Origin of the sequence: Lapillicoccus jejuensis (assembly GCF_006715055.1) — a bacterium.
Lineage (GTDB): Bacteria > Actinomycetota > Actinomycetes > Actinomycetales > Dermatophilaceae > Lapillicoccus > Lapillicoccus jejuensis.
On sequence record NZ_VFMN01000001.1, the window covers coordinates 1,243,660 to 1,301,330 of the forward strand.

At 73.1% G+C, this 57,671-nt stretch carries 51 protein-coding genes and 1 tRNA gene (1 of these 52 running past the window's edge); 38 read left to right on the top strand and 14 right to left on the bottom strand.

Annotation, left to right across the window (positions count from 1 at the left end; all coding sequences use genetic code 11):
• Nucleotides 1–105: 105 nt before the first annotated feature.
• Nucleotides 106–176: transfer RNA gene (locus tag FB458_RS05940), tRNA-Gly, on the top strand.
• A 67-nt stretch (nt 177–243) separates the two neighbouring features.
• Nucleotides 244–1,149, top strand: a complete 906-nt coding sequence (locus FB458_RS05945) for a hypothetical protein (RefSeq protein ID WP_141847601.1) — start codon at nt 244–246, stop codon at nt 1,147–1,149.
• Between the two features lie 9 nt (nt 1,150–1,158).
• On the opposite strand, the gene FB458_RS05950 is transcribed toward FB458_RS05945, so the two are convergent.
• The 3 genes from FB458_RS05950 to FB458_RS21245 all read right to left on the bottom strand — a co-directional run bounded on the left by FB458_RS05950 (nt 1,159) and on the right by FB458_RS21245 (nt 3,268).
• Entirely contained in the window at nt 1,159–1,905 is a 747-nt protein-coding gene (locus FB458_RS05950; protein ID WP_141847603.1) for a class F sortase, read from the bottom strand.
• Between the two features lie 84 nt (nt 1,906–1,989).
• Nucleotides 1,990–2,790, bottom strand: a complete 801-nt coding sequence (locus FB458_RS05955) for a hypothetical protein (RefSeq protein ID WP_246061086.1) — start codon at nt 2,788–2,790, stop codon at nt 1,990–1,992.
• Between the two features lie 217 nt (nt 2,791–3,007).
• Nucleotides 3,008–3,268: a hypothetical protein gene (locus FB458_RS21245; RefSeq protein WP_170185585.1), complete on the bottom strand. Its 261-nt coding sequence runs from the start codon at nt 3,266–3,268 to the stop codon at nt 3,008–3,010.
• Between the two features lie 7 nt (nt 3,269–3,275).
• On the opposite strand from FB458_RS21245, the gene FB458_RS05965 reads away from it, so the two are divergent.
• The 7 genes from FB458_RS05965 to FB458_RS05995 all read left to right on the top strand — a co-directional run bounded on the left by FB458_RS05965 (nt 3,276) and on the right by FB458_RS05995 (nt 7,530).
• On the top strand, nt 3,276–3,686 hold the full coding sequence (locus FB458_RS05965; protein ID WP_141847605.1) for a hypothetical protein: 411 nt from the start codon (nt 3,276–3,278) through the stop codon (nt 3,684–3,686).
• Between the two features lie 19 nt (nt 3,687–3,705).
• The gene (locus tag FB458_RS05970) at nt 3,706–4,086 is read left to right on the top strand and encodes a hypothetical protein (protein WP_246061087.1); all 381 of its coding nucleotides are present in this window, start codon (nt 3,706–3,708) and stop codon (nt 4,084–4,086) included.
• A 9-nt stretch (nt 4,087–4,095) separates the two neighbouring features.
• Nucleotides 4,096–4,650: a dihydrofolate reductase family protein gene (locus tag FB458_RS05975; RefSeq protein WP_141847607.1), complete on the top strand. Its 555-nt coding sequence runs from the start codon at nt 4,096–4,098 to the stop codon at nt 4,648–4,650.
• A gap of 111 nt (nt 4,651–4,761) precedes the next feature.
• Nucleotides 4,762–5,010 (top strand): DUF2630 family protein, encoded by a 249-nt coding sequence (locus FB458_RS05980; protein ID WP_141847609.1) that lies wholly within the window; start codon nt 4,762–4,764, stop codon nt 5,008–5,010.
• 32 nt (nt 5,011–5,042) lie between these two features.
• Nucleotides 5,043–5,543, top strand: a complete 501-nt coding sequence (locus FB458_RS05985) for a thioesterase family protein (protein WP_141847612.1) — start codon at nt 5,043–5,045, stop codon at nt 5,541–5,543.
• 54 nt (nt 5,544–5,597) lie between these two features.
• Entirely contained in the window at nt 5,598–6,974 is a 1,377-nt protein-coding gene (locus FB458_RS05990) for an exo-beta-N-acetylmuramidase NamZ family protein (protein WP_141847613.1), read from the top strand.
• Nucleotides 6,975–7,044: 70 nt separating this feature from the next.
• Nucleotides 7,045–7,530 (top strand): FBP domain-containing protein, encoded by a 486-nt coding sequence (locus FB458_RS05995; RefSeq protein ID WP_141847615.1) that lies wholly within the window; start codon nt 7,045–7,047, stop codon nt 7,528–7,530.
• Here FB458_RS05995 and FB458_RS06000 read toward each other — a convergent pair.
• Nucleotides 7,523–8,824, bottom strand: coding sequence for an LCP family protein (locus tag FB458_RS06000; protein ID WP_141847618.1), 1,302 nt, complete (start codon nt 8,822–8,824; stop codon nt 7,523–7,525). The two genes, FB458_RS05995 and FB458_RS06000, sit on opposite strands and share 8 nt — an antisense overlap.
• Before the next feature lie 157 nt (nt 8,825–8,981).
• Here FB458_RS06000 and FB458_RS06005 point away from each other — a divergent pair, with 157 nt between their 5' ends.
• From FB458_RS06005 to FB458_RS06040, 8 genes are all read left to right on the top strand, one after another.
• Nucleotides 8,982–10,490 (top strand): carboxylesterase/lipase family protein, encoded by a 1,509-nt coding sequence (locus FB458_RS06005; protein WP_141847620.1) that lies wholly within the window; start codon nt 8,982–8,984, stop codon nt 10,488–10,490.
• Between the two features lie 218 nt (nt 10,491–10,708).
• Nucleotides 10,709–11,431 (top strand): MIP/aquaporin family protein, encoded by a 723-nt coding sequence (locus FB458_RS06010; RefSeq protein ID WP_141847621.1) that lies wholly within the window; start codon nt 10,709–10,711, stop codon nt 11,429–11,431.
• Nucleotides 11,432–11,501: 70 nt separating this feature from the next.
• Nucleotides 11,502–13,025 (top strand): glycerol kinase GlpK, encoded by a 1,524-nt coding sequence (gene glpK / locus FB458_RS06015; protein WP_141847623.1) that lies wholly within the window; start codon nt 11,502–11,504, stop codon nt 13,023–13,025.
• 111 nt (nt 13,026–13,136) lie between these two features.
• A complete protein-coding gene (gene glpD, locus FB458_RS06020; RefSeq protein ID WP_141847626.1) occupies nt 13,137–14,855 on the top strand; it encodes a glycerol-3-phosphate dehydrogenase in 1,719 nt (572 codons plus the stop codon).
• 116 nt (nt 14,856–14,971) lie between these two features.
• Nucleotides 14,972–15,727, top strand: coding sequence for an IclR family transcriptional regulator (locus tag FB458_RS06025; protein WP_141847628.1), 756 nt, complete (start codon nt 14,972–14,974; stop codon nt 15,725–15,727).
• Entirely contained in the window at nt 15,724–17,298 is a 1,575-nt protein-coding gene (gene glpK, locus FB458_RS06030) for a glycerol kinase GlpK (RefSeq protein WP_141847630.1), read from the top strand. The genes FB458_RS06025 and glpK (FB458_RS06030) overlap by 4 nt, the downstream gene beginning before the upstream one ends.
• The gene (locus FB458_RS06035; protein ID WP_141847632.1) at nt 17,295–18,062 is read left to right on the top strand and encodes an SDR family NAD(P)-dependent oxidoreductase; all 768 of its coding nucleotides are present in this window, start codon (nt 17,295–17,297) and stop codon (nt 18,060–18,062) included. Before glpK (FB458_RS06030) ends, FB458_RS06035 begins: the two co-directional genes overlap by 4 nt.
• Nucleotides 18,063–18,160: 98 nt before the next feature.
• Nucleotides 18,161–20,041, top strand: coding sequence for an acyl-CoA dehydrogenase (locus FB458_RS06040; protein WP_141847633.1), 1,881 nt, complete (start codon nt 18,161–18,163; stop codon nt 20,039–20,041).
• An 81-nt stretch (nt 20,042–20,122) separates the two neighbouring features.
• Here FB458_RS06040 and FB458_RS06045 read toward each other — a convergent pair whose 3' ends face one another.
• The 4 genes from FB458_RS06045 to FB458_RS06060 all read right to left on the bottom strand — a co-directional run bounded on the left by FB458_RS06045 (nt 20,123) and on the right by FB458_RS06060 (nt 25,335).
• A complete protein-coding gene (locus FB458_RS06045) occupies nt 20,123–20,404 on the bottom strand; it encodes a hypothetical protein (protein ID WP_141847635.1) in 282 nt (93 codons plus the stop codon).
• Nucleotides 20,405–20,547: 143 nt separating this feature from the next.
• Nucleotides 20,548–22,413, bottom strand: coding sequence for an NHL domain-containing thioredoxin family protein (locus FB458_RS06050; RefSeq protein ID WP_141847637.1), 1,866 nt, complete (start codon nt 22,411–22,413; stop codon nt 20,548–20,550).
• A gap of 52 nt (nt 22,414–22,465) precedes the next feature.
• A complete protein-coding gene (locus FB458_RS06055) occupies nt 22,466–23,284 on the bottom strand; it encodes a carbon-nitrogen family hydrolase (protein WP_141847639.1) in 819 nt (272 codons plus the stop codon).
• A 23-nt stretch (nt 23,285–23,307) separates the two neighbouring features.
• Entirely contained in the window at nt 23,308–25,335 is a 2,028-nt protein-coding gene (locus FB458_RS06060) for a bifunctional copper resistance protein CopD/cytochrome c oxidase assembly protein (protein WP_141847641.1), read from the bottom strand.
• A 122-nt stretch (nt 25,336–25,457) separates the two neighbouring features.
• Between FB458_RS06060 and FB458_RS06065 the strand changes: the two genes are divergently transcribed.
• The 10 genes from FB458_RS06065 to FB458_RS06110 all read left to right on the top strand — a co-directional run bounded on the left by FB458_RS06065 (nt 25,458) and on the right by FB458_RS06110 (nt 38,376).
• Nucleotides 25,458–26,045 (top strand): MarR family winged helix-turn-helix transcriptional regulator, encoded by a 588-nt coding sequence (locus FB458_RS06065; RefSeq protein ID WP_141847643.1) that lies wholly within the window; start codon nt 25,458–25,460, stop codon nt 26,043–26,045.
• A 2-nt stretch (nt 26,046–26,047) separates the two neighbouring features.
• The gene (locus FB458_RS06070) at nt 26,048–28,054 is read left to right on the top strand and encodes an MDR family MFS transporter (RefSeq protein WP_211355946.1); all 2,007 of its coding nucleotides are present in this window, start codon (nt 26,048–26,050) and stop codon (nt 28,052–28,054) included.
• A gap of 255 nt (nt 28,055–28,309) precedes the next feature.
• Entirely contained in the window at nt 28,310–30,373 is a 2,064-nt protein-coding gene (locus FB458_RS06075; protein WP_141847645.1) for a phosphocholine-specific phospholipase C, read from the top strand.
• Nucleotides 30,374–30,421: 48 nt separating this feature from the next.
• A complete protein-coding gene (locus FB458_RS06080) occupies nt 30,422–30,811 on the top strand; it encodes an SRPBCC family protein (RefSeq protein WP_141847647.1) in 390 nt (129 codons plus the stop codon).
• 171 nt (nt 30,812–30,982) lie between these two features.
• Entirely contained in the window at nt 30,983–32,674 is a 1,692-nt protein-coding gene (locus tag FB458_RS06085) for an ABC transporter substrate-binding protein (protein ID WP_141847649.1), read from the top strand.
• Between the two features lie 9 nt (nt 32,675–32,683).
• Complete coding sequence (locus tag FB458_RS06090) at nt 32,684–33,640, top strand: ABC transporter permease (protein WP_141847651.1); 957 nt, start codon at nt 32,684–32,686, stop codon at nt 33,638–33,640.
• Complete coding sequence (locus tag FB458_RS06095; RefSeq protein WP_141847653.1) at nt 33,637–34,539, top strand: ABC transporter permease; 903 nt, start codon at nt 33,637–33,639, stop codon at nt 34,537–34,539. The genes FB458_RS06090 and FB458_RS06095 overlap by 4 nt, the downstream gene beginning before the upstream one ends.
• Nucleotides 34,536–35,570: an ABC transporter ATP-binding protein gene (locus tag FB458_RS06100; RefSeq protein WP_141847655.1), complete on the top strand. Its 1,035-nt coding sequence runs from the start codon at nt 34,536–34,538 to the stop codon at nt 35,568–35,570. The genes FB458_RS06095 and FB458_RS06100 overlap by 4 nt, the downstream gene beginning before the upstream one ends.
• Nucleotides 35,567–36,589 (top strand): ABC transporter ATP-binding protein, encoded by a 1,023-nt coding sequence (locus FB458_RS06105; RefSeq protein ID WP_141847658.1) that lies wholly within the window; start codon nt 35,567–35,569, stop codon nt 36,587–36,589. The genes FB458_RS06100 and FB458_RS06105 overlap by 4 nt, the downstream gene beginning before the upstream one ends.
• Nucleotides 36,586–38,376 (top strand): gamma-glutamyltransferase family protein, encoded by a 1,791-nt coding sequence (locus FB458_RS06110; protein WP_141847660.1) that lies wholly within the window; start codon nt 36,586–36,588, stop codon nt 38,374–38,376. The genes FB458_RS06105 and FB458_RS06110 overlap by 4 nt, the downstream gene beginning before the upstream one ends.
• A 49-nt stretch (nt 38,377–38,425) precedes the next feature.
• On the opposite strand, the gene FB458_RS06115 is transcribed toward FB458_RS06110, so the two are convergent.
• The 5 genes from FB458_RS06115 to pdhA form a co-directional block, all read right to left on the bottom strand.
• Nucleotides 38,426–39,136, bottom strand: coding sequence for a GntR family transcriptional regulator (locus tag FB458_RS06115; protein WP_141847662.1), 711 nt, complete (start codon nt 39,134–39,136; stop codon nt 38,426–38,428).
• Nucleotides 39,137–39,226: 90 nt separating this feature from the next.
• On the bottom strand, nt 39,227–40,495 hold the full coding sequence (locus FB458_RS06120; RefSeq protein ID WP_141847664.1) for an MFS transporter: 1,269 nt from the start codon (nt 40,493–40,495) through the stop codon (nt 39,227–39,229).
• 263 nt (nt 40,496–40,758) lie between these two features.
• Complete coding sequence (locus FB458_RS06125; RefSeq protein WP_141847665.1) at nt 40,759–42,312, bottom strand: dihydrolipoamide acetyltransferase family protein; 1,554 nt, start codon at nt 42,310–42,312, stop codon at nt 40,759–40,761.
• Between the two features lie 16 nt (nt 42,313–42,328).
• A complete protein-coding gene (locus tag FB458_RS06130; RefSeq protein WP_141847668.1) occupies nt 42,329–43,303 on the bottom strand; it encodes an alpha-ketoacid dehydrogenase subunit beta in 975 nt (324 codons plus the stop codon).
• On the bottom strand, nt 43,303–44,493 hold the full coding sequence (pdhA, locus tag FB458_RS06135; protein WP_425460836.1) for a pyruvate dehydrogenase (acetyl-transferring) E1 component subunit alpha: 1,191 nt from the start codon (nt 44,491–44,493) through the stop codon (nt 43,303–43,305). Before pdhA ends, FB458_RS06130 begins: the two co-directional genes overlap by 1 nt.
• 359 nt (nt 44,494–44,852) lie before the next feature.
• Here pdhA and FB458_RS06140 point away from each other — a divergent pair, with 359 nt between their 5' ends.
• A complete protein-coding gene (locus tag FB458_RS06140) occupies nt 44,853–45,854 on the top strand; it encodes a hypothetical protein (RefSeq protein ID WP_141847669.1) in 1,002 nt (333 codons plus the stop codon).
• A 20-nt stretch (nt 45,855–45,874) separates the two neighbouring features.
• Here FB458_RS06140 and hisC read toward each other — a convergent pair whose 3' ends face one another.
• Entirely contained in the window at nt 45,875–47,017 is a 1,143-nt protein-coding gene (gene hisC, locus FB458_RS06145) for a histidinol-phosphate transaminase (protein ID WP_141847671.1), read from the bottom strand.
• A 48-nt stretch (nt 47,018–47,065) separates the two neighbouring features.
• On the opposite strand from hisC, the gene FB458_RS06150 reads away from it, so the two are divergent.
• From FB458_RS06150 to FB458_RS06195, 10 genes are all read left to right on the top strand, one after another.
• A complete protein-coding gene (locus tag FB458_RS06150; RefSeq protein ID WP_141847674.1) occupies nt 47,066–47,461 on the top strand; it encodes a phage holin family protein in 396 nt (131 codons plus the stop codon).
• A 4-nt stretch (nt 47,462–47,465) separates the two neighbouring features.
• A complete protein-coding gene (locus tag FB458_RS06155) occupies nt 47,466–48,083 on the top strand; it encodes an L-threonylcarbamoyladenylate synthase (RefSeq protein ID WP_141847676.1) in 618 nt (205 codons plus the stop codon).
• Nucleotides 48,084–48,150: 67 nt separating this feature from the next.
• Nucleotides 48,151–49,185: a LacI family DNA-binding transcriptional regulator gene (locus FB458_RS06160; protein ID WP_211355947.1), complete on the top strand. Its 1,035-nt coding sequence runs from the start codon at nt 48,151–48,153 to the stop codon at nt 49,183–49,185.
• Between the two features lie 224 nt (nt 49,186–49,409).
• Nucleotides 49,410–50,738, top strand: coding sequence for an ABC transporter substrate-binding protein (locus tag FB458_RS06165; protein ID WP_141847680.1), 1,329 nt, complete (start codon nt 49,410–49,412; stop codon nt 50,736–50,738).
• 2 nt (nt 50,739–50,740) lie between these two features.
• Nucleotides 50,741–51,754, top strand: a complete 1,014-nt coding sequence (locus FB458_RS06170; RefSeq protein ID WP_141847682.1) for a carbohydrate ABC transporter permease — start codon at nt 50,741–50,743, stop codon at nt 51,752–51,754.
• The gene (locus FB458_RS06175) at nt 51,747–52,586 is read left to right on the top strand and encodes a carbohydrate ABC transporter permease (protein ID WP_141847683.1); all 840 of its coding nucleotides are present in this window, start codon (nt 51,747–51,749) and stop codon (nt 52,584–52,586) included. Before FB458_RS06170 ends, FB458_RS06175 begins: the two co-directional genes overlap by 8 nt.
• Complete coding sequence (locus FB458_RS06180) at nt 52,583–55,135, top strand: glycoside hydrolase family 2 protein (protein ID WP_141847685.1); 2,553 nt, start codon at nt 52,583–52,585, stop codon at nt 55,133–55,135. The genes FB458_RS06175 and FB458_RS06180 overlap by 4 nt, the downstream gene beginning before the upstream one ends.
• Entirely contained in the window at nt 55,132–56,586 is a 1,455-nt protein-coding gene (locus FB458_RS06185) for a GH1 family beta-glucosidase (RefSeq protein WP_141847687.1), read from the top strand. Before FB458_RS06180 ends, FB458_RS06185 begins: the two co-directional genes overlap by 4 nt.
• A 90-nt stretch (nt 56,587–56,676) precedes the next feature.
• On the top strand, nt 56,677–56,994 hold the full coding sequence (locus FB458_RS06190) for a DUF1905 domain-containing protein (RefSeq protein WP_246061088.1): 318 nt from the start codon (nt 56,677–56,679) through the stop codon (nt 56,992–56,994).
• Nucleotides 56,995–57,009: 15 nt separating this feature from the next.
• On the top strand, nt 57,010–57,671 hold the 5' portion of the coding sequence (locus FB458_RS06195; RefSeq protein ID WP_141847689.1) for a 3-hydroxyacyl-CoA dehydrogenase NAD-binding domain-containing protein. 511 nt of this gene lie beyond the right edge of the window; only the first 662 of its 1,173 coding nucleotides appear in the window; it begins with the start codon at nt 57,010–57,012; the stop codon falls past the right edge of the window.

A 57,671-nucleotide genomic window follows, 5' to 3' on the forward strand; every position in this document is an offset into this window, starting at 1 on the left:
CTGTCGGCCGGTCCGGACCCGTCCGTACGGAGCCGCGCGAGCGCCCGGTGAGGATCGGTTATGCTTCCTGACGCGCCACGGTCGGCCTGTCCGGTGAGTGGTTGCGCGGGCGTAGCTCAATGGTAGAGCGCCAGCTTCCCAAGCTGGACACGCGAGTTCGATTCTCGTCGCCCGCTCCGTCACGGCGGGCCCGAATCCGGGAAACGCCGACACTCAGCGTCCTCACATGTCAGCCTGGCGCCCATGCAGACCAGGGGGCCGTTCGTCGTCGCTGCCGCCGTCGCGCTGGCCCTCACCGCGTGCAGCGGCTCGGCCACCGGCCGACCGGGCACGACGCCCAGCACATCGACGGACGGAGTACCCGTCACACCCCGGGCCACGGCGCCGGCGGCCATCGCCGCGGTCGCGCGCATGACCGAACAGCTGGACGGCGCGAGGACCGGGACGTTCCGACAGAAGGCGACGACCCGGGGCGACTCCTTCACTCTGGACCAGGTCACGGAGACGTCGTTCGACCTCGGCCGACAGGCGTGGATGGGTCGCACCCACTTCGAGGCCAACCCGCCGTCGGCGTTCGACACGGATTTCTCGCAGGCGGACATGAGGGTCGTCGTCGCCGATGGAACGGCGTACATGACGATGCTCAGCTGGCCCACGACGTTGCGAGGACGCTGGCTCGCCGTCGACCCGGGCGCCGGCCCGGCCGCCGGCCCTCAGGGCCTGAGCGGCGAGCCGTTCGCGGTGCTGGCTCTGCGCGGCTTTACCGGCATGTCCGTCGTCCCGTCTTCGGACGGAACCTCGACCATCAAGGGCCACATCGACCTGGGATCGGCGGTCGGCCTGCTCGGCGTGCGTCCCGGGGTGGTCAAGGCGGGGATCGACCCGTCGACCCTCAAGGGACGGGCCTACGCGACGGTCGTCACCGACGCCCAGGGCCTGCCGACCACGCTCACGGTGGACGGGCACGACATCTTCGGCGCCACGCAGCTGCCGGAGAAGCTGAGCACCCTCCTGCCGCGCCAGATCGTCGAGGTGCGCTTCGAGCAGCTCGGCAGCCCGGTCGACGTGGCAGTGCCGGCATCATCCACCCTCATCGACCCCGCCGAGATGGACGCCGGAGACCCGACGGGTGCGACGCCGTCGACCTGACGCGCCGGCTCAGGCCGTCGTACCGACGAGCTTCGCGTCGACGACGAGGTTGTCCGGGTAGTAGTGCTTCGCCGGGTCGTAGTCACCGGCGCAGGTGATCAGCCGCAGCTCCGGGCCGTCGGTGTGCCCGTAGACCAGCCCGGTCGGGAACGTGTCCTTGCTGTACGACGCCACCGACGTCACGGTGAAGAGGGCGGTCCGGCCGTCGCCGCGGGCCACCTGGACGGTGTCCCCGACCTTGAGCTGGCCGAGCCTGAAGAACACGCCGCGCGCCCCGTTGTAGGTGACGTGCCCGGCGAGCACGGCCGGTCCGTCGGCCCCCGGGGTCGGGCTGCCGGTGAACCAACCGAGGGGGGTCGGCCCGGTCGGCACCTGCAACGCCCCGGTCGACGTGAGACCCAGCGACACGACGGACGCGTCGACACCGATGCTGGGGATGACGACCCTGGTCGGGTTCGAGGGCGGGAGGGCGGCAGCCACCGGCGGCGCCGTCGTCGACGGCGCGACCGTCGTGGGCCTCGCACTGCTGGACGACGAGCTCGTCGGGGCCGCGCTGCTGGTCGTCGGCACAGCGGTCGACGTCGGAGAGGAGACCGCGGCGGGCGCCGGCAGGTCCGGGCCCCGCGTCACGGCGAGGGCGACGAGGACGACGCCGAGCACGGCGAGCACGGCTGCGCCCACACCCCACAGACGGGCCCGCGTGGAAGCTCGGCGCGCCGGCTGCGCGGTCTCGGGCCGGTCGGACGGTGTCGCCATGGGGTCGTCTCCTTCTCACGTTCGTGCCACGGCAGGGGGCCGGCGGGCGACGCACGCCCACCGGCCCCCCACGACGAGCGACGGTCAGTTCGTCGCGCGGGCCGCGCTGCGACGACGCAGGGCGAGCGCGCCACCGGCGGCCATCAGGGCGCCGAGCCCGCTGAGCGCGAGCGGCAGGGTGTCGGTGCTGCCGGCGGGCGTGCCACCGGTGTTGACGCCGCCCATCGGCATCGACGTCATCTGGCTGGCGACGAGCTGCCCGCACAGCGCGGGGGCCGTGGCGGCCTGGGGCAGGCTCGGGACCAGCTCGCTCTTCTCGGTCGTGGCGGCCTTGGGGGCCGTGGCCGGGTCGAGACCGTGGATGACGACGGCGGCCTTGCCGGACTTGAGGTCGCTCAGCGTCTGCGCGTCGAGCGTGATGGTGCGCGAGTAGCTGAAGCTGGCGCCGGACGGCGCGGTCTTGATGTTGGTCCCGGCCGCCGGGCTGGTGTCGCCGGAGGTCGACAGCGTGGTGTCGATGGCGCCGTACGACGGGCCGCCTTCGGTCGTCGTGATGACGCCGTCCTTGTTGGTGTCGGCCGACGCGGTCGGGCAGGTGCCCATGCCGCCCTTGCCGTGGATGTGCTGGACGTGCGGGAACGCCGCCCCCATGAAGGTCGCCGCCAGCCCGCTCGCGTGCTCGGTGATCGTGGCCGACGAGCCGTTGAGCATGATCATGACGTCGGCCTTCGCCGAGGTCTGGTTGTTCAGCGGCACCGGCGTCAGGGTGGCGGAGTACATGGTCCCGCCCGTCGACGTCGGCGCGGCGGCCGAGGCCGTGGTGGCGGCGAGGAGCGGCAGCGCGGCGAGGGCGGGGGCGAACATGACAGCGTGGCGGAGCTTCATCAGCGGAGTCCTTCCGGGGAGCGGCCCACCTGGTCGGAGGCCGTGGGACGGTGCGCGAGGCACCATGGAGCACTTCGACCCTGACGCCGCGGCAGATTGGCGGCCGGTCAGTTTCCCAGGAAACTGTCAGGAAACGCTCAGGATGAGTCGGCATCCAAGCCGGCAGCCCGTCGGTTCCGAACCCTTCGTCGAGAGCGCCGACGACGAGCGTTCACGATCAAGGAGATCGCGTGGCACAACATCGGTTCGCATTCCGCGGACACGGCACCGGCACGTCCCTGCTCGTCTCGGCCGCCGGACTCGCTGTCGCGCTCACCCTGGCCGCCTGCGGTGGGTCGTCGACCGCCGCTTCCCCGTCTCCCTCCGCTACCTCGTCCTCGAGGCCGTCCACGACGCCGTCCACGACGTCGCCGAGCCCGACCGCCTCCGCCACCGCCTCCGCCACCGCGACGTCCACCGCGGCCCAGCCGTCGGCCACCGCTTCCATGGTCTGCGGCCCCGAGATCAAGGACGCCCTCGTCACCGCCCTGCAGCTGAGCACGCCGCCGGCGACGACGAACACGTACGTCGACCGCCTCTTCACCTGCACCTACCACCTGGCGCAGGGGCCGCTCGTCCTGTCCGTCATGGACACCACCGACGTCCCGTCCGCGACGAGGTACTACGACGCGCTGCGTCGGAAGCTCGGCAACCCCCAGCCGCTCACCGGCGTCGCCTCGCTGGGGCTGCCGTCCGTGCAGACCGCGTCCGGCGTCGTCGTCTTCCTCAAGGACGACAAGACCCTCGAGGTCGACGCCAGCGCGCTGCCCGCCACCCTCGGGCCGAACCAGCAGACCCGCGCCGACCTCGCGTACCAGATGGCCAGCGACGTCATCGGCTGCTGGCGCGAGCACTGACGCGGCCCACCATGCTGCGGTGACCACCGAGCTGCATCGCACCTTCCAGGCCGACACCCGGCCGACGATCGTCTGCCTGTGCGGGTCGAGCCGCTTCCACGACGCCTTCCAGCGGGCGTCGTACGAGCGCACGATGGCCGGCGAGATCGTCCTGTCGATCGGGTTCTACCCGCACGCCACCGCCGAGCACGGGCACGGGCACGGCGAGGGCGTCGGCCACGACTCGGCCGAGAAGGTCGCGCTCGACGAGCTGCACCAGCGCAAGATCGACCTCGCCGACTACGTCCTCGTGCTCGACGTCGACGGGTACGTCGGCGAGTCGACCCGGCGCGAGGTCGAGTACGCCGCCCGCCACGGCGTCCCCGTCCGCTACCTGTCGCACGAGGACCGGCCGGGCTAGCGTCGGACGGTGCTCATCTTCTCGATGTCGGTGTCGGTCGACGGGTTCGTCGCCGACCGCGACGGCGACCTCGGCTGGGCGCCGCCACCGAGCGACGAGGTCTTCGCCGCCCACCTCGAGCGGGTGAGCAGCCTCGGCGGCTACCTCCTCGGGCGGCGGCTGCACGCGGCGATGCTGCCGTGGGAGACCGACGCCGCCATGCGCTCCACACCGCCGTACGACGCCTTCGCCGACGCCTGGACGGCGCTGCCCAAGGCCGTGTTCAGCCGGACCCTGACCACCGTCGACGGGAACGCTCGGCTGGCCGACCGCCCGCTCGAGGACGAGATCCGCACCGTCCTCGACGCCACCGACCGTCCCGTCGAGATCGGCGGCGCCGACCTCGCCGGACAGGCCGTCCGGCTCGGGCTCGTCGACGAGCTGCGGATCTTCCGCGTGCCCGTGGTCCTCGGGGGCGGGACGCCGTACCTCCCGTCGCTCGAGAGTCCCCGCTCGCTCGAGCTGGTCGCCACACGCGCCTTCGCTTCGGGCACGCTCGAGGAGCGCTACCGCTTCAGCAGGTGACTCGACCGCGTCGGTCGGCTGTCAATAGCCACGACAGTGTCCGTTCCGCCCCGCTTCCAGGGCGTCGTACGGACCATTGCCCGCCGGGCGGCGCACGGACAGGATGGGGTCATGGCCGACGACGTCGACATCCAGCAGCACATCTCCGGGCTCATCGACGAGGAGCACGCCCTGCGCGACCGGCTCGCCAAGGGCGAGATCAGCGCCGACGAGGAGCACCAGCGCCTGAGGTCCGTCGAGGTCGAGCTCGACCGCTGCTGGGACCTGCTGCGCCAGCGCCGCGCCCGCCGCGAGTTCGGCGAGGACCCCGAGGGCGCGCAGGTGCGCTCCGAGCGCACCGTCGAGGGCTACACCGGCTGACGCCGGCTTCCGTACGACGCCCCGGACCGCCCGTGCCAGCCCTGCTCCCCACGGCCGACCAGGTCCTCGCGCTCCCGCCGGCACTGACCCTCGTCGTGCCGCCGGAGTACACCGACGCCAACGGCCACATGAACATCGCGAGGTACCTGCAGCTGCACAGCGACGCGGGCTGGGTCGCGTTCTCCCGCTTCGGTCTCGGCGAGGAGACGGCCGCCGCCGGTGGACCCGCGACCTTCGACGCCGAGCACTACCTGCGCTACGCCGCGGAGGTGCACCAGGGGGACGAGATCAGCGTCCACCCGCGCCTCGTCGCCCGGTCCGCCCGCGCCGTCCACCACGTCCAGCTGCTGCTCGACCGGACCACCGGCCAGGTCGCCAACGTCTTCGAGGCGGTGAGCGTCAGCGTCTCGCTCGAGACGAGGCGCAGCGTCGCCTTCCCGCCCGAGGTCGCGGCCGCGCTCGACGCCCGGCTCGCCGTCGACGCGGCGCTGCCCTGGCCCGCCCCGACCTGCGGGGTGCTCGGCGTGCGCTGACCCCGAGCGCGGCACCCTCTTCCCTCCGACGTCCAACTCTGGAAGATTGTCACCATGTCGGACGTGAACAAGGATGTTTCCCACTCGACGCTCGGACGCCGGGGCCTGCTCGGCGCGGCGGGCGCCGGAGCCGCGACCGTGCTGGGGGCGGTCGCGGCCTCGTCGGCCCACGCGGCCGGCAGCCCCACCCCGAGCGACCTCGCCGCCGCGAAGCGCCGCACCGTCACCCCCGGTGCCGACGTCGCCGCCGCCGACGGGTGGTCGATCTTCGCCGGCCGCCGCATCGGTGTCATCACCAACCCGACGGGCGTCGTCCGCGACGGCCTGCGCAGCATCGTCGACGTCATGGTCGAGAGCGGCAAGGTCGAGGTCGGCGGGGTCTTCGGTCCCGAGCACGGCTTCCGCGGCACCGCCCAGGCCGGTTCCTCGGAAGGCACCTACGTCGACGAGCGCACCGGCGTCACCGTCTACGACGCGTACGGCGCCTCGATCGACTCCTTCGGCACGATGTTCTCCGCCGCGAAGGTCGACACGATCGTCTTCGACATCCAGGACGTCGGCGCGCGGTTCTACACGTACATCTGGACGATGTACAACGCCATGGCCGCCGCGGCCAAGGCCGGTCTGCGGTTCGTCGTCCTCGACCGCCCCAACCCTGTCGGCGGTCAGGCCAAGGGCCCTGTCCTGCAGCCCGGCTACACCTCCGGCGTCGGCCTCGACGCCATCGCCCAGCAGCACGGCATGACCGCCGGCGAGATCGCGCGCTTCTTCAACGGCGAGTTCATGCCCACCGTCGCGGGGGCCACCATCAAGCAGGTCCAGGTGGTCCGCGTCGAGGGCTGGAACGCCCGGCGCACGTTCGACGCCACCGGTCTGCCGTGGATCCTCCCCTCGCCCAACATGCCGACCCCGACGACCGCCGTCCTCTACCCCGGCACCTGCCTGTTCGAGGCGACCAACCTCTCCGAGGGCCGCGGCACGACCAAGCCCTTCGAGCTCATCGGGGCGCCGTACGTCGACTTCCGCTGGGCGGAGAGGCTGCAGCAGGCGACGCTGCCGGGCGTCGAGTTCCGCGAGGCCTACTTCACCCCGACCTTCTCCAAGTGGCTGAACACCACGTGCGGGGGCGTGCAGGTGCACGTCGACGACCCCGACGCCGTCGACGCCATCCTCACCGCGACGACGATGATGACCGTGGCCCGCGACCTGTACCCGGCGAAGACGTGGGGCGGCACCGGGGGCGCCGGCGCCACCGACGGGTTCGACTGGCGTGGCGACGCCGGCCGCTGGATCGACCTGCTCACCGGCTCGGACCGCTTCCGCACGATGTTCGCCGCCGGTGCGAGCGCGCAGCAGATCGCGGCCGCCTGGCGCTCCGAGCTCGCCGCCTTCGAGCGCCGCCGCCGGCCGTACCTCATCTACAACCGCTGACCCGGTCGGCGGGGCGGCGCACGGAAATGCCGTCGCGCGCCGCCCCGCACCGGTGGCAGCCTGGCTCCACGTGGATCCCCTGACCCCCGACGACCTGCGCGCCGCCATGGCCAACTGCTCCAAGGGCGAGGCCAAGCGGCTCAACCCGCCCGCCGACCTCGCCTCGACCCCGTGGGCCGAGACCGAGCTCCTCGGCTGGCGCGACCCCAAGGCGCCGCAGAAGGCCTACCTCGTGGCGCCGTACGACGACCGCGTCGTCGGTCTCGTGCTCCGCACCCCCGACCGCGTGAGCGGTCGGCCGGTGATGTGCGACCTGTGCCGCACCACCCACTCCGCCGGGGGCGTCGCGCTGCTCGTGGCCCCGCGCCCGGGCGCCCGCGGCCGCGACGGCGACACCGTCGGCACCTACCTGTGCACCGACCTGCAGTGCTCGCGCTACGCCCGCCGCACGACGGCGACGGCCGAGGTGCGCCCGGCTCCCGGCCTCGAGCCGCAGGAGCGGGTGGCGCAGCTCGCCGAGCGCGTCAGCGCGTTCGTCGCGCGCGTCCTCACTTGACGCAGGGGACCCCGCCACCGGACAGCTGCGACAGGTCCGTCGGCGCCGGCTCCTTGGTCGCCGGGACGGGCTGCGGTCCGCTGGTCGTCGGCGCGGACGACGAGGTCGTCGCGCTCGACGTCGGCCCGGTGGACGTCCCTGCACTGGTCGTCGACGACGTCGATGGCGTCGACCCGGTCGGGGCCGGCGACAGCAGCGACGTGACGATCGCGCGGATCTGCTCGGTGTCGACGATGTTGACGTCCTCGCCGCGCGCGTTCTGCCCGAACTCCTTGACCGGCAGCGTGTAGTACGACACGTTGCCGCCCGCCATGTCGCGCGCCTGCCCGAGGAACGAGAACAGGTCCAGCCCCGAGTCGACCGCGGTGTTCTGCTTGACGACGTCGAGGATCCCGTTGATCTTCACCGGGTTGGTGAGGACGCCGGCGTCCTTCATCTGCGTCGCCAGCGACGTGATGAAGGCCTGCTGACGGCGGGAGCGGTCGAGGTCGGTGAAGTTGAGGCTGGTGTTGGGGTCGCGCCGCTGGCGCACGAAGGCCAGCGCCTGCGCCGCGTCGATCTCCTGCTCGCCCGCCTTGAAGTCCGCTCCGGAGTAGCGGTCGGACGTGTCGTGCAGCAGGCACACCTTGATCGGCTGGACGACCTGCGCGAGCTGGTAGAAGGCGACCATCGTCACCTCGACGAAGTGGTCGATGTGCACCTGGAGGAAGTCCTGCACGGTCTGCACCTGCGCGAGGCGACCCGCGTCGCGCGCCTTCTGGTACTTCTCCGCCGCCGTCATCCCGTTGCCGGCGCTGCCGGCCAGCCGCCGCTGCTCCTGGTCGACCGCCAGCCCGTAGGCCTGCTTGATCTTCTCGGTGCACGTGCCGTCGGGGCAGCCGTGCAGCGGGACGTAGTCGTCGCGGGGGATCGAGATCTCCACCGCCTTCCCCTGTGCCGGGATGTGCAGCAGCATCAGCACGTTGCTGTTGAGCCCGCCGTCGGACTGGTCCCCGGCGTGCAGCGCCTCGTAGATGTCCTGCGGCAGCGGGTTGCCGTGCACGTCGACCCGGCTGTCCAGCCCCATGATGAGGATGTTCGTGTCCTGGCGCGGCGCCGACGAGGTCGTCTCCGTCCCCGACGGGGTGTTCCCCGCGAGCGCGTCCGACGTCGTGAGGTCCTTCTTCAGCCCGACGTACTCGACCACCACGAACCCGACGACCGCCACGAGGGCGAGGACGACGAGGCCGATGATGCTGTTGCGCAGACGGTGCGACCGCCGCGGGGCGCGGTGTCGGGGGGCAGGGGCGGTCATGGGTGCGTGGGGTGCCCTTCGGCTGGGGGACGCGAACGGCCCATCGTGCCGTCACCACCTGTGAGTGTCGTGCAGGAAGACCGCACGCGCAACGAACGGCCCGGGCGCCCCACCCACCTCGCCCGCCCCGCTCCGGGGGCCAGGGTTGAATGAGGCCATGACGACGGAGTCGACCACCACCTCCAGCGAGGCCCGCACCGCCCACGGGCCCGTGCGCGGCACCCACGCCGACGGCGTGCACCGCTTCCTCGGCGTCCCGTACGCCGCCCCGCCCTTCGGTCCGCGGCGCTTCGCCCCGCCGCAGCCGCCGCAGCCGTGGAGCGAGCCGCGCGACGCGACGACGTACGGCGCGACGGCCCCCAAGCCGCCGTACCGCGCCACCGTCGCCGAGCTGCTCCCCGAACCCACCGTGCCCGGCGAGGACTGCCTGCACGTCAACGTGTGGAGCCCGGACCTCGACGGGTCGGCCCCGGTCCTGGTCTGGGTGCACGGCGGGTCGTTCCAGAACGGGTCGAACGCGGTGCCGGTCTACGACGGCACCGCCTTCGCCCGCGACGGCGTCGTCTGCGTCACCGTCAACTACCGGCTCGGCGTCGACGGCTTCGGGCACTTCCCCGACGCCCCCGACAACCGCGGGTCGCTCGACCAGATCGCGGCGCTCGAGTGGGTGCGCGACAACATCGCGGCCTTCGGCGGCGACCCGACGCGGGTGACGATCTGCGGCGAGTCCGCGGGCGCGTTCGGCATCACCACCCTCACCGCGATGCCCGCCGCGCGCGGGCTCTTCGGCCGCGTCATCGCCCAGAGCGGCGCCGGGCACCACGTCCTGCACCCGGCGTCGGCGCAGAAGATCACCGCGGCCCTCGCGCAGCGGCTCGGCGTCGAGCCGACGGCCGCCGCCTTCGCCGACGTGCCGCTCGACCGCCTGCTCGCCGAGCACGACGACCTCGTCCTCGAGGTCGGCAAGGACCCCGACCCCGCCAAGTGGGGCGAGGTCGCGGCCAACCTCATGCTCTTCGAGCCGGTCGTCGACGGCGACAGCCTCCCCGGCGTCCCGTACGACGTCATCGCCCGCGGCGAGGGTGCCGACGTCGACCTGCTCATCGGCACCACCGACGAGGAGCACGGCCTCTTCCTGCACCCCGTCCTCGACCAGCTCGGCGAGACCCGGGTGCGCGCGACGATGACGGCGTTCGGCGCCGTCGACGGGGCGTACGAGCACTACGCCGCGACCGTCGTCGGCCCGACCGGGCAGAGCCGGCCGGGTGACGTCCTCGTCGCCGCGATGACCGACTGGTTCTTCCGGCTGCCCGCGATCCGGCTCGTCGAGGCCCGCGAGTCGCTCGGGAAGCCCTCGTACGTCTACCAGTTCGGCTGGCGCACCCCCGTCCTGGGCGGCGTCCTCGGCGCGTGCCACGCGCTCGAGATCCCGTTCGTCTTCGACACGCTCGACGTGCCCGAGGCGCAGTGGCTCGGCGGCGCCGACGCGCCGCAGGCCCTGGCCGACGACATGCACGCCGCCTGGGTCGCGTTCGTGCGCGACGGCGACCCCGGCTGGGCGCCGTACGGGCCGGCACGGCGGGTCCGCCGCTTCGGCGGCCCGGGCGACGGCACCGTCGTCGACGACCCGGACCGCGAGCGCCGCGAGGCCTGGCCGCACCGCTGACCCGGCGCCCGCCGACGAGGACGACCGGCAGACCGGACGACCGACGACACGTACGACGATGTCGAACGCTCGCCCTTGTCGGGGGCGGCGGGGCCGGAGAGAGTGGGCGGCACGAGGGCGCCACCGCTGACGCCCGTGAGCCGTGAGGCTCCGGTGGGCGGTCGCCCACCGCTTCGCGGCCCGCCCACACCGGGTCGCCAGAACGAAAGGGCCGGCCCATGCTCACCGGCGTCTTCCTACCCGAGCTCCTCGGCACCGCCGTGCTCACCCTGCTCGGCTGCGGGGTCGTCGCCAACGTCCTGCTCGCCAAGACCGGCGGCTTCGGCGGCGGCACCCTGATGATCAACTTCGGCTGGGGCCTCGCGGTCTTCGCCGGCGTCTACGTCGCCTACAAGTCCGGGGCGCACCTCAACCCCGCGGTGACGATCGGGCTGCTCGCCTCGGGTAACGACCTCGGCGGCGACACCGCCGTCAAGGCCGTCGTCTACATCGTCGCCCAGCTGCTCGGCGCGTTCATCGGGGCGGTCCTGTGCTGGGCCGCGTACCGCAACCACTACGACGAGCCCGAGACGTCGGCGGCCGACAAGCTCGGCACGTTCAGCACCGCCCCGGGCATCCGCTCCTACGGGTGGAACGTCGTCACGGAGATCATCGCGACCTTCGTGCTCGTCTTCGTCATCATCGCGTTCGGCAAGACCCCGACCCAGCTCGGCCCGCTCGCCGTCGCCCTGCTCGTCGTCGGCATCGGCGCCTCGCTCGGTGGCCCGACGGGCTACGCCATCAACCCGGCCCGTGACCTCGGCCCACGCCTCGCCCACGCGATCCTGCCGATCAAGGGCAAGGGCGGCAACGACTGGGGCTACGCGTGGGTGCCGATCGTCGGCCCGATCATCGGCGGCGCCCTCGGCGGTCTCGCCGCGCACGCCATGCAGTACGTCTGACCGGCAGCACCCCGCAGCACCCAGAGCACCTGCAGCACCAGCCACTCACCGACGAGAGGACCGCTCCACCATGAGCAGCACCGACACGTACATCCTCGCCATCGACTCCGGGACGACGTCGTCCCGCGCGATGATCTTCGACCGCACCGGCTCGGTCGTCGCGATCGACCAGACCGAGCACCGGCAGATCTTCCCGCGCGCCGGGTGGGTCGAGCACGACGCGCTGGAGATCTGGAACAACACCCGCGACGTCATCGGCGGCGCCCTGGCCAAGGCGAACCTCAACTCCAAGAACATCGCCGCCGTCGGCATCACCAACCAGCGCGAGACCGCCGTCGTGTGGGACAAGCGCACCGGCAAGCCGGTCTACAACGCCATCGTCTGGCAGGACACCCGCACCCAGAAGATCGTCGACCGGCTCGCCGGCGACGAGGGCGCCGAGAAGTACAAGAAGACGGTCGGTCTCCCGCTGGCGACGTACTTCGCCGGTCCGAAGGTCACCTGGATCCTCGAGAACGTCGACGGCGCCAAGGAGGACGCGGAGGCCGGGCACCTGCTCTTCGGCACCGTCGACACCTGGGTGCTGTGGAACCTCACCGGCGGCGCGGAGAACGACGGCGTCCACGTCACCGACGTGACCAACGCCAGCCGCACGATGCTCATGGACCTCTCCTCCCTCACCTGGGACGAGTCCATCGCCGCCGACATGGGTATCCCCCTGTCGATGCTGCCGGAGATCAAGAGCTCCTCCGAGGTGTACGGCGAGTGCCGTCCCGGGATCCTCAACGGCACCCCCGTCGCGGGCATCCTCGGCGACCAGCAGGCGGCCACCTTCGGCCAGGCCTGCCTGGCCAAGGGCGAGGCGAAGAACACCTACGGCACCGGCAACTTCATGCTCCTCAACACCGGCGAGGAGCAGGTCCCGAGCGAGAACGGCCTGCTGACCACGGTCTGCTACAAGCTCGGTGACAAGCCGACCATCTACGCGCTCGAGGGCTCGATCGCCGTCACCGGCTCGCTCGTGCAGTGGGTCCGCGACAACCTCGGGCTCATCTCCGCGGCGCCCGAGATCGAGACGCTGGCCTCCAGCGTCGACGACAACGGCGGGGCGTACTTCGTCCCCGCCTTCTCCGGCCTCTTCGCCCCGCACTGGCGCCCGGACGCCCGCGGCGCCCTCGTCGGTCTGACCCGCTACGTCAACAAGGGCCACATCGCCCGCGCCGTCCTCGAGTCGACCGCCTTCCAGAGCCGCGAGGTCATCGACGCGATGAACGCCGACTCCGGCGTCCCGCTCACCGAGCTGCGCGTCGACGGCGGCATGGTCGCCAACGAGCTGCTCATGCAGTTCCAGGCCGACCTGCTCGGCGTCGACGTCGTCCGGCCGAAGGTCGCCGAGACGACGGCCCTCGGGGCGGCGTACGCCGCCGGCCTCGCCGTGGGGTACTGGGAGAACGAGGAGGACATCCGCACCAACTGGGGCGAGGACAAGCGGTGGTCGCCGCAGATGCCCGAGGAGGAGCGCGAGCGTCTCTACCGCAACTGGAAGAAGGCCGTCACCAAGACGTTGGACTGGGTGGACGACGACGTCGAGTGACGTCACCGCCCCACCGGACCCCGCGTCCCACCGTCCGTGCGGCCGCCCCGCGGCCGCACGGACCCCGCACCACCACCCACCGCTGAACCCGCTCCACCTGGAGGACCCCCGATGCCCGACCCCGTCGCCCTCGACCCCGGCTACCGCTCGCGAGCCTGGAAGGCCGCCACCACCGACCCCGTCGACGTCCTCGTCGTCGGTGGCGGCGTGACGGGGGCGGGCATCGCCCTCGACGCCGTGACCCGCGGCCTGCGGGTCGTCCTCGTGGAGCAGAGCGACCTCGCCGCCGGGACGTCGTCGCGCAGCTCGAAGCTCTTCCACGGCGGCCTGCGCTACCTCGAGCAGCTGAACTTCTCGCTCGTCCGCGAGGCGCTCAAGGAGCGCGAGCTCATGCTCACCCGGATCGCCCCGCACCTGGTCAAGCCCGTGCGTTTCCTCTACCCGCTCCAGCACCGGTTCTGGGAGCGGCCGTACGTCACCGCCGGCCTCACCCTCTACGACACCATGGGTGGCGCGCGCTCGGTGCCCCGGCACCAGCAGCTGACCCGCACCCAGGCGCGCCGGCTCGTCCCCGCGCTCAAGGCCGACGCGCTCGCGGGCGCGCTCGCCTACTACGACGCCCAGGCCGACGACGCACGGCACACGATGATGGTCGCCCGCACCGCGGCGGCGTACGGCGCCACGATCCTCACCTCCGCGCGGGTCGAGGGCTTCGAGCACGCCGGTGAGCGCGTGACCGGCGCCCGGGTCACCGACGTCGAGACCGGTGAGGAGCACCGCATCGAGGCGTCGGTCGTCATCAACTCGACCGGCGTGTGGACCGACGAGATCCAGACGATGGCCGGCGGCCGCGGCCGCTTCCACGTCCGGGCCTCCAAGGGCGTGCACCTCGTCGTCCCGCGCGACCGGATCAGCTCCGAGGTGGGCATGATCCTGCGCACCGAGAAGTCGGTCCTCTTCGTCATCCCGTGGAACACGCACTGGATCGTCGGCACCACCGACACCGACTGGAACCTCGACCTCGCGCACCCGGCCGCGAGCAAGGCCGACATCGACTACGTCCTCGAGCACGTCAACAAGGTGCTGGCCAACCCCCTCACCCACGACGACATCCAGGGGGTCTACGCCGGGCTGCGGCCGCTGCTGTCCGGGGAGAACGACTCGACGTCGCAGCTGTCGCGCGAGCACGCCGTGTCGCGCCCGCAGCCGGGCCTCATCTCCATCGCCGGCGGCAAGTACACGACCTACCGGGTCATGGCCGCCGACGCCGTCGACGCCGCGCTCGAGGACCTGCCCTCGGGCACCCCGGCCAGCGTCACCGAGGACATCCCGCTGCTCGGCGCCGAGGGCTACCGCGCCCTGGTCAACCAGGTCCCGCGGATCGCCGCCCGGCACCACCTGCCGGAGTGGCGCGTCCAGCGGCTGCTCGACCGCTACGGCTCGCTCTTCGGCGAGCTGGTCGACCTCGCCACCGAGGACCCGTCGCTGTGGGAGCCGCTCGCCGCCGCGCCGGAGTACCTGCGCGTCGAGATCCGCTACGCCGCCGACCACGAGGGCGCCCTGCACCTCGACGACATCCTCGCCCGGCGGACCCGGATCAGCATCGAGACCGAGGACCGCGGCGTCGACGTGGCCCAGGAGGTCGCCGAGCTCGTCGCCCCGGTGCTCGGCTGGGACGAGGGCCGGGTCACCGACGAGGTGTCGGCCTACCGCGCCCGGGTCACCGCCGAGCGCGAGTCGCAGCGGGCCCCCGAGGACCAGGCGGCCAACGCCGAGCGGCTCGTCGCGCCGGACATCCGCCGCCGGTCGGTGGGTCGCGCGCTCGCCTGAACCACCCTCCAGATCCCTCGGCGCCGTACGGCGTCGGTAGCGTCCGCATCGCCGAGGCACCGGTGCCCCGGCGGTGCGGACGCTGTGCTTCCCGGGGGCGCGGCTAGCATCGCGAGGTGCCGGGGACGATCCAGTCGGTGGCCAGGGCGGCGGGGATCGTCCGGGTCCTCGTCGCCGCGGGCGCGCCGCTGGACCTCGCCGAGGTGGCGGCCGCGGTGGGACTGGCCAAGACGACGACCCACGGCCTGCTGAGCACGCTGCGCGAGGTCGGCTGGGTGGAGCAGGACCGGGCGGGGCGCTACCGCGCCGTCGCCGGGCTGCAGGGGCTCGCGCAGGCGGTCGACCTCGCCGACCTGCGCAGCGTCGCGACGCTGTGGATGGACCGGCTCGCCGCCCTCTGCGGGCTCGAGGTGCTCCTCGTCGCGCCGGAGCACGGGCGGGCGGTCGTCGCCCAGCACGTCTTCCGTCCCGACAACAGCCCGCAGCGGCTGCGGGTCGGCGACGACCAGCCGGTCCACGCGACCGCGACGGGCAAGCTCCTGCTCGCCTGCTGCGCCCCCGGCCAGCTCGACCGGCCGACGGAGCCGCTGCACCGCTTCACCACCCGCACGCTCACCTCGCTCACCGACCTCGACGCCGAGCTCGAGCAGGTCGCCGCCGACGGGGTCGCCGTCGGTCGGGGGGAGCAGGTGCGGGCCCGGTACGGCGTCGCGGTGCCGGTCCGCGACGGCCTCGGGTACGCCGTCGCCGCCCTCGCCGTCGCGGGGCGGCGCGAGGAGGTGCTGCACGGGGACGTCGTCCGGGCCGAGCTGGTGTCGTCGCTGCGCGGGGTGGCCGTGTCGCTGCGGCACGCGTGGGCGGCGGGCCCGTGAGCAGCGACCCGAGGTACGTCGTCGCGGTCGACCAGGGCACGACGTCGACGCGCAGCATCGTCTTCGACCTCCAGGGCCGGATGGTCTCGCTCGCCTCGCGGCAGCACCGCCACCACCACCCGCAGCCCGGTTGGTCCGAGCACGACCCGGCCGAGATCTGGCGCCACGTCCAGCACGTCGTCCCGCAGGCCCTCGACGACATCGGCGCCGACGCGAGCCAGGTCGTCGCGCTGGGCATCGCCAACCAGCGCGAGTCGTGCCTCGTGTGGGAGCGGCGCACCGGCCGGCCGCTCACCCCCGTCATCACGTGGGAGGACACCCGCGCCGGCGACGTCGTCCAGCAGGTCCTCGACGCCGGCCACGGCGACCTCGTCGTCGAGCGCACCGGCGCCCCGGTCTCGACGTACTTCGCCGGCTCGCGGCTGCGCTGGCTGCTCGACCACGTCCGCGGGCTGGCCGAGCGGGCCGAGCGCGGCGAGGTCTGCTTCGGCACGATGGAGACCTGGCTGGTCTGGAACCTCACCGGCGGCGCGGACGGCGGGCGGCACGTCACCGACGTCACCAACGCCAGCCGCACCAACCTGCTCGACGTGCGCGGGCTCGACTGGGACCCGCGGATGCTCGAGGTGTTCGGCGTCCCGCACGCGATGCTGCCGCACGTCGAGCCGACCACCGGTGACTTCGGCACCTGCACGTCCGTGCTCCCGGGGGTCCCGGTCGCCGCGGCGATGGGCGACCAGCAGGCGGCGCTCTTCGGCCAGACCTGCTTCGCGCCCGGTCAGAGCAAGGCGACCTTCGGCACCGGCGCCTTCCTGCTCGTCAACGCCGGCTCCGAGGTGCCCCCGTCCGGGCACGGGCTGGTCCCGACCGTCGCCTACGTGCTGCCGGGCGAGGCGCCGGTCTACGCCCTCGAGGGGTCGGTGGCCGCCGCCGGCTCGCTCGTCCAGTGGTGTCGCGACGCGCTGCGGCTCGTCCCGACCGCCCCGCGCATCGAGACCCTGGCGCGAACCGCCCCGGACAACGGCGGCTGCTACGTCGTCCCCGCCTTCTCCGGCCTCTACGCGCCGCGCTGGGACGCGCACGCGCGCGGCGTCATCGTCGGCCTCACGGCGTACGTCGACCGCGGGCACCTCGCGCGCGGCGTCCTCGAGGCCACCGCCTGGCAGACCGCCGAGGTCGTCGAGGCGGTCGCGAGCGCGCTCGGCCACGGCCTCGACGCGCTGCGGGTCGACGGCGGCATGACGACCAACCACCTGCTCATGCAGACCGTCGCCGACGTCCTCGACGTCCCCGTCGAGCGGCCGCTCTTCGCCGAGACGGTGTCGGTCGGGGCGGCGTACGCGGCGGGCCTCGGCGTCGGCGCCTGGGGTGATCTCGACGCGCTGTCGCGGCTGTGGCGGCGGGCCGCCCGCTGGGAGCCGGCGATGCCGGACGCCGTACGGCGCCGTGAGCGGGCCCAGTGGTCACGCGCGGTCGAGCGGGCCCAGCACTGGGTCGAGCTCCCCGAGGGCCCCGACCAGCTCCTGCTGTCCGCACCCGAACCCCCACCAGTCCCGGAGGACCGACCATGACCGTTCTCGACCGCTTCCGCCTCGACGGGAAGGTCGCCGTCGTCACTGGCGGCACCCGCGGCCTCGGCGCCGGCTTCGTGCGCGCCCTCGGCGAGGCCGGGGCCGCCGTCGTCCTCGGCGGGCGCGACGAGGAGGCGGCCGCCGTGCGGCTGACCGAGCTGACCGCCGCCGGGATCGAGGCGCAGTTCGTGCGCGGGGACGTCACCGTCCCCGCCGACGTCGAGGCGCTGCTCGCCGGGGCGCTCGACGCCTTCGGCCGGGTCGACGTCCTGGTCAACAACGCCGGCACCTGCGTGCACGCCCCTGCCCTCGAGGTGACCGACGAGGACTGGCACGGTGTCATCGACACCAACCTCAACGCCGTCTGGTCGTGCTCGCGGATCATCGGCGGGCACCTCGTGCGGCAGGGCGCGGGCACGATCGTCAACATCGGCTCGATGTCCGGCGCGATCGTCAACCGGCCGCAGTGGCAGCCGGCCTACAACGCCTCCAAGGCGGCGGTGCACCACCTCACCCGCAGCCTGGCGGCCGAGTGGGCGCCGTACGGGGTGCGGGTCAACGCGCTCGCGCCGGGCTACATCCGCACGGCGATGTCACCGGTCGAGGAGCCGCGGTTCCGGCGGATGTGGGTCGAGGACGCGCCGATGCAGCGGGTCGGCGAGGTCGAGGAGCTGGGCGGCGCGGTCGTCTTCCTCGCCAGCGACGCGTCGTCGTTCGTCACCGGGTCGGTGCTCACCGCGGACGGCGGCTACTCCGTCTTCTGACCCTCCCCTTGCGGGTTGTTACCGGCCGGTAGCATCATGGGTTACCGGCGGGTAACTCCATCGTCCCCGCCTCCCGTCGACCGCAGTGAGGCAGCAGCATGGGGCACTACCGCAGCAACGTCCGCGACCTGGAGTTCACCCTCTTCGAGGTGCTCGGCCGGGGGCAGGTCCTCGGGCACGGCCCGTACGGCGACGTCGACGAGGAGACCGCGCGCGAGATGCTCCACCAGGTCTCCGTCCTCGCCGAGAAGGAGCTCGCGGCCAGCCTCGTCGAGTCCGACCGCACGCCGCCGGTCTACGACCCGGTCGAGCACACCGTCGCCGTCCCCGAGGCGTTCAAGAAGTCCTACCGGGCCTGGACCGACTCGGGCTTCTGGAACGTCGACGTCCCCGCCGAGCTCGACGGGACCGTCGTCCCGCCGTCGTTCAAGTGGGCGATGTGGGAGATGGTGCTCGGCGCCAACCCCGCGGTCGGGATGTACGCGGCGACGTACTCCTTCGCGAAGCTGCTCTTCCTGCTCGGCACCGACGTGCAGAAGCAGCTGGCGAAGCTGATGATCGAGCGCCACTGGGGCGCCACGATGGTGCTCACCGAACCCGACGCCGGGTCCGACGTCGGCGCCGGCCGCACCAAGGCCGTCCAGCTGCCCGACGGCACCTGGAGCATCACCGGGGTCAAGCGCTTCATCACGAGCGCCGAGCACGACCTGAGCGACAACATCGTCCACTTCGTGCTGGCCCGCCCCGAGGGCGCCGGCCCAGGCACCAAGGGGCTGTCGCTCTTCATCGTGCCGAAGTTCCACGTCGACCTCGAGACCGGCGAGCTCGGGGAGCGCAACGGCGCCGTCGTCACCAACGTCGAGCACAAGATGGGCCTCAAGGTCTCGACGACCTGCGAGGTGACCTTCGGCGACGGGACGCCGGCGATCGGGACCCTGCTCGGCGACGTCCACGACGGCATCGCGCAGATGTTCCGGGTCATCGAGCACGCGCGGATGCTCGTCGGCACCAAGGCGATCGCGACGCTGTCGACGGGCTACCTCGGCGCACTCGACTACGCCAAGCAGCGCGTCCAGGGCAGCGACCTCGCCGCCGGCGGCGCCAAGGACGCACCGCGCGTGACGATCACCCACCACCCCGACGTACGCCGCTCCCTGCTGCTGCAGAAGGCCTACGCCGAGGGCCTGCGCGCCCTCGTGCTCTACACCGCCTCGCAGCAGGACGTCGTCGACCAGGCGCAGCTCGAGTCCGGGTCCGAGCAGCTCGAGCCGAGCTCGCCGGCCGACCTCGCGCGCCGGGTCAACGACCTGCTGCTGCCGATCGTCAAGGGCCTCGGGTCCGAGCGCGCCTGGGTGCTGCTCGGCACGGAGTCGCTGCAGACCTACGGCGGCTCGGGCTTCCTGCAGGACTACCCGGTCGAGCAGTACGTGCGCGACGCCAAGATCGACACCCTCTACGAGGGCACGACGGCGATCCAGGGCCAGGACTTCTTCTTCCGCAAGATCATCAAGGACCAGGGCGTCGCCATCGGGCACCTGGCGATGCAGATGACCGAGTTCGCCAAGGACCTCGGCGCTTTCGGTGGCGCGCTCGACCGCGAGCGCGGGCTGCTCGCTCAGGGTCTGGCCGACGTGCAGGGGATCCTCGAGTACCTCGGTGGCGAGGCGTTCAAGAGCGACCCGCGCTCGGGCGGCGACCCGCGCAACCTCTACAAGGTCGGGCTCAACACGACCCGCTTCCTGCTCGCCGCGGGCGACCTCGTCGTCGGCTGGCTGCTGCTGCGCCAGGCCGAGGTGGCGCACGAGGCGCTGACGACGCGTGGCGACGCGCTGTCGGGCGCCGACCGCGACTTCTACACCGGCAAGGTCGCGGCGGCGCAGTTCTTCGCGCGGACCGTGCTGCCGCGCCTGGCCGCCGAGCGGGCCATCGCCGAGGGCACCGACCTCGACGTCATGGACCTGCCGGAGTCGGCCTTCTGACGTCGTCCGGACACACGGAACCCCACGTGCCGCGGCGCCGTACGGGCCGCGGACGTGGGGTTCCCTGTGTCCGGTGGGGGGTCAGCGCTCCTCGACGCGACGCTCCTCGACGACCCGCTGGTCGTTGGCCGGGTCGTAGGGGTCCTGGACGACCCGCTCGCGGCGCTCGACGCGGTCGCCCGCGGTGAGCCGGCGGTTGCGCTGGCCGTTCTGGATGGTCCCGAAGACCAGCGCGAGGACGCCGCCGGCCATGAGGATCCACCCGACGGTGTTGAGGTTGGTGTTGAGATACTGGGTGTCCAGCGTCGTGAAGGTGCAGATCGCACCGACGACGAGCAGGAGCACGCCGAGGCCGATGCCCATGGTCGCTGCCTTTCCCTGACGCGCCGTGGCCCGCTGCCACGCCGCAGATGACGCTCAGTACCCCGTGGCGCCCGACCGGACACAGGCAACCCCACGCCTTGGCGGACGCGGCACCGTCAGGACGTGGGGTTTCCTGTGTTCGGTCAGACGCCGCGCAGGTCGAGCGCGAGGGTCGACGGACCGTCCGCCGTGAGGCGCAGCGGGATGCCCCAGTCCTGCTGGAACAGGTGGCAGGCGGCGTGCTCGGCGTCGGCGTCGCACGCGGCGGCCTGGACCGACACGTGCAGCGTCCCGGTCGCGATGCCCTCGGCGAGTCGCAGCCGGCGGGTGAGCCCGGTGGCCGACCCCTCGCCCTCGAGCAGCAGCGACGGCGGGGTCGAGGAGACGACGAGGCGGGTCGGGTCGCCGTACCGGTCGTCGAGCTCCTGCCCGGCCGGCGGGGTGAAGGCGACGGTCAGCTCGACCTCGCCGGGGGCGAGGTCGGTCGGCGGCCGCTGCACGCGGTGGGCGCCGCCGTCGACCCGCTGCGCCTGCGCCGGTACGGCGACCCGCACGAGCCGGTGCGACGCGGACTCGACGACGACCAGGCGCGCCTCGCCGGTCTCGGCGTCGGTCTCGACGGCGGCGTCGCTCGGCTCGAGCAGCCCGGTCGCGAGCGTCGTCACCTGGTTGGTGACCGGGTCGAACCGGCGGACGGCACCGTTGTAGGTGTCGCTCACGGCGACCGACCCGTCGGGCAGCACGGTGACGCCGAGCGGGTGCTGGAGCAGCGCGTCGCCCACCTCCTCGCTGCCGAGCGGACCATGACCCGAGCCGTCGCGGTGGCCGAAGTCGAAGAGCCCGGTGCCGACGTGCGTGACGACGGTGACGTCGCCGTCGTCACCGCGCGTCAGCGAGCGCAGTGCGGACGACTCGGAGTCGGCCAGCCACAGCCGCCCGTCGGTCCCGACCGCGAGCCCGGACGGCTGGGCGAACCACGCGGTCGCCGCGGCGCCGTCGCGGATCCCCTCCTGGGTCGTGCCCGCGAGGACGGCGACGGTCGATGCCGACGGGTCGGGGTCGAGGCGCAGCTCCCACAGCTGGTGGACGCCGGCCATCGCGACGACGACCCGGCCCTCCCACCAGGCGAGGTCCCACGGCGTCGACAGCGCCTGATCCAGCGCGGGCCCGCCGCCGGAGCGTTCGCGCAGCTGCTCGCCGGTGCCGGCGACGACGCGGACCTCGTCGTCGGTCAGCGACAGCGCGACGACGCGGTGGTGCACGGAGTCGGCGACCAGGACGTCGTACCCCAGCCGCTCGCGCTCTGCCTCCGGCAGCAGGAGCAGGCCCTGCGGCTCGGCGAGGACGCCCTCGCCGCCCCAGCGGCGGCGCTCGGTCTCGATGTCGGCCTCCAGCCACACCACCTCGTGGTGCGCGGTGTCGGTGACCAGGAAGCTTCCGTCGTCGAGCGCGACCACCTTCCCGGGAAAGGACAGGGCGCCCGGGTGGGGCTCCGGGGCGACGTACGGCGAGTCGCCGCTGCGCAGGGTGCCCTTGGCGCGGTGCTCCTCGAGCAGCTCCTCGACGAGCGAGACGAGACCGGGGCCGTGGCCTTCGCCGGACAGCGACGCGACGACGTACCCCTCGGGGTCGACGACGACGAGGGTCGGCCAGGCGCGCGCGGCGTAGGCGCCCCAGGTGACGAGCTGCGGGTCGTCGAGGACGGGGTGGTGGACGGCGTACCGCTCGACCGCCGCCTCGACCGCGGCCGGCTCGCCCTCGTGCTCGAACTTGGGCGAGTGCACGCCGACGACGACGAGCTCCTCGGGGAAGCGCGCCTCGACCGGCCGCAGCTCGTCGAAGACGTGCAGGCAGTTGACGCAGCAGAAGGTCCAGAAGTCGAGGACGACGACCCGTCCGCGCAGGTCGGCGAGGCTCAGGTCGCGGCCGCCGGTGTTGAGCCAGCGGCGCCCGACCAGCTCGGGGGCGCGCACGCGCGCGCGGGAGCGGAGCGAGGGGGTGGTCGTCACGGGGTCGGCAACCCGCCCGTACGACGCCCTGTTCCCGGGTCCGGGACGCGGATCAGCGCAGCCCGCCGGGCAGCCGGCGGTCCGCCAGGACGGGGAAGTCGGTGCGCCACGCGTCGGCGAGCCCCGGGTCGATGTCGACCGAGAGGACCTCCTCGTCGGTGCCCGCCTCGGCGACGACGTCACCGGTCGGCGCGACCACGATCGAGTGGCCGCCCATCTCGTGCCGCGCGTGGGTCCCCGCGGTGTTGCAGGCGAGGACCCAGCACTGGTCCTCGATGGCCCGGGCCTGCGCGAGCAGCGTCCAGTGCCCGACGCGACGGGCCGGCCACGCGGCGGGGATCGCGAAGACCCGCGCCCCCTCGTCGAGCAGCGCCCGGTAGAGCTCGGGGAAGCGCAGGTCGTAGCAGGTGGTCAGGCCGGTGCGGACCGTGCCCCCGGCACCGTCGGGCAGGTCGACGAGGACGAGCTCGTCCCCGGCCTCCATGAGCTTCGGCTCACCGGCGCCGAAGCCGAAGCGGTGGATCTTGCGGTACGTCGCGAGCAGCCCGCCATCGGCGCCGAAGAGCAGCTGCGTGTTCCACAGGTCCTTGCCCTCCGGTCCGGCCTGCGGGTGCTGCTCGACGATCGAGCCGGCGAGCAGGGTGACGCCGGCGTCGCGCGCGGCCTGGCCCATCACGGTCGCGACGGCCCCGGAGACCTCCTCGGCCCGCTCGCCCCAGTGCCGGTAGTCGAACCCGCCGGCCGCCCACAGCTCGGGCAGGATCACGAGGTCGTGCCCCCGCTGCTGCCGGACCAGGTCGGCCGCCCGGTCGACGCGCTCGCGGACCGGTTCGTCGTCGCCGTACGCCAGCTGGACCAGGGCCACCTTCATGCCACGGATCCTAGGACCGCTCCTCAGGCGCGGTCGCGCATCCGCGCGAGGCGCTCGTTGTAGGCGGTGAGCTCGGCGTCGCCGTCGCGGTCGGCCTGGCGGTCGCGGCGGGTCGTCTCGGCACGGTCGCTGCGCACCCAGGAGCCGACGACGAGCATGGCGAGGATGAGCGTCGGGGCCTCGCCGACGGCCCAGGCGATGCCACCGCCAAGACGCTGGTCGGCGAGCGGGTCGGGCACCCACGCCACCTTGATCGCCTGAAAGAAGTCGGGCGCGAGCAGGGTCGACCCGGTCATCAGCGCGACGCCGAAGAAGGCGTGGAAGGAGATCGTCACGAGCAGGATGACGAGCCGCAGTGGCGGCGACCACTTCGGCGCGCCTGGGTCGACGCCGACGAGGACGTAGGCGAAGAGGTACCCCGTGAGGATGAAGTGGGCGATCATCAGCACGTGACCCGTGTGGGTCTCCAGCGCCAGCCCGAAGAGCGGCGAGTAGTAGAAGACCGCGAGGCTGGCGAAGAACAGCACGGCGGCGACGACCGGGTTCCCGAGCACGCGCAGCAGGCGCGAGTGCACCATCCCGAGCAGCAGCTCGCGCGGACCGAGGCTGCCGTCGCGCCGGGCCGGCAGCGCCCGCAGCGCGAGGGTGATCGGCGCCGCGAGGACGAGCAGGAGGGGCGCCAGCATGGCGACGACCATGTGCTCGATCATGTGCCAGGAGAACGAGACCCGCCCGTAGACACCGGGCGCCCCGCACACGGCGTAGACGACGGTCGCCCAGCCGGCGACCCACGACACCGTCCGCAGCACCGGCCAGGCGTCGCCACGCCGGCGCAGCCGGACCACCCAGCCGACGTAGACGAGGACGAGGACGATCCCGAGCAGGCCCCACAGCCAGTCGAAGCGCCACGTCATCAGCCACGACAGGCCGGAGGGGGCGGCGGGCGCGGCGTACCCGGTGAGCGACTGCGCGGTGTCGACGGGGACGACGGCCTCGGGCACCGGCGGTGCGGTGCGGGCCAGCGCGGTCGCGAACCCCATCGCCACACCCATCACCGCGAGCTCGACGAGGACGAGCCGGGCGAACAGCCGCCCGGAGGTCGGGTCGTCGGCGAGCCGCCCCACCACACGCCGGCGCTGCTGCCAGCCGAACCCGCCGAGCACGACGAGCGCGCCGGCCTTGACGAGCACGAGGGCGCCGTACGGCGTCGCGAGGCCCGCGAGGTCACCGACCCGCACCCAGGCGCCCGCCACCCCGGAGACCAGGACGGCGCCGTAGCACCACAGGGCCAGGGTGGAGAAGCGGGCGACGACGGGGCCGAGCCGGCGACCCAGCAGCGGCCGCAGCACCGCGATCGCGACGAGACCCCCGACCCACAGCGCCGCCCCGACGAGGTGCAGCGCCAGGGTGTTGACCGCCGTCTCGTGGTCGGCGTTGCCGCCCGCGTGCCCGGCGAGGGCCAGCGGCAGCAGCGCGCCGACGGCGACGACGGCCGCCGTGCTCAGGCCCTTGCGGGAGAGCGACACCGCGGCGAGCGCCGTGGCGACGGCGACGAGCACGGACGAGATGATCCCGACCCGCAGCGCCTCGAGAGACCAGGCGAAGGTCTGCAGCTGGGCCCAGAAGACCGGGCTGGTCAGCGGCGTCCCCGCCGCGTCGGCGAAGCCGAGGACGACCCCGCCGAGGCCGGCGACGACCCACACGACCCCCGACCACAGGGCGAGCCGGGCGGCGCGGAGCATCGTCGGCGACGCCTCGGTCGCCGACCCCTTGGGCCCCGGCACGAGCCAGGCGGCGACGACGAGCAGGCCGATGGTCACCGAGGCGGCGAGGTCGTGGGCGATGCGCAGCAGCGGCAGGGCCCACCGGACCGCCGGCCCCGCGTCGGTGACCCCGGCGACAGGGGCCGTCGCGGCGCCACCGAGCGCGACGGCGACGACGCACGCGAGGAACCCGACGACCACGAGGCCGAGCAGCGGCAGCCGGTCCGGGGTGCGGGGGCCGGACGCCCTCCCCGGGGCCGGGGTCGCCGTCGAGGAGGTCGTCGTCATGCCTCCCAGGGTAAGGACGCCGGCCGGGCGGGAATGCCGGCGGTCACCCATCAGTTGCTTTGCGCATGCAACTGATCCGTGTCATAGTTGCATGAACCAAACAACAACCTCCGGGAGTCCGCATGACCGTCACGACCGAGACCGCGACCGCGATCTCGTCGTCCCTGGTGCGGGTCACCAAGCTGCTGCACGCGATGCGCTCGCAGATGCCCGTCCAGCGCCTGCTGGAGGGGCTCGGGGGACCCGCCCTCCAGGGGCTGGACCACTCGCACGTCCCGGCGCTCTTCGTCGTGTCGCAGGAGCCGCACCGGGTCTCGGCCCTCGCCGAGGCCGTCCACTCCGACGTCTCGACCGTCAGCCGGCAGGTCACGCACCTGACCCAGCTCGGCCTGGTCGAGAAGATCGGCGACCCGGCGGACGGCCGGGCGCAGATGGTCACCCTGACGGCCGAGGGTCGCCGCGTCATCGACGAGCTCGTCGCCCGCCGCGGCGAGTGGTTCGCCCACCTGCTCCAGAACTGGAGCGAGGAGGACGCGGCCTCCTTCCTGCGTCACCTCGACCGCTTCAGCGGCGACGTCGCCGAGTTCCGTGCCCAGCTCTCCTCGCACCCGGGATCGCACCCCGGCGAGAGCGGCACCTCCACCAGCACCACCGAGCCCGGGCAGCGCGGCCCGCTCGTCCACGCCACCTCGCACCACCAGGAGTCCTGACCATGGCCTCAGCCACCACCGCGCCGGACACGGCGCAGGACGACGGCGTCCTCAGTCATCGCCAGATCGTCACGATCCTCATCGGCCTGATGATGGGGATGTTCCTCGCCGCGCTCGACCAGACGATCGTCGCGACGTCGATCCGCACCATCGCCGACGACCTGCACGGCCTCTCGGCCCAGGCCTGGGTCACGACGGCGTACCTCATCACGTCGACCATCGTCACGCCGCTCTACGGCAAGCTCTCGGACATGTACGGCCGCAAGCAGTTCTTCCTGCTGGCCATCAGCCTCTTCACCATCGGCTCGATGCTGTGCACCCTGTCGACCTCGATCGGCATGCTCGCCGGCTTCCGCGCCGTCCAGGGCCTCGGCGCGGGCGGTCTGTTCTCGCTCTCGCTGGCCATCATCGGCGACATCGTCCCGCCGCGCGAGCGCGCGAAGTACCAGGGCTACTTCCTCGCCGTCTTCGGCACCTCGAGCGTCCTCGGCCCGGTCATCGGCGGCTTCTTCGCCGGCCAGTCCTCGATCCTCGGCGTCACCGGCTGGCGCTGGGTCTTCCTCGTCAACGTGCCGATCGCCATCGCCGCGCTGTTCGTCGTCCAGACCACGCTGCACCTGCGCCACCGCCGCAACGACCACCGCATCGACTGGTGGGGGGCCGTGACGCTGTCCGTCGCGCTCGTGCCGCTGCTCATCGTCGCCGAGCAGGGCCGCGACTGGGGCTGGGCCTCAGGCCGCTCGATCACCATGTACGCGATCGGCGCCGTCGGCATCGTCGCCTTCCTCCTCGTGGAGCGGGCGATGAAGGAGGAGGCGCTCATCCCGCTGCGCCTCTTCGGCAACCGCACCGTCGCCGTCGCCTCGATCGGCTCGATCTTCATCGGCATGGGCATGTTCGGCGGGCTCGCCGCGCTGCCGCTCTACCTGCAGATCGTCAAGGGCGCGTCCCCGACCGAGGCCGGGCTGCTCCTGCTGCCGCTGACCCTCGGCATCATGACCGGCTCGATCTTCTCCGGCCAGATGATCTCCCGCACCGGCCGCTACCGGCGCTACCCGATCATCGGCGCGGCACTGCTCACCGCGGCGCTCTTCGCGTTCCACTACGTCGGCGCCGACACCCCGCTGTGGCAGACCATGACGATCATGGTGTTCTTCGGCATCGGCCTGGGCTTCAACTTCCAGCCGCTGACCCTCGCCGTGCAGAACGCGGTCAGCCCGCGCGACATCGGTGTGGCCACCTCGTCGGCGACGTTCACCCGCCAGATCGGCGGCACGCTGGGCACCGCGGTGTTCCTCTCGATCCTCTTCTCGACGGTCGGCGACAACATCTCGAAGGCCTACCAGACGGCGACCGGGACGGCGTCGTTCCAGCAGGCCGCGGCCTCGGCCACCGGCGCGACCAAGCAGTTCCTCACGGGGCTGCAGGGGGGCGGCAGCTCGATGAGCGGGTCGCTCAACGACACCTCGTTCCTGGCCAACCTCGACCCGACGATCGCGCACCCCTTCCTCGAGGGGTTCTCGACCTCGATGCAGACGGTGTTCTTCGTGGCCACCTTCGTCCTGCTCGCGGCCTTCGTCGTGGCGCTCTTCCTCCCGCACGTCGAGCTGCGCGGGGGCTCGCCGCAGTCCGAGCGGATGGCCACCGAGCGGTCGGACGCCGAGGCGGCGGCCGCCACGGAGCGTCGCGAGGCCGAGCCGGCCCTCGTCGGCGCGACCCCGCAGGACGCGTCGGTGCTCGCCACCGACGGCGTCCACCCGACCAACGGCTCGAACGGCTCGAACGGCTCGAACGGCCACGCCGACGACGCCCTGTCGAGCGCCCGGGTGCACATCGAGGACCCGACGCTCTTCGCGGACCAGTCCGGTCTCGAGCCGGTCGTCGAGACCACCTCCGGCGGGCGCCACGAGGCGACCGCCGAGGAGATGGCGGCCCTGGCCCGCACCCGCGACGACGCCGAGGCGTCCCGCCCCGGCCGGCACCGCGCGGAGCCGGGCGAGCAGCTCTGAGCCCCGGCTCCCTCCCGGGAGCAGCACGACCACCGGTGCGCCGGGTCCCCCTGGGGCCCGGCGCACCGCCGTCCCCGGGCCTTCGTACGGCGACCGCGCCGGGCACCTTCTCGAGGTGCCCGGCGCGGCGTCGTACGGCAGGCTCCCAGCGGGAGTTCGCCCGCCGTTCACGTCGGCGTCGCCCCGTGTCGTCCGGCGCGGAGCAGCGTGCTGGGCGGCCCGCACCCCACCCCACACCCGTTCCCAGGAGTCGAGATGACCTCGATCGACCGCCGCCGCTTCCTCCAGCTGACGGGCGGCGCCGCCGCCCTCGCGTCGTTCCCCGCGCTGCTCGAGGACAGCGTCGCCCGCGCCGCGTCCATCGCGCCGGACCGCCGCACCGGCTCGATCCAGGACGTCGAGCACGTCGTCGTCCTCATGCAGGAGAACCGCTCCTTCGACCACTACTTCGGCACGCTGCGCGGCGTGCGGGGGTACGGCGACCCGCACCCCGTGACCCTGCCCTCCGGGAAGTCCGTGTGGCACCAGCCGACCGGCGCCGGCGGCGAGGTCCTGCCCTACCGGCCCGACGTCGACGACATGGGTCTGGCCTTCCTCGGCGACCTCGACCACGGCTGGGAGGGCGGGCACGACGCCTTCGCGGCCGGCCGCTACGACCAGTGGGTGCCGACGAAGACGTCGCTGACGATGACCCACATGCAGCGCGGCGACCTCCCCTTCCAGGCGGCGCTGGCCGACGCCTTCACGGTCTGCGACGCCTACCACTGCTCGCTGCTCGGCCCCACGGACCCCAACCGCTACTACCTGTGGACCGGGTGGGTCGGCAACGACGGCCGGGGCGGCGGGCCGGTCATCGACAACGCCGAGAAGGGGTACGACTGGTCGACCTACCCCGAGCGGCTCGAGAAGGCCGGGGTGAGCTGGAAGGTCTACCAGGACGTGGGCGACGGCCTCGACGCGAGCGGGTCCTGGGGCTGGACCAGCGACCCGTACATCGGCAACTACGGCGACAACTCGCTGCTCTACTTCCACCGGTACCAGGACGCGGCGGACGGCTCGCCGCTCGCGCAGAAGGCCCGCACCGGCACGAACGCCAAGGCGGGAGAGGGCTTCTTCGACCGGCTGCGCGCCGACGTCGCCGCCGGCACGCTGCCGTCGGTCTCCTACGTCGTTGCCCCGGAAGCCTTCACCGAGCACCCGAACTGGCCCGCCAACTACGGCGCCTGGTACGTCGCCCAGGTGCTCGACGCGCTGACGTCGAACCCCGAGGTGTGGAGCCGCACCGCGCTGTTCATCACCTACGACGAGAACGACGGCTTCTTCGACCACGTCGTGCCGCCGCACCCGCCGACCCCCGTCGTGCCGGGCCGCTCGACCGTGTCCACCGCGAACGAGGTGTACGTCGGGCCCGACGGCCAGACCGGTGGCTACGGGCTGGGCCAGCGGGTGCCGATGCTCGTCGTGTCCCCGTGGTCGACCGGCGGCTGGGTCTGCTCGGAGACGTTCGACCACACCTCCGTGATCCGTTTCCTGGAGAAGCGCTTCGGCGTCCGCGAGCCCAACCTCACCCCGTGGCGCCGGGCGGTGTGCGGCGACCTCACCTCGGCCTTCGACTTCACCGGGACGCGGACCACCGTGCCGACGCTGCCCCCGACGGCCGGCTACGCACCGCCGGACCGCGACCGGCACCCCGACTACCGCCCGGCCCCGCCGACGGACCAGTCGGTGCCGTCGCAGGAGAAGGGTGTCCGTCCCTCGCGGCCGCTCGGCTACGACCTGCGGGCCGACCTCGCGGTCGACGGTGCCCGGCTGCGCGCCACCCTCCGCAACGAGGGGACGCTCGGCGCCCACGTGCAGGCCCGGGCGGCGTCGCCCGTCGACGCGCTGCTGGCCGCGCCGCGCTCCTACACCGTCGGAGCGCACGACGACCTCGTCGCCGACTGGCCGGTCGGGGCGTCGTACGACGTCGAGCTGCACGGCCCGAACGGGCTGTACCGGTCCGCGGCGGGGACCACCGCGCGCCGGACCGTCGAGGTCGCCGCCGTGCCGCGCCGCTCGTCCGACACCCTGCAGCTGGTCCTCACCAGCGGGGCGGCGGCGCCGGTCCTCGTCACGCTCGCCGACCGCCAGGCCGGCACCGAGCGGACCCTGCGGGTGAGACCGGGCGCCCGGGTGACGACGCACGTCGACACGAGCGCCACCGGCGGCTGGTACGACGTCGTGCTCACCGTCGACGCGGACGCGACCTGGCGTCGCGGCCTCGCCGGTCGCGTCGAGACCGGCGGCGCCCGGACGAGCGACCCGCTGCTCGGGGCCTGACGCGAACGCCCGGGCCACCCCGGGCGGGCGGGCGGTTAGGGTCGGACAGTGCGACGGACGATCGAGGTGGCCGGCCCCGCTCCCGTCGGCGAGGTGTGGGAGCGGTACGCCGTCGTGTCCGCCTGGCGGACGTGGTCGCCGCCGATCCGCCACGTCGACGCCACCGCTCCGCGCATCGCGCCCGGCGTCACCGGGCTGGTCCGCGGACCGGCCGGGGTGCTCGTGACGTTCCGCGTCGACGAGGTCGACGAGGAGCGGCGCACCTGGGCGTGGGAGGTGCGCAGCGGCCCCGTCGCGGCCCGTCTCGAGCACGGGGTGCGGGTCGCCGAGGGCGACGCCGGCAGCGTCACCACCCTCACCGTGGACGGTCCTGCGGCCGTCGCGCTGGTCTACCCCGAGGTCGCCCGGATCGCGCTGCACCGCCTCGTCGCGGCCTGACCCCCGACACCCGCCGCCTCGGCGCGGTGGTGACCCGGTCACGCCGTACGGACGCCCGTCGTGAACGGGTGGCACCCTGGTGCCGCTGGCAGGAGGTGCCCGTCCTCTTGCGTCGGTCTGTATACAAGATACGTTCGGTGGCCACCGCCCCCGAGCAGACCGGAGCGCCCCATGCGCCGCCCGACCCGCCTTCCCCGCCGGCCCGGACACCGCCCGGCGACCACCCTGCTCGCGACGGCCGTGCTGGCCACCGTGGGCGTCCTCGGGGCCTGCAGCTCCGTCACCCCCGCCGGCACCTCCGCCTCCGGCGGGGCGTCCGGCGGTACGGGGGGCGGGGCCGCCGCGGACTCCTACGGCTCGCCCGCCGGCGCGTCCGCGGTGAAGGACGGCGGCGACCTCGTCGTCGCGCTGTCGGCCGAACCGGACGCCCTCGACCCGGCGACCTCGCGCAGCCTCTACTCGCGCTACGTCTTCCAGACGATGTGCCAGAAGCTCTACGACGTCGACCAGAGCACGAAGATCGTCCCGCAGCTCGCGACCGCGCTGCCGACGGTGAGCGACGGCGGGAAGACCGTGACCATCCCGGTCCGCACCGGCATCACCTTCTCCGACGGCACGCCGTTCGACGCGACGGCGGTCAAGGCCAGCCTCGAGCGCGAGCTGACCCTCAAGACCTCGGCCCGCCGCAGCGAGCTGGGCCCCATCGCGTCGATCCAGGCGCCCGACGCCTCGACGGTCGTCATCACGCTCAAGGCGCCGTTCGCGCCGCTCACCGCCGCCCTCACCGACCGCGCGGGGATGATCGTCAGCCCGACGGCGGCGCAGAAGCTCGGCACGAAGTTCGGCTCGGCGCCGGTGTGCGTGGGGCCGTTCAAGTTCTCGAACCGCGTGCCGCAGAGCTCGATCGAGGTCGTCAAGGACCCGTCCTACTACGACGCGAAGAACGTCCACCTCGACAAGATCACCTACCGGATCATCACCGACGCGAGCATCCGCGCGGCCAACATCAAGTCCGGCGACGCGCAGGTGGCCGACTCGATCAGCACCCAGGACGTCGCGTCGCTGTCGTCGACGTCGGGCCTGACCGTGCTGCAGTCGCCGAGCCTGGGCTACCAGGGGCTGACCTTCAACATCGGCAACACCAACGGGGTCGGTGAGACTCCGGGGCAGATCGACACCCCGGAGGCGAAGAACCCGCTGGTGCGCCAGGCGTTCTCGATGGCCATCGACCGGCAGTCGCTCAACCAGGTCGTCTTCAACGGCGCGTACGCGCCGGCCTGCTCGCCGATCGCCCCGCAGACGGAGTACAGCTCGGAGGCGGCGCAGGCCTGCCCGGCGCACGACCCGGCCAAGGCCAAGCAGCTGCTGCAGCAGGCCGGGGTGCAGGTGCCGTTCCCGCTCGCCATGCAGATCTCGAACAACCCCGACAGCCTGCGGCTCGGGCAGGCGCTGCAGGCGATGGTCAAGGAGGGCGGCTTCGACCTGCAGATCAAGCCGGTCGAGTACTCCGCGCTGCTCGACCTGCAGGACAAGGGTGACTTCTCGCTGGTGCAGCTCGGTTGGTCGGGTCGCATCGACCCGGACGCCAACATCACCAACTTCGTCGGCACCGGGGGCAGCCAGAACGTCTCCGGCTTCTCCGACCCGAGCCTCGACGCCCTGCTCGACCAGGCCCGTCAGACGCAGGACGCGGCGAAGCGGCAGGACCTCTACGGCCAGGTCGTCACCAAGCTCGAGCAGAGCGACCCGATCGTCTACCTGTACCGCCAGCGCAACCTCACCGCGGTGAGCAGCAAGGTCCTCGGCGTCCAGGTCTTCCCGGACGGCGTGATCCGGCTGGCCGGCGCGGGCCTGGCCCGCTGAGGCGCGGCGATGGGGAAGTACCTGCTCGTCCGGGCGGCGCAGAGCCTGCTCACCCTCGTCCTCGCCTCCGTCGTCGTCTTCCTCGGGATCCGGGCCCTGCCCGGTGACCCCGCGCTCGCCCTGGCCGGCGAGGAGCGGACCCCGCAGGCGCTGGCCGCGATCCGCGCCGAGTACGGCCTCGACAAGCCCGAGGTCGTCCAGTACGGCGTCTTCGTCAGCCACGCGGTGCGGGGGGACCTCGGGACGTCGGTGCGCACGGGGATCCCCGTGTCGGACATGCTGCGGACGGCGTTGCCGGTGACGCTCGAGCTGTCGCTGCTGGCCATCGTCATCGCGATCGTCCTCGGCGTGGGCAGCGGCGTCGTCGCCGCGGTGCGCCGCGGCCGGCCGTCGGAGTGGGTCGCCAACGCGTTCGCGCTGCTCGGCCTCTCGGTGCCGCACTTCTGGCTGGGTCTCGTCGCGATCCTCTACCTGTGCGTCGCGACCGGGTGGTTCCCCGCGTCCGGGTTCGTGCCGCTGAGCGCCTCGGTCGGCGACAACCTGCACCACCTCGTCCTGCCGTCGGTCATCCTCGGCACGGGGCTCGCGGCGGTCATCATGCGCCAGACACGCAGCTCGATGCTCGAGGCGCTCGGCACCGACTACGTCCGTACGGCGCGCGCCAAGGGCCTGTCCCCCGGTGCGGTCGTCGGGCGGCACGCCCTGCGCAACAGCCTCATCGTCGTCGTGACGATCGTCGGGCTGCAGCTCGGCGGGCTCATCTCCGGCGCCGTCGTCACCGAGCAGATCTTCGGGCTGCCCGGCTTCGGGAAGATGACGATCGACGCGGTCTTCCAGCGCGACTACGCGGTGATCCAGGCCGTCGTCCTCGTCACCGCGACGGCGTACATCGTCCTCAACTTCGTCGTCGACCTGCTCTACTCCGTCATCGACCCGCGGGTCCGTGTCGCCGGGGAGGCCTCGTGAGCGTCGACGCCGGCCTCACCACGGCCGACCCCGCGACCACGCCGTCGGCGCCCCGCGCCGCGGGTCGGCGCGGGCTCGTCCTGCGGCGGCTGCGCCGCAACCCGCTCGCGGTCGTCAGCGCGGTCGTCCTGCTGCTCGCGGTGCTCGTCGCCGTCCTCGCGCCGGTCATCTCGCCGTACGCGCCCGACGCCACCGACTTCGGCCGGATCCTCGCGCCGCCGGGGACGCCCGGGCACCTGCTCGGCACCGACGACCTCGGCCGCGACGTGCTGTCGCGGATCATGGTGGGGATGCGGGCCTCGCTGCTCGTCGCGCTGCTCGCGGTGATCACCGCCCTCGTGCTCGGCGTGCCCCTGGGGATGCTCGCGGGCTACGTGCGCGGGCTCGACGCCGTCATCTCGCGCCTCACCGACCTGCTGCTCGCCTTCCCGTTCCTCATCCTCGCGGTGGGGCTGGCGGCCATCCGCGGGGCGAGCCTGGCCAACGCGGCGATCGCCATCGGCATCTCGCAGGTGCCGGGCGTCATCCGCGTCGTCCGGTCGGAGACGCTGCGCCTCAAGCACCTCGACTTCGTCGCGGCGTCGGTCGTGCACGGCGCCTCGGACCTGTGGGTGCTCGGGCGGCACGTGCTGCCCAACGCGACGTCGGTCGTCCTCGTGCAGGCCACCGTCGCCCTGCCCGGCGCGGTCCTCGGCGAGGCGGTGCTGTCCTTCCTCGGTCTCGGGATCCAGCCGCCCGACCCGAGCCTCGGCACGATGCTGGCGAGCGCGCAGGCCTTCGCGACCCGCGCCCCGTGGGCCGCGGTCATGCCGGGGATCGCGATCATGCTGCTGGCGCTGGCCTTCAACGTCTTCGGCGACGCCCTGCGCGACGCCCTCGACCCCAAGGGGACCTCGTGACCACCGCACCGACGAGCACCGGAGCGGTCGCCGACGCGCCGCCCGGCGACGTCCTCACCGTCCGCGACCTCGGCGTCACCTTCCGCACCGAGACCGGGACCGTCGTCGCCGTCGACGGCGTCGACCTCGACGTGGCGCGCGGCGAGGTCGTCGGCCTGGTCGGCGAGTCCGGCTGCGGCAAGAGCGTGACGGCGATGTCGATCGGGGGGTTGCTGCCGCGCACGGCGCACGTCCGGGGCTCCGTACGGCTCCAGGGGCAGGAGCTGGTCGCCGCCCCGGGGCCGCTGTTGCGGCGGGTGCGCGGCAAGCGGGTGGCCTACGTCTTCCAGGAGCCGATGAGCTCGCTCAACCCCGTGCTCACCGTCGGCCGGCAGGTCGGTGAAGTGCTGCGCCGCCACGAGGGGCTCGGCAGGCGGGAGGCGCTGGACCGGGCCACCGAGCTGCTCGCGACCGTCGGCATCCCGTCGCCGCGCGAGCGGGTCACGCAGTACCCGCACCAGCTGTCGGGCGGGATGCGGCAGCGCGTGATGATCGCCATGGCCATCGCCTGCGAGCCCGACCTGCTCGTCGCCGACGAGCCGACCACCGCGCTCGACGTCACCGTGCAGGCCGGCATCCTCGAGGTGCTGCGCGAGCTGCGCGACCGCACGGGGACGTCGGTGCTCGTCATCACCCACGACCTCGGGGTCGTCGCCGACGTCGCCGACCGGGTCGTCGTCATGTACGCCGGCCGGGTCGTCGAGCAGGCGGGGGTCGAGGAGCTCTTCGCGCACCCGCGCCACCACTACACGGCCGGGCTGCTCACCGCGTCGCCGCGACCGGGCGCGCACGCGGGATCGGCCCGGCTCAACGAGATCCCCGGTCTCGTGCCGGTCGTCACCGACCCGCCCGACGCGTGCACGTTCGCCGACCGCTGCCCGGCCGCCGACGAGGTGTGCCGCGGTGCGCGACCGCCCCTGGAGCAGGTCGGTGTCGGCCCCGGCGGCACGCACCGGGTCGCGTGCTGGCACCCGGTGGAGGAGGCGCGATGACGGCGACGCCGGAGCGCGAGGAGGTGCTGCGTCTCGACGGGCTGGTCATGCACTTCGGGCCGGTGCGGGCGGTCGACGGGGTCGACCTCATCGTCCACCGGGGCGAGGTCGTCGCCCTCGTCGGCGAGAGCGGCTCGGGCAAGTCCACCGTCGGCCGGTGCATCGTGCGGCTCACCGAGCCGACCGACGGGACGGTGACCCTCGGGGGCACCGACGTGACCCACCTCGGGCGGCGGGCCCTGCGCGCCGTGCGGGAGGACGTCTCGATCGTCTTCCAGGACCCGGCCGGTTCGCTGGACCCGCGGATGCTCGTCGGCGACGTCGTCGCCGAGCCGCTGCGGCTGCAGAAGGTCGGTCGCGACGAGCGGCGGCGCCGCGTCGACGAGGTGCTCGGCAAGGTCGGGCTGCGGCCGGAGGTCGCCGGGCGCTACCCGCACGAGCTGAGCGGCGGCCAGCGGCAACGGGTCTCGCTGGCGCGGGCCCTGGTCTCCACACCCGCCCTGCTCGTCGCGGACGAGCCGACGAGCGCGCTCGACGTGTCGGTGCAGGCGTCGGTCCTCAACCTGCTCGCCGACCTCCAGCGCGACCTCGGCTTCGCCTGCCTCTTCATCACCCACGACCTGTCGGCGGTGGAGTACCTCGCCGACTCGGTCGCGGTGATGTACCTCGGCCAGGTCGTCGAGCACGGCACCCGCGAGCAGGTCTTCGCCCGGCCCAGCCACCCCTACACGCAGTCGCTGCTCGCGGCCGCGCCGGTGGCGGACCCGGTCGCGCAGCGGGCCCGGCCGCGGGTCGTCCTCGGCGACGACCTGCCGTCGGCGATCGACCCGCCGTCGGGGTGCCGGTTCCACACCCGCTGCCCCGTCGCGGTCGAGCGCTGCTCGACGCAGGAGCCGGTGCTGCGCGACCTCGGTGGGCACAAGGTGGCCTGCCACCTCGTTGCCGACGACGGCACACCCCCGGACGTCACCGCCGCCTCCACCATGTCCACCAGCCCGCTCCCCGAGAGGACCCCATGACCTTCACGACGCGACCGACCCTCGAGGGCACCTTCGGGATGGTGTCCTCCACCCACTGGGTCGCCTCGCAGTCGGCGATGCGCCAGCTCGAGCTCGGCGGCAACGCCTTCGACGCGGCCGTCTGCGCGGGCTTCGTGCTCCAGGTCGTCGAGCCGCACCTCAACGGCCCCGGCGGCGACATGCCGGCGATCGTCGCGACGGCCGACGACCCCACGCCGCGGGTGCTCTGCGGTCAGGGGCCCGCCCCGGCCGGCGCCACCGTCGAGCACTACCGCGGCGAGGGGCTCGAGCTGGTGCCCGGGTCCGGGCCGCTGGCCGCGACCGTCCCGGGTGCGCTGGACGCGTGGCTGCTCATGCTGCGCGACCTCGGCACGCGCACGCTGCGGGAGGTGCTCGAGCCGGCCATCGGCTACGCGCGCCACGGGGTGCCGCTCGTCGAGCGGGTCGGCGCGACCGTGGCGTCGGTGCAGCGGCTCTTCGAGGAGGACTGGACGACGTCGGCCGCGCTGTGGCTCCCGGGCGGGCGGCCGCCCGGCACGGGCGAGCTGTTCCGCAACCCGGAGTGGGCGGACACGCTCGAGCGGCTCGTCGCCGAGGGCGAGGCGGCCGGGTCGGACCGGGCCGCGCAGGTCGAGGGGGCCCGTCGCGCGTGGTCGCAGGGGTTCGTCGCCGAGGCGGTGGACGCGTTCTCGCGGAAGGCGTTCCGTGACTCCTCGGGTGAGCGGCACGGCGGTCTCGTCACCGCCGACGACCTCGCCGGGTGGTCGGCGACCTGGGAGCCGGCCACGACCCTCGACTGGCACGGCCACACGATCGCGAAGACCGGGCCGTGGGGACAGGGCCCGGCCCTGCTGCAGGTGCTGCAGCTGCTCGACGCGCTCGGCGACCCCGCCGACCTCGACCTGCTCGACGCCGGCGACGTGCACCGGGTGCTGTCGTGCATCGAGCTCGCCGAGGCCGACCGGGAGGCGTGGTACGGCAGCGGGTCGGAACCCATGGAGGCCCTGCTGTCGCCGGCCTACGCGCGCGAGCGCGCGGCGCTCGTCGGCGACCGCGCCGACCTGGACCTGCGTCCGGGTCGCCCGGACGGGAAGGTGCCGCGGCTGCCGTCGTACGTGCTCCGCCGCGGCGAGCCCGACCGCGGCGACGCCCACGGCGACGGCACGACGGGTGAGCCGACCGTGTCCGGGTCGGGCGCGACGCGGGGGGACACCTGCCACGTCGACGTCGTCGACGCGGCCGGCAACATGGTCTCGGCGACGCCGAGCGGCGGCTGGCTGCAGTCCTCCCCGACGATCCCGGGACTGGGCTTCTGCCTCGGCAGCCGGATGCAGATGTTCTGGCTCGAGGAGGGGCTGGCCTCGAGCCTCGCGCCGGGCAAGCGCCCGCGCACGACCCTGACGCCGACGCTCGTGCTCCGCGACGGGGCGCCGTACCTCGCGTGCGGGAGCCCGGGCGGCGACCAGCAGGACCAGTGGCAGCTGCTCTTCCTGCTGCGCACGCTGCTCCAGGGGCAGTCGCTGCAGGAGGCGATCGACGCGCCGGCCTGGCACTCGACCGCCTTCCCGGGAAGCTTCTACCCGCGCACGCGCGAACCCGGCGGCGTCGTCGTCGAGGACCGGGTCGGGGCGGCCGTCGTCACCGGGCTGGAGGAGCGCGGGCACGTCGTCACGGTCGCCGACGGGTGGTCGCAGGGACGGCTGTGCGCCGTCACCCGCGACCCGGACGGGATCCTGCGCGCGGGGGCGAACCCGCGCGGGATGCAGGGGTACGCCGTCGGGCGGTGAGCGCCGGGTCGGCCGTCAGGCGTCGCCCGGGGCTCGGGGCCGGGCGGCGTCAGGCGTCGGTGGCCGCCCGGGCGGCGGCCTCGACGTGGGCGCGCGCGGCCTCCGCGGCCCCGTCCGGGTCGCCGGCCGCGATCGCGTCGACGAGGCGGATGTGCTCGCGCCAGCTGTGCGGGGCGCGGACCTCGGCCCCGAGCCGGAAGACCCACTGCACGTGCAGGTAGAGCGGCGTGACGACGGAGGTCAGCCACCGGTTGCCGGAGAGCCGGACGACGGCCAGGTGCAGGTCGGTGTTGAGCTGGGCCACCCGGGCCAGGTCGCCGGCGTCGGTCGCGCGCGCGGCCTCGTCGAGCAGCGCCCGCAGGGCGGCGACGTCGGCGGGGGTGACCCGCTCGGCGGCCAACCGCGCGGCCAGCGGCTCGAGGCTGCCGCGGACGGCGAAGAGGTCGGCGACGCTCGAGGGGTCTGGCACGGCGACGGTCGCCCCGCGCCGTGGGCTGAGGGTGACCAGGCCGTCGGCGACAGCGACCCGCAGCGCCTCGCGGACGGGGTTGCGGCTGACCCCGAAGTCCTCGGCCAGCCGGTCCTCGGTCAGGCGGCTGCCCGGCGGGTAGACGCCGTCGACGATCCGGCGGCGCAGCTCGTCGAGGACCTGCTCGCGCAGGGCCAGGTGGCGCAGCCCGAGCGGGGTCGTCGCGGCGTCCGGTCGGTCCCCGGGCGCCGCCGGTGCGGCCCCGCGGCGGGCGTCGGCGCCACGCTCCACCGCTCCCCCTCGTCAGGTCGTCCTGTCGGCGTGGGGTGACTGTATACGAAAGACAACCGTGGTGGTGCTGGTTCGCGGTGCGTCCGGCCGTCAGTCGACAGGGCGGTCGGCAGGGGCCGCGGGGACGACGTCGTACGACGTCTGGACGGGGGTGTCGGGAACCTCGGTGCCGGCCACCGCCCGGGCGAGGGCGCGGGCACCGGCGAGGGCGACGAGGAGGGCGCCGACGGACGCGAGGACGGGGACGGCGTACGCGCGGGTGGGGCCGAGGGTCTCGATCGCCACGCCGCTGATCGCCGAGCCGGCCGAGACGCCGACGACGAGGCCGGTGAGGACGACGGTCATGCCCTCGTTGAGCATGGCGACGGGGACGAGCCGCTGCGCGAGGGCCATGCTCGTGATGAGCGTCGGGGCGGTGGCGCAGCCGGCGACGAGCATGACGCCCGCGAGGACCGGCAGGTGACCGGCGGCGAGCAGCACCGGCAGCTCGAGCAGGAACATCAGCAGGACCCCGACGACCAGCCGCCTGACGATCGAGGAGCGGAAGCGGCGGGCGCCGAACACCAGACCGCTCACCGCCGAGCCGAGGGCGAAGAGGCCGAGGACGACCGAGGCCCAGGCCTCCTGCCCGTCGACCTGCGCGACGGCGACGGTGACGACCTCGTTCCCGCCGAAGAGGATGCCGGTGAAGGTCATCGCGGCGGCGACGAGGAGCAGGCCGGGGCGGGTGACGGCGACGCCGCCGGGGCGCTCGGCGTGCGGGACGACCGGCGGCTCGCTGTCGCGGGCGGAGCAGAAGAGCAGGGTGCCGGCGAGGAAGACGACGGCGGCGATCGTCAGGCCGGTCTCGGGCCAGAAGGTCGTGCTCGTGAGGACCGCGATGACCGGGGCGATGACGAAGGTCAGCTCGTCGAGGACCTGCTCGAAGCTCATCGCGACGTGCAGCCGCTCCTCGTCGTCGCGGTAGATGCGGTTCCACCGGGCCCGCGACATCGTGCCGAGCGACGCGACGACCCCGGAGGCGGCGTAGGTGACGAAGAGCGTCCAGGCGGGCGCGCCGTTGGCCGAGCAGACGATGAGGACGGCGAGGACGGCGGTGGAGAACACGGCCAGCGGCACCGCGATGCGGCGCTGCCCGTGCCGGTCGACGAGGCCGCCGATGACGGGTGCGCTGACGGCGAAGACGAAGAGGCCGACGGCGGAGACGGCGCCGGCGAGCGCGAAGCTCCCCTCGCGGCGGCTGACCATGACGACGGTCGAGACGCCGAACATCGCGACGGCGATCCGGCCGAGGGCCGACCCGAGGACGAAGCGGCGCGCGCCGGGGGCGGAGAAGAGGGGTCGGTAGGCGCCCAGCACGGGCGTGCTCCTTGCATCACGGGAGCCGGCGCGGGGCCTCCCTGCTCACGTGGAGCGGTGACGCACGCCGACCCGTCCATGGTGACCCCCGCTCACCCGGCCGGGCAAATCGGCGCCGGCCCTGGACATTATCGGGTCGCCCGATAATGTCCGGCCCCGCCGGAGAACGGTTGTCCGGCGAAGGTCACGGTTGTCCGGTCGACCGACGCCGTACGACGCCCGACCAAGCCGGCGGGGCGTCGTACGGCGTGCTGGTGCGGAGGTCAGCCCCAGACGAGGCCGCGGCTCGGGTCCTCGAGCAGCGCGGACAGGTCGCGCAGGAAGAGGCTGCCGAGCTCGCCGTCGATGAGGCGGTGGTCGAAGCTGACCGCCAGCGTCGAGACCTGCCGGATCGCGAGCGTGTCCTCGCCGTCGGGGCCGGTGACGACCCACGGCTTCTTGCGGACCGCGCCGAAGGCGACGATCGCGCTCTCGCCGGGGTTGATGATCGGCGTGCCGGTGTCGATGCCGAAGACGCCGACGTTGGTGATCGTCACCGTCCCGCCGGACATCTCCGCCGGCTGGGTGCGGCCGGCGCGCGCGGTCTCCGTGAGCGCGCCGATGGCCTCGGCGAGCTCGTGCATCGTCATCCGGTCGGCGTCCTTGACGTTCGGGACGACGAGCCCGCGCGGGGTCGCCGCGGCGATGCCGAGGTTGACGTAGTGCTTGGTGACGATCTCCTGGGCCGCCTCGTCCCACACGGCGTTCATGCCGGGGTGGCGCTTGAGCGCGAGGCACAGCGCCTTGGCCAGGACGAGCATCGGCGTCACCTTGACGTCGGCGAACTCGCGGTCCTGCTTGAGGCGGGCGACCAGCTGCATCGTCGCGGTGACGTCGACGTCGTTGAACATCGTCACGTGCGGCGCGGTGAACGCCGAGCCGACCATGGCCTGGGCGGTCATCTTGCGGACGCCCTTGACCGGGGTGCGGGTCTCGCGCTCACCCTGCGGTCGGACGGCCTGCGGGGCGCCGTACGACGACCCGTCGGCGGCGGACCCGTCGCCCGCGCCACCCGTCGTGCCCGAGGCGTGGGCGTGGACGTCGTCGCGCGTGACCGTGCCGTGCGGACCGGTCGCGGCGACCTGGGTGAGGTCGACGCCGAGGTCCTTCGCGAGCTTGCGGACCGGAGGCTTGGCCAAGGCCCGGACGCCCGCCGAGGCGGTCGACCCGGACGGGGCGTTGTCGTGCGCGGCCGGGTTCGGCGCGGGGGCCGGGGAGTGACCCGAATCGGATTCGGCCGGCTTGGCTCCCGTCGTGACCCGAGCCGAGTGGGTCGAATCCGATTCGGGTCGGCTCCGGGGGCGTCGTACGGCCTCGGTCTGCTTGACGCCGTAGCCGACGAGGACGGCGGTGCGACCGGTGGACGTCGTCCCGCCGATCTTGCCCTCCTCGATGGCGTCGCCGTCGGCCTGGGCCTCGAGCTTGGGCGCCGGCGAGCCGACCATGCCCGGCTCCTGGGCCCGCTGCGACGCGGGCTCGTCGGCGACCTGGGACTGCGACTGCGGCGCGGCCGGCGCCGCCGGGGCGGCACCCCCGACGCCGTCGTCGATGCTGATGATCGGCGTGCCGACCTCGACGGTCTCGCCCTCGGGGACGAGCAGCGCGGTGACCGTGCCGGCGAACGGCACCGGCAGCTCGACGAGCGACTTCGCCGTCTCGATCTCGACGACGACGTCGTTGACCTTGACGGTGTCGCCGACGGCGACGTGCCAGGTGACGACCTCGGCCTCGGTCAGACCCTCACCGGGGTCGGGCAGGCGGAACTCCTTGACAGTCATGCGTGGACCAGCCCTCTCAGAACGCCATGGCGCGGTCGACGCCGTCGAGCACGCGGTCGAGGTCGGGGAGGAACTCCTCCTCCACCCGGCTCGGCGGGTAGGGCACGTCGTACCCGCCCACCCGGAGCACGGGGGCCTCGAGCGAGTAGAAGCAGCGCTGCGTCACGGCGGCGGCGATCTCGGCCCCGAGCCCGCCGGTGACCGACGCCTCGTGGACGACGACGAGCCGGCCGGTCTTGGTCACCGACGCGCACAGGGTGTCGAGGTCGAGCGGCGCCAGCGAGCGCAGGTCGACGACCTCGAGGCTGCGGCCCTCGTCGGCGGCGGCCTGGGCGGCCTGCAGGCAGGTCTTGACCATGGGGCCGTACGCGGCGACGGTGCAGTCGGTGCCCTCGCGGGCGACGACGGCGTCGTACAGCCCGGCGGTCGGGGTGTCGAGGTCGACCTCGCCCTTGTCCCAGTAGCGGCGCTTGGGCTCGTAGAAGATCACCGGGTCGTCGGTGGCGATGGCCGCCTGGATGCCCCAGTACGCGTCCTGCGGCGACGCGACGGAGACGACGCGCAGGCCCGCGGTGTGGGCGAAGTACGCCTCGTTGGACTCGCTGTGGTGCTCGACCGCGCCGATCCCGCCGCCGACGGGGATGCGGATGACCATCGGCAGCGAGACCTTGCCGAGCGAGCGGGCCCGCATCTTGGCGACCTGGCTGACGATGTGGTCGAAGGCCGGGTAGACGAAGCCGTCGAACTGGATCTCGACGACCGGCCGGTAGCCGCGCAGCGCCAGCCCGATCGCGGTGCCGACGATGCCGGCCTCGGCGAGCGGGGTGTCGATGACGCGGTCCTCGCCGAAGTCCTTCTGCAGGCCCTCCGTGACGCGGAAGACGCCGCCGAGCTTGCCGATGTCCTCGCCCATGAGGACGACCTTCGGGTCCTTCTCCATGGCGGCGCGCAGGCCGTTGGTGAGCGCCTTGGCGATGGTCAAGGTCGTCATCAGTGCGCCCCCTCGAAGCTGGCCTGGTACCGCACGAACTCCTCGCGCTGCGCGGCGACGTGCGGGTGCGGCTCGACGTACACGTGCTCGAACATCGACGCGCCCTCCGGGTCGGGCATGGCGAGCGTGCCCTGGCGCACGTGTGCGGCGAGCTCGTCGCCCTCGGCCTCGACCTGGTCGAAGAACGCGGCGTCGGCCTTGCCCTCGTGGGCCAGCCAGGCCTTGAGCCGCGCGATCGGGTCGCGCAGCTTCCACACCTCGACCTCGGCCGAGACGCGGTACTTCGTCGGGTCGTCGGACGTCGTGTGCGCGCCCATCCGGTAGGTGTAGGCCTCGACGAGGAACGGGCCCTGACCCGAGCGGGCCTCCTCGAGCGCGTGCTTGGTCACGGCGTAGACGGCGAGGACGTCGTTGCCGTCGACCCGGACGCCGGGGAAGCCGAAGCCGCGGGCGCGCTGGTAGAGCGGGATGCGGGTCTGCTTCTCGTTGGGCTCGGAGATGGCCCACTGGTTGTTCTGGCAGAAGAAGACGACCGGCGCGTTGTAGACCGCGGAGAAGCCGAAGGACTCGCTGACGTCGCCCTGGCTGCTCGCACCGTCGCCGAAGTAGGCGATGACGGCCGCGTCGCGGTCCGGGTCACCGGTGCCGACGGCGCCGTCGCGCTGGATCCCCATGGCGTAGCCCGTCGCGTGCAGCGTCTGGGCGCCGATGATGATCGTGTAGAGGTGGAAGTTCTTCTCGTTGGGGTCCCAGCCGCCGTTGTTGACGCCGCGGAACATCCCCAGCAGGTTGAGCGGGTCGACCCCGCGGCACCAGGCGACGCCGTGCTCGCGGTAGGTCGGGAACGCGTAGTCCTGCGGCTTGAGCGCGCGGCCGGAGCCGACCTGGGCGGCCTCCTGGCCGAGCAGGCTGGCCCAGATGCCGAGCTCGCCCTGGCGTTGCAGCGCGGTCGCCTCGGCGTCGACGCGGCGGATGAGGACGAGGTCGCGGTAGAAGCCGCGCAGCTCGTCGTCGGTGAGGGCGTCGACGTACGGCGCGTACGGCGCCCCGTTCGGCGTCTCGACCCGCTCCCCCTCGGGGGTGAGCAGCTGGACCATGTCCGGCCCGCCGTCGCCCACCGCGGGCGTCGGGGCGGTGAGGTCCGCGGTCGTCGGGTCCCCGCCGGGCGGGGTCGTGGTCGGCTGTGTCACTCCGGGTCGCTCCTTGCTGCCGGTCGGTCGGACCGGCCTCGTCGGGTCCGGGCGGCCGCGGGGGTGACCGGCGGTGGCCCGTGACGGCCTCCCGTGGCGCGGGCGGTGGTGACCGCGGCGCCCCGTCGTGCCGTGCGAGGCACAATCTAGCCCGGTCCGGGGGTGTCTCCGTACGCACGCACCGTGCCCGGGCCCCGTCGCGGACACCTCCGTCACCTCCAGCACACCGTGCACGGTGTCCGGGGCGTCACGACGGTGTGCGCACCGGTCGTCCACAACCCCCCGGAGCGCAGGGCGTTGTCCACAGCTCCAGCCTCGGGGCCAGGTCGGCGCTGGCGCGGGACGACAGGCTCGGTCACATGACCCCTGTCCCCCTCGTCCCGGTCGAGCTCGCGGCCATGGCCGACGCGGACGGCCTCGTCCGTGTCGCCGACCTGCGCCGGTACGGCGTCACCGCTCGGGAGATCGCCCGCTGGTCCGCCTCCGGGGTGCTCAAGCCCCTCGTGCGGGGGTGGTACTCCCTCGCGCAGGACGACGACCGGTCGGCCTGGGAGCGACGCCGACACGACCACGCCCAGCGAACCCGTGCGCTCGTCCTCCAGCTGGACGGGGCGGCGGTGGCCAGCCACCACTCGGCGCTCGTCATGCACGGGCTGCCCACCTACGCCGCCGACCTGCGCCAGGTCCACCTGATGAGGACGCAGGACGACCACTCCCGCCGCCGACCCGGGCTGACCCTGCACCGATGCGTCGACGGAGCCGGGCACGACGCGACGTCGGTCGAGCCGGCCGTCGCCGTGGTGCAAGCGGGACTGCTCGGGAGCGCGGTGAGCTCGCTGGTGGCGGCCGACGCAGCCGTCCACCGTGGACTCGTCACGACCGACGCGTTGGACGAGGCCCTCGACCTTCTGCGCGGGCCGGGTTCCGCCGGGGTCCGGCGCATCCTGGGCCACGTGGACGGGAAGGCCGAGTCGCCGGGTGAGACCCGGACGCGGCTGGCGCTGACGCTCATGGGTCTGACGCTGGAGTCGCAGTACGCGGTCACGGACGGGGACTTCCTCGCCGTCTCCGATCTGCGGGTCGCCGGGACCCGCCTGCTCGTCGAGTTCGACGGGTTCGTCAAGTACTCGCGGGCCGACCCCTACCGGCTCGAGCGGTGCCCCAGCGACGTCCTGGTGACGGAGAAGGTCCGCGAGGACCGACTGCGCGAGCTCGGGTGGGTCGTGCTGCGCATCATCTGGTCCGAGCTGGACGACGTCGCCGTCCTGCGGCGCCGTGTCGAGCGCGCTCTCGCGCTCGCCGACGCCACCGCGCAGACCCTCGTCACGCTCGGCACACCGTCCCCGGTGTCCGGACTGTGACGACGGTGTGCGCGATGCGGTCAGCGGGGGCCGAAGGAGCGGGCGACCTCGAGCAGGCGGGTGTTGGCCTCGGGCTCGGCGATCGTCACGCGGACGCCGTCGTCGCCGTACCGCCGCACGACGAGACCCGCCGCGTCGCACGCGGCGGCGAAAGCTGCCGACTCGGCGCCGAGCGGGAACCACACGAAGTTGGCCTGCGACGCCGGCAGCCGCCAGCCCTGCTCGGCCAGGCCGGCCGACACCCGCTCACGCTCGGCGACCAGCGCCGTCACCCGCTCCCGCAGCTCGCCGTACGCGTCGAGCGAGGCGATGGCCGCCGCCTGCGCGATCGAGCTGACCCCGAACGGCGTCGCGGTCTGCCGCAGCGCCGCCGCGACCCGCGGGTGGGCGACGGCGTACCCGACGCGCAGCCCCGCGAGCCCGTAGGCCTTGGAGAAGGTGCGCAGGACCATGACGTTCGGGTGCGCGCGCCATACGGCGACCGCGTCGGGGGCGGCGTCGTCGGTGACGAACTCGAGGTAGGCCTCGTCGAGGACGACGAGCACCGTGCGCGGCACCCGCGCGAGGAACGCGTCGAGCTCGGCGGCGGTGACGCTCGGGCCGGTCGGGTTGTTCGGCGTGCAGACGATGACGACCTTGGTCCGGTCGGTCACCGCGTCGGCCATCGCGTCGAGCCGGTGGCGGCCGTCCGGCCCGAGCGGCACCTGCACCGACACCGCCCCGGCGACGGCCACGACGATCGGGTAGGCCTCGAACGAGCGCCACGCGTAGACGACCTCGTCGCCCGCGTCGCACATCGCCTGGACGACGTGGCTGAGCAGGCCCACGCTGCCGGTGCCGGTCGCGACGTTCTCCGGCGACACCCCCACGGCCTCGGCGATCCGCGCGGTGAGCGCGGTGACGGCCATGTCGGGGTACCGGTTGATGGTCGCCGCGGACTCGGCGACGACCTTCTGCACCGACTCGAGCGGCGCGTACGGGTTCTCGTTGCTCGAGACCTTGTAGGTCACCTGGCCGGGCAGAGCGGCGGCCGGCTTGCCGGGCACGTACGCCGGCAGCGCGGCCAGCGCCGCGCGCAGCCGCACCTCCTCGGTGTCGCTCAGCGGCGGCTCCTCCTGGGGCTCACTGGGCGGCGTCACGGACGGCTCGGCGACGGTGCTCATGCCGTCACGGTAGCGCCGCGGCTCACGCCGCCGTGCCACGATGGAGCCATGACCACGCTCGTGCGGATCGGCCTCAAGACCGGTGTCAACGCCGTCGCCCTGTGGGTCGCGGGCGCCCTCATCGCCGGCATCGACTTCGCCCGCGGGTCGTCGGCGACCGGCACGGTCGTCGGCGTCGTCCTCGTCGCGCTCGTCTTCGGCCTCGTCAACGCCGCGGTGAAGCCGGTCGTCAAGTTCTTCTCGCTGCCGCTGATCTGGCTCTCGCTCGGGCTCTTCACCCTCGTCATCAACGCGCTCATGCTCGAGCTGACGTCGTACCTCTCGGGCCAGCTCGGTCTCGGCTTCCACGTGCAGTCGTTCTTCTGGGACGCGGTCCTCGGGGCGCTCGTCGTCAGCGTCGTCTCGATGCTGCTCAACGCCGTCCTGCCCGACGACCGGCGCTGACCCGATGGCCCGTTTCGTCGACATCCACCCCGAGGACCCGCAGGCCCGAGCGGTCGGCCAGGTCGTCGACCGGCTGCGCGACGGCGCCCTCATCGCGTACCCGACGGACTCGGGCTACGCGCTCGGCTGCACCGTCGGCAACCACGACGGCAAGGACCGGATCGCCGCCATCCGGCACCTCGACGACAGGCACCACTACACGCTGGTGTGCCACGACTTCGCCCAGCTGGGCCAGCTCGTCCAGGTCGACAACCGCGTCTTCCGGTCGGTCAAGGCCGCGACCCCCGGGCCGTACACGTTCATCCTGCCGGCGACGAAGGAGGTGCCGCGGCGGCTGCTCCAGCCGAAGAAGAAGACCGTCGGCGTGCGCCTGCCGGACCACCGCGTGACCCGCGCCATCCTCGAGGCGCTCGGCGAGCCGCTGCTGTCGAGCACCCTCATCCTGCCCGGCCACGAGGACGCGATGACCGAGGGCTGGATCGTCAAGGACGAGCTCGACCACGTCGTCGACGTCGTCGTCGACGGCGAGTGCACCGCCGTCCCGACGACGGTCGTCGACTGGTCCTCGGGCTACCCCGAGGTCACGCGCGTGGGTGCCGGGGACCCGACCCCCTTCGAGTGAGTCGCCGTACGGCGCCCCGGCGAGACGTCGTACGGCGTCCTCGCCCGGGTCTGGGAGGATGCCGGGCGTGAGCAGCGGGCGCCGGGAGCGGGTCACCATCAGTGACATCGCCGCGCGCCTGGGCATCAGCAAGGCGTCGGTGTCCTACGCGCTCAACGGCCGGCCCGGGGTGAGCGCGGAGACGCGCGAGCGGGTACTGGCGCTCGCCGACGAGCTCGGCTTCCACGCGAGCTCGGCCGCGGTCGCGCTGTCCGCCGCGCGGACCGGGACGATCGGCATCGTCATCGCCCGCGACCCCGAGGTGATCACCGCCGAGGGCTTCTACATGCGCACGCTCTTCGGGGTCGAGCAGTACCTCAACGACGCCGACGGCCAGCTGCTGCTGCGCCTGACCGGGGAGCGCGGGGAGGACCTGCACGTCTACCGGCGCTGGGCCCGCCAGGGCCGCGTCGACGGCTTCATCCTCTACGACGAGCACGACGACGACCCGCGCGTGCCGCTGCTGCACTCGCTCCAGGTGCCGGGCGTCATGGTCACCTCGGTGGCCAAGGAGGACGGCATCGGCCGGCTCGTCACCCCGGAGAGCGAGACGGTGCGGGTCATGCTCGACCACCTGAAGTCGTTGGGGCACAAGCGGATCGCGCACCTCAGCGGCCCGACGGCGTACCTGCACGAGCGGGTCCGGGTCGAGACGATGCAGCGCGAAGGCGAGGACCGCGGGCTCGCCGTACGCCACGTGGAGGGCACCTACGAGTTCGCGTCCGGTGAGGAGGCGACGACCCGGCTGCTCGGGCTCTCGGCGCGCACCCGCCCGACCGCGATCGTCGCCGGCAACGACATCATGGCCACCGCGGCCCTCAAGGCGGCCGCCGACCTCGGCGTCGGCGTCCCCGACCAGCTGTCCGTGCTCGCCTGGGACGACTCGGTGCTGTGCCACACCTCGCGCCCGCGGCTGACGGCGATGGACCACGGCCTCATGGAGAAGGCCCGTCTCGCGACCGACCTGCTCTACCACCTCATCGACGGCGGCACCCAGACCCACCGGGTCTCCCCGGTGGGCACGCTGCTCGTGCGCGACACCACCGGTCCGCTCGCCCGCTGACCCGTCCGGCACCGTCGGCGGACCCACCCGAATCGGATTCGGCCCACTCGGCTCGGGTCAGGACCCGAGCCGACCGACCCGAATCCGATTCGCAGAGGTCACGATCAGGTCACGAACTTAACCGGTTCGATTGACCTTCTTAACCGGTTCGGCAATGCTCGCTGCACCCGCCTCCACCCGCCGATCCCGGCCCGGGAGGCCCAGCAAGGACAAGGGAGTCCACCGTGACACGACGTGCCATCCTCGTCGCCGCCACCGTGCCCGTGCTCGCCCTCTCGATCGCCGCCTGCAGCAGCAGCAGCGGTTCGAGTGGCGGCTCGGGGGGCACCGCAGCGGCCGGCACCACGCTCACCTACTGGGCGAGCAACCAGGGCACCAGCCTGGACAACGACAAGGAAGTGCTCACCCCGGTCCTGCAGAAGTTCCAGCAGCAGACGGGCATCAAGGTCAACCTCGAGGTCATCGGGTGGAACGACCTGCAGACGCGGATCCAGACGGCGATTACCTCCGGCTCCGGTCCCGACGTCCTCAACATCGGCAACACGTGGGCCTCCTCCCTCCAGGCCACCGGCGCCTTCCTGCCGTACGACGACTCGGCCATGCAGGCCATCGGCGGCAAGGACAAGTTCGTCAAGGCCGCCCTCGACACCGGCGGCGCGCCCGGTCAGGACCCGACGTCGGTCCCGCTCTACGGTCTGGCCTACGGCCTCTACTACAACAAGGCCATGTTCAAGGCGGCCAACCTCCAGCCGCCGACGACGTGGGAGGAGATGGTCAGCGCCGCGCAGAAGCTGACCGACCCGGCCAAGCAGCAGTACGGCTTCTCGCTCGCCGCGGGCAGCTACACCGAGAACGTGCACTTCGCGTTCATCAACGGCAGCCAGAACGGCGGCAGCTGGTTCGACGACAAGGGGAAGCCGACCTTCACCGGCGACGAGAACGTCCAGGGCGTCCTGCGCTACCTCGACCTCATGCAGAAGGACAAGGTCGTCAACCCCAGCAACGCGCAGTACGACAACGGCACCAAGTCGGTCAACGACTTCGCCACCGGCAAGGTCGCGATGATCCTCAACCAGAACAACGCCGACAACTCGATCCAGTCCAACGGCATGAAGTCCGACGCGTACGGCGTCGTGCCCTTCCCCTCCCCGAGCGGCGGGCAGAAGATCGCCACCTTCATCGCGGGCATCAACCTGTCGGTGATGGCCAACACGAAGAACAAGGACGCGGCCCTGCAGTTCGTCAAGTACATGACGTCGGCCGAGACCCAGAAGACCCTCGACAAGCCGTTCGCGGCGCTGCCGGTGCTCCAGGGCGAGACCCCCGTCTTCACGGACAACGCCGAGGAGGCCAAGACCTTCCAGGACATCTACGCGAACATGTCCAAGCCGCTGCCGCTCGTCGCGGCCGAGGACCAGTTCGAGTCCACCGTGGGCAAGGCGATGAACTCGATGTTCGCCAAGATCGCCACCGGCGGGACCGTCTCCGCCGACGACGTCAAGTCCGCGCTGAAGGACGCGCAGGACCAGGTCACCGCGGCGGCGGGGGGCTGAGCATGAGCGCCGGCACCACCACCGTCGGCGCCGGCACCGCCGCGCGCACGGCGGGCGCCGAGGCGGGGCGTCGTACGCGACGCTCCCGCCTCACGCGCCCGCCGTCGCGCGGGAACCGCTGGCTGCCCTACGCCCTGCTCGCCCCCGCGGTGGTCATGGAGCTGCTCGTCCACATCCTGCCGATGCTCGTCGGCATCTGGATGAGCTTCGTGCGGCTGACCAAGTTCTTCCTCGCGAACTGGTCGGCCGCCCCGTGGAGCGGCCTGGCCAACTACCGCGTCGCGGTGGACCTCGACTCGAGCATCGGGCAGAAGCTCCTGGTCTCCTTCGGCGTCACCCTGGGCTTCTCCCTCGCCGCCGTCGTCTTCTCCTGGGGCCTCGGCATGGCCGCCGCCGTCGCGCTGCAACAACCCTTCCGAGGACGCGGTGTCGTGCGCACCCTCTTCCTGGTGCCCTACGCGTTGCCGGCCTACGCCGGCATCCTCACCTGGAACTTCATGCTCCAGCGCGACACCGGCCTGGTGAACCACCTGCTCGTCGACAACCTGCACCTCACCGGCGACCGGCCCTTCTGGCTGCTCGGCTCCAACGCGTTCGTCTCCATCGTCGTCGTCGCCGTGTGGAAGCTGTGGCCGTTCGCGTTCCTCACGATCATGGCCGGTCTGCAGTCCGTGCCCACCGAGCTGTACGAGGCCGCGTCCGTCGACGGCGCGGGCAACGTGCGCCAGTGGCGCTCGATCACCCTCCCGTCGCTGCGACCGGTCAACCTCGTCCTCGTGCTCGTCCTGTTCCTGTGGACGTTCAGCGACTTCAACACGCCGTACGTGCTCTTCGGCACCGGGCAGCCCACGGGCGGCGACCTCATCAGCTTCCATATCTACAACGCGTCGTTCCTCACCTGGAACTTCGGTCTGGGGGCCGCGATGTCGGTGATGCTCCTGCTCTTCCTGCTCGTCGTCACGGCGGTCTACCTCGTCGCCACCAACCGCCGCGAGAGGACCCCGCGCCATGCGTGACACCGTCGGCTTCAAGACGTTCCGCGCCGTCGTCCTCGTCGTGCTCGGGCTCTTCGTCCTCGTCCCGCTCTACGCCATGGTCACCTCGGCGCTCAAGCCGCTGCGCGACGTGCAGGGCACCTTCACCTGGTGGCCGAGCACGATCACCGTGTCGCCGTTCGTCGACATGTGGTCGACCGTCCCCCTGGCCCGCTACTTCGTCAACAGCGTCGTGGTCTCCGGGGCCGCGACGGTGGCCAGCGTCGTGCTGGCGGTGCTGTCCGCCTTCGCGGTCTCGCGCTTCACCTTCCGCGGGCGCTCGGTCTTCACCACGACGGTGCTGTCGACGCAGATGTTCCCGGGAGTCCTCTTCCTGCTCCCCCTCTTCCTCATCTTCACCAACATCCACTCCACCACTGGTCTCCAGCTGGTCGGGTCACGGCTCGGCCTGATCGTCACCTACCTGACCTTCACGCTCCCCTTCTCGATCTGGATGCTCGTCGGATACTTCGACTCGATCCCGCGCGAGCTGGACGAGGCGGCCATGGTCGACGGCTGCGGCCCGATGGGCGCGCTGTGGCGGGTCGTGCTCCCCGCGGCCCGTCCGGGCGTGATCGCCGTCGCCATCTACGCCTTCATGACCGCCTGGGGCGAGGTCCTCTTCGCCTCCGTGATGACCAACGACACCAACCGCACCCTGGCCGTCGGGCTGCGGGAGTACTCGACCCAGACCAACGTCTACTGGAACCAGATCATGGCCGCCTCGCTCGTCGTCTCGATCCCCGTCGTCGTCGGCTTCCTGCTGGCGCAGAAGAACTTCGTCGCCGGCGTCACCGCGGGGGCGGTCAAGTGAGGACACCCCTCCACGCGTCCTGGACCCTGCGGGCCACGGGCGGCCAGGTGCCGCCCGAGCTGGTGGACCGCGAGGTCCCGGCCACCGTCCCCGGCACCGTGCACACCGACCTGCTCGCGGCCGGGCTGGTCCCCGACCCCTATCTCGACGAGAACGAGGCCGCCCTGCAGTGGGTCGGCCGGACGGCGTGGCGCTACACGGCCCCGCTGCGGCTCGACCCGCCCCGCCCGGGGGAGCGGGTCGAGCTCGTCCTGCTCGGGGTCGACACCGTCGCCGAGGTGCGCCTCGACGGGCACCACCTCGGCTCGCCGCGCAACCAGCACCGGACCCACCGGTACGACGTCACGCCGCACCTCGGTGCCGACGCCGACCACGAGCTCGTCGTCGACCTCGCCGCCCAGCTCGACGCGGCGGAGGCGATGAGCACGAGCCAGGGGCCGCGGGTGCACACCAACGCCCACCCCTTCAACGCCGTCCGCAAGATGGCCTGCAACTTCGGCTGGGACTGGGGCCCGGACCTCGTCACGGCCGGCCTGTGGCGCCCGGTCCTGGTCGACCGCTGGCGCACGGCCCGCCTGGGTGACGTGCGTGCGCTCGTCACCGTCGACGGCGACACCGGCCGCGTCGAGCTGCCCGTCGACGTCGTCCGCGACCCGGCGGCCACCAGCCCGGTGCCGCTGCGGGTCACGGCCCGCGTCCACGGTCACGGCCTCGACGTGGGGACGACCGCCGAGACGACCAACGGCCACCTCGTCGTCGCGCTCGACGTCCCCGGCGTGCGGCGGTGGTGGCCCCGCGGCCACGGCGACCAGCCGCTGTACGACGTCGAGGTGACCCTCTCCGACGCGGCGACCGGCGACGTCCTCGACACGTGGGGGCGTCGTACGGGCTTCCGGTCCGTCGCGCTGGACACGGCCCCGGACGCCGACGGCACCCCGTTCGTGCTGTCGGTCAACGACGAGCCCGTCCTCGTGCGCGGGGCCAACTGGATCCCCGACGACTGCTTCCCGCACCGCGTCGACCGCGAGCGCTACGCGCGGCGGCTCGCCGACGCGACCGAGGCCGGGATGAACCTCCTGAGGGTCTGGGGCGGCGGGCTCTACGAGTCCGACGACCTCTACGACCTGTGCGACGAGCAGGGCGTCCTGCTCTGGCAGGACTTCCTCTTCGCCTGCGCCGCCTACGCCGAGGAGCCCCCGCTCTCCTCGGAGGTCGTCGCCGAGGCGACCGAGGCCGTCACCCGGCTCGCCCCCCACCCGAGCCTGGTGGTCTGGAACGGCAACAACGAGAACCTCTGGGGCCACGGGGACTGGGACTGGAAGGCCGAGCTCGGCGACCTCTCCTGGGGGCGCGGCTACTACCTCGACGTGCTGCCCCGGCTGCTCGAGCGGCTCGACCCGACCCGCCCCTACTCCCCCGGCAGCCCGTGGTCGTTCGACGAGACCCGGCACCCCAACGACCCCGACCACGGCACGATGCACGTCTGGGACGTCTGGAACCGTGAGGACTACACGCTCTACCGCGACTACCGCGCGCGGTTCGTCAGCGAGTTCGGCTACCAGGGTCCCCCGACCTGGGCGACGCTGACCCGCGCGCTGCACGACGAGCCCCTCGGCCCCGACTCGCCCGGCATGCGGGCGCACCAGAAGGCCGAGGACGGCGACCTCAAGCTGAGCCGCGGTATCGCGCCGCACCTGCCCGTCCCCGCCGACCCGGTCACCGACCTCGAGGACTGGCACTGGGCCATGCAGCTGCAGCAGGCGCACGCCGTCGCGTTCGGGATCGAGCACTTCCGCTCGTGGCACCCGCGCAACGCGGGCACGATCGTGTGGCAGCTCAACGACTGCTGGCCGGTCACCTCGTGGGCGGCCGTCGACGGCGACGGCCGGCGCAAGCCGCTGTGGTTCGCGCTGCGGCACGCCTACGCCGACCGCGTCCTCACCGTGCAGCCGCGCGACGGCGGTCTCGCCCTCGTCGCCGGCAACGACACGGGTGAGCCGTGGCGTGGCTCCGTCGACGTGCGCCGGCTGCGTCTCGACGGCACCCAGCGCGCCATGACCACGGTCGCCCTCGACGTCCCCGCCCGGGGCACGCACACGGTGACGCTGCCGCGCGCGGTGGTGACCGACGTGTCGCCGTACGACGAGCTGCTCGTCGCCACCGCACCCGGCGCACGGACGGTGCACTGGTTCGCCGAGCCGAAGGACCTCGCGCTCGTCGACGGGTGGGCCGAGGCGGTCGCCGAGCCCGAGGCCGGCGGCTGCTCGGTGCGGGTCACCGCCGCGAGCGTGCAGCGCGACGTCTGCCTGCTCGTCGACAAGGTCGACCCCGACGCGACCGTCGACGACGGGATGGTCACCGTGCTGCCCGGCGAGACGCACGTCTTCCACGTCCGCGGCGCCGTCGGCGCCGACCCGACCGAGCTCACGTCCGCCCGCGTCCTGCGCTCCGCCAACCAGCTGCTGCGGCACCGCGGCGGCGACCCGGCCGACGGCGGCCGCACCGACCCGACCACCCGACCGCTCACGACCTCAGGAGCCTCCGCGTGACCACCACCCCCACCCCCGTCCGGCCCGCGACGGCGACCGCCCTCGACCCGCGGCTGACCTTCCCGGAGGGGTTCCTCTTCGGCAGCGCCACGGCGAGCTACCAGATCGAGGGCGCCGTCGCCGAGGACGGCCGCACGCCGTCGATCTGGGACACCTTCAGCCACACCCCGGGCAAGGTGCGCCGCGGCGAGACGGGCGACGTCGCCGCCGACCACTACCACCGGATGCCGCAGGACGTCGCGCTGATGAGACGGCTCGGGCTGCAGTCCTACCGGTTCTCGGTCGCGTGGCCGCGGGTCGTGCCGCACGGCCGCGGACCGGTCAACGCCGCCGGGCTGGCGTTCTACGACCGGCTCGTCGACGAGCTGCTCGGCGCCGGGATCCAGCCGATCGTCACGCTCTACCACTGGGACCTGCCGCAGGAGCTCGAGGACGGGGGCGGCTGGGCGGCGCGCTCGACCGCCGAGGCGTTCGGTCCGTACGCGACGGCCGTCGCCGAGGCCCTCGGTGACCGCGTGCACACGTGGACGACGCTCAACGAGCCGTGGTGCTCGGCCTACCTCGGCTACGCCTCCGGGGTGCACGCGCCCGGCCGCACCGACGGCGAGTCGGCGCTCAAGGCCGTGCACCACCTCAACCTCGCGCACGGTCTGGCGTGCCAGGCCGTCCGCGCCGTGCTCCCCTCGGCGCGGATGTCCGTCACGCACAACCTGCACGTCGTCCACCCGGCGGACCCGTCGTCGGCCGACGACCTCGACCTCGTGCGTCGGATGGACGCCCTGGGCAACCGGGCCTTCCTCCAGCCGCAGCTCGAGGGGGTGCTGCCCGACGACCTCGTCCAGGACACCGCCCACGTCACCGACTGGGGCTTCGTCCAGGACGGCGACCTCGCCGACATCCACCAGCCGCTCGACGTGCTCGGCGTCAACTACTACACGACCTCGGTCGTGCAGAAGTGGGACGGCGTGAGCCCGCGGGTCATGGAGGACGGGCACATGGTCAGCGAGCACGTGCCGTGGGTCGGGATCGCCGACGCGGACTTCGTGCTCGAGGACGGGCTGCGGACCGCGATGGGCTGGCTCGTCGACCCGTCCGGCCTCACCGAGCTGCTCGTGCGGACCAGCCGCACCTACCCCGACCTGCCGCTCATGGTCACCGAGAACGGCGCCGCGTTCGCGGACGAGGTCGTGCTCGAGGACGGGGAGCCGCGGGTGCACGACGAGCTGCGCACGGACTACGTACGGACGCACCTGCTCGCCGTCCGCGACGCGATGGACGCCGGCGCCGACGTGCGCGGCTACCAGCTGTGGTCGCTGCTCGACAACTTCGAGTGGGCCTGGGGCTACGACCGCCGCTTCGGCATCACCCACGTCGACTACGACACCCAGGAGCGCGTCCTCAAGGACTCGGCGCTGTTCTACGCCGACGTCATCGCCGCGAGCGGCGCCTGACCCGTCGAGACACAGGAAACCCCACGTCAGGCAGGCCCTCGGCTCGCCAGGACGTGGGGTTTCCTGTGTCCGGACGGGGATGATGGGGCCGTGGCGGACGAGGGCGGCTGGGAGTACGACGTCGAGGTGACGGTCTGGGAGACCGAGTCCTTCGCCAAGTGGGCCTTCGTCACGCTCCCGCCGGACGTCACCGACGACATCGACGCCCGGACGGCGCGGCTACCGCAGCGCGGGTTCGGCGCCGTCAAGGTCGAGGTCGCGATCGGCGGGACGGTCTGGCGCACCTCGGTCTTCCCCGACACCCGCCGCGGGGGGCTGATCCTGCCGCTCAAGAAGGCGGTCCGCACCGCCGAGGGGGTCGCCGTCGGCGACACCGTCCGGCTCGCGCTGCGCGTCGTCGACGCCTGAGGGCAGGATGGGGGCATGGAGGCACAGGGGCAGGTGGCCGTCGTCGGGGCCGGGGCGATGGGCGCCGGCATCGCGCAGGTCGCCGCCACGGCCGGGCACCCGGTGCACCTCGTCGACGGGCGCGACGGCGCGGCGCGGGCCGCCGTCGACGGGATCGTCCGCCGGCTCGACGACCGCGTCGCCCGCGGCCGTACGACCCGCGAGGAGGCCGACGCCGTCGCCGACCGGCTGCACGTCGTGGCCGCCGTCACCGACCTGCCCGAGTGCGCCCTGGTCCTCGAGGCGGTCACCGAGGACCTCGCCGTCAAGCAGGCGCTGCTCCACGAGATCTCGGACCACCAGCCCAGCACCACGCTCCTGGCCAGCAACACCTCCAGCCTCGACGTCGACCGGATCGCCGACGCCGTCGCCTCCCCCGAACGCGTCCTGGGACTGCACTTCTTCAACCCCGCGCCGGCGATGCCGCTCGTCGAGGTCGTCGCCGGTGAGCGGACCGCGAGCGCGTACGTCGACTTCGCCGCCGACCTCGTGCGCGCCTGGGGCAAGACGCCGGTCCGCTGCCGCAGCACCCCCGGCTTCGTCGTCAACCGGGTCGCGCGGCCGTTCTACGGCGAGGCGTTCCGCATGCTCGCCGACGGCGTCGCCGGCTCGGCGACGCTGGACGCGGCGCTGCGCGG

Excerpts from the sequence above, each read along its gene's own strand:
- FB458_RS06070 (WP_211355946.1), top strand. The coding sequence starts at position 26,048 with ATGGCCTCAGCCACCACCGCGCCGGACACGGCGCAGGACGACGGCGTC.
- FB458_RS06055 (WP_141847639.1), bottom strand. The coding sequence starts at position 23,284 with ATGAAGGTGGCCCTGGTCCAGCTGGCGTACGGCGACGACGAACCGGTC.
- FB458_RS06090 (WP_141847651.1), top strand. The coding sequence starts at position 32,684 with ATGGGGAAGTACCTGCTCGTCCGGGCGGCGCAGAGCCTGCTCACCCTC.
- FB458_RS06105 (WP_141847658.1), top strand. The coding sequence starts at position 35,567 with ATGACGGCGACGCCGGAGCGCGAGGAGGTGCTGCGTCTCGACGGGCTG.
- hisC (WP_141847671.1), bottom strand. The coding sequence starts at position 47,017 with ATGAGCACCGTCGCCGAGCCGTCCGTGACGCCGCCCAGTGAGCCCCAG.
- FB458_RS06005 (WP_141847620.1), top strand. The coding sequence starts at position 8,982 with ATGACGACGGAGTCGACCACCACCTCCAGCGAGGCCCGCACCGCCCAC.
- FB458_RS06175 (WP_141847683.1), top strand. The coding sequence starts at position 51,747 with ATGCGTGACACCGTCGGCTTCAAGACGTTCCGCGCCGTCGTCCTCGTC.
- FB458_RS06110 (WP_141847660.1), top strand. The coding sequence starts at position 36,586 with ATGACCTTCACGACGCGACCGACCCTCGAGGGCACCTTCGGGATGGTG.
- FB458_RS06065 (WP_141847643.1), top strand. The coding sequence starts at position 25,458 with ATGACCGTCACGACCGAGACCGCGACCGCGATCTCGTCGTCCCTGGTG.
- FB458_RS05980 (WP_141847609.1), top strand. The coding sequence starts at position 4,762 with ATGGCCGACGACGTCGACATCCAGCAGCACATCTCCGGGCTCATCGAC.
- FB458_RS06150 (WP_141847674.1), top strand. The coding sequence starts at position 47,066 with ATGACCACGCTCGTGCGGATCGGCCTCAAGACCGGTGTCAACGCCGTC.
- FB458_RS06040 (WP_141847633.1), top strand. The coding sequence starts at position 18,161 with ATGGGGCACTACCGCAGCAACGTCCGCGACCTGGAGTTCACCCTCTTC.
- FB458_RS05945 (WP_141847601.1), top strand. The coding sequence starts at position 244 with ATGCAGACCAGGGGGCCGTTCGTCGTCGCTGCCGCCGTCGCGCTGGCC.
- FB458_RS06035 (WP_141847632.1), top strand. The coding sequence starts at position 17,295 with ATGACCGTTCTCGACCGCTTCCGCCTCGACGGGAAGGTCGCCGTCGTC.
- FB458_RS05965 (WP_141847605.1), top strand. The coding sequence starts at position 3,276 with ATGGTCTGCGGCCCCGAGATCAAGGACGCCCTCGTCACCGCCCTGCAG.
- glpK (WP_141847623.1), top strand. The coding sequence starts at position 11,502 with ATGAGCAGCACCGACACGTACATCCTCGCCATCGACTCCGGGACGACG.
- FB458_RS06125 (WP_141847665.1), bottom strand. The coding sequence starts at position 42,312 with ATGACTGTCAAGGAGTTCCGCCTGCCCGACCCCGGTGAGGGTCTGACC.
- FB458_RS06085 (WP_141847649.1), top strand. The coding sequence starts at position 30,983 with ATGCGCCGCCCGACCCGCCTTCCCCGCCGGCCCGGACACCGCCCGGCG.
- glpD (WP_141847626.1), top strand. The coding sequence starts at position 13,137 with ATGCCCGACCCCGTCGCCCTCGACCCCGGCTACCGCTCGCGAGCCTGG.
- FB458_RS06045 (WP_141847635.1), bottom strand. The coding sequence starts at position 20,404 with ATGGGCATCGGCCTCGGCGTGCTCCTGCTCGTCGTCGGTGCGATCTGC.
- FB458_RS06010 (WP_141847621.1), top strand. The coding sequence starts at position 10,709 with ATGCTCACCGGCGTCTTCCTACCCGAGCTCCTCGGCACCGCCGTGCTC.
- FB458_RS06000 (WP_141847618.1), bottom strand. The coding sequence starts at position 8,824 with ATGACCGCCCCTGCCCCCCGACACCGCGCCCCGCGGCGGTCGCACCGT.
- FB458_RS05955 (WP_246061086.1), bottom strand. The coding sequence starts at position 2,790 with ATGAAGCTCCGCCACGCTGTCATGTTCGCCCCCGCCCTCGCCGCGCTG.
- FB458_RS06170 (WP_141847682.1), top strand. The coding sequence starts at position 50,741 with ATGAGCGCCGGCACCACCACCGTCGGCGCCGGCACCGCCGCGCGCACG.
- FB458_RS06155 (WP_141847676.1), top strand. The coding sequence starts at position 47,466 with ATGGCCCGTTTCGTCGACATCCACCCCGAGGACCCGCAGGCCCGAGCG.
- FB458_RS06060 (WP_141847641.1), bottom strand. The coding sequence starts at position 25,335 with ATGACGACGACCTCCTCGACGGCGACCCCGGCCCCGGGGAGGGCGTCC.
- FB458_RS05990 (WP_141847613.1), top strand. The coding sequence starts at position 5,598 with ATGTCGGACGTGAACAAGGATGTTTCCCACTCGACGCTCGGACGCCGG.
- FB458_RS06130 (WP_141847668.1), bottom strand. The coding sequence starts at position 43,303 with ATGACGACCTTGACCATCGCCAAGGCGCTCACCAACGGCCTGCGCGCC.
- FB458_RS06075 (WP_141847645.1), top strand. The coding sequence starts at position 28,310 with ATGACCTCGATCGACCGCCGCCGCTTCCTCCAGCTGACGGGCGGCGCC.
- FB458_RS05950 (WP_141847603.1), bottom strand. The coding sequence starts at position 1,905 with ATGGCGACACCGTCCGACCGGCCCGAGACCGCGCAGCCGGCGCGCCGA.
- FB458_RS06140 (WP_141847669.1), top strand. The coding sequence starts at position 44,853 with ATGACCCCTGTCCCCCTCGTCCCGGTCGAGCTCGCGGCCATGGCCGAC.